48 protein-coding genes (2 of these 48 cut by a window edge) are annotated in these 57,671 nt (G+C 71.6%); 20 read left to right on the top strand and 28 right to left on the bottom strand.

Annotation, left to right across the window (positions count from 1 at the left end; genetic code table 11):
• Positions 1–723, bottom strand: the 5' portion of a protein-coding gene (gene rho / locus AB0K00_RS00210) for a transcription termination factor Rho (RefSeq protein ID WP_363512820.1). It extends 498 nt beyond the left edge of the window; the window shows 723 of its 1,221 coding nt (coding positions 1–723); it begins with the start codon at positions 721–723; its stop codon lies off the left edge, out of view.
• 299 nt (positions 724–1,022) lie between these two features.
• On the opposite strand from rho, the gene AB0K00_RS00215 reads away from it, so the two are divergent.
• From AB0K00_RS00215 to AB0K00_RS00230, 4 genes are all read left to right on the top strand, one after another.
• Positions 1,023–1,286: a hypothetical protein gene (locus tag AB0K00_RS00215; protein WP_363512823.1), complete on the top strand. Its 264-nt coding sequence runs from the start codon at positions 1,023–1,025 to the stop codon at positions 1,284–1,286.
• Positions 1,287–1,331: 45 nt separating this feature from the next.
• Complete coding sequence (locus AB0K00_RS00220) at positions 1,332–1,688, top strand: ATP-binding protein (RefSeq protein WP_363512826.1); 357 nt, start codon at positions 1,332–1,334, stop codon at positions 1,686–1,688.
• Positions 1,685–1,996, top strand: coding sequence for an STAS domain-containing protein (locus AB0K00_RS00225; protein WP_363512829.1), 312 nt, complete (start codon positions 1,685–1,687; stop codon positions 1,994–1,996). Before AB0K00_RS00220 ends, AB0K00_RS00225 begins: the two co-directional genes overlap by 4 nt.
• Positions 1,997–2,076: 80 nt before the next feature.
• Positions 2,077–2,352 (top strand): hypothetical protein, encoded by a 276-nt coding sequence (locus AB0K00_RS00230; protein ID WP_363512832.1) that lies wholly within the window; start codon positions 2,077–2,079, stop codon positions 2,350–2,352.
• A 158-nt stretch (positions 2,353–2,510) separates the two neighbouring features.
• Here AB0K00_RS00230 and AB0K00_RS00235 read toward each other — a convergent pair whose 3' ends face one another.
• Positions 2,511–2,714 (bottom strand): cold-shock protein, encoded by a 204-nt coding sequence (locus AB0K00_RS00235; RefSeq protein WP_033363591.1) that lies wholly within the window; start codon positions 2,712–2,714, stop codon positions 2,511–2,513.
• A 518-nt stretch (positions 2,715–3,232) separates the two neighbouring features.
• On the opposite strand from AB0K00_RS00235, the gene AB0K00_RS00240 reads away from it, so the two are divergent.
• The gene (locus AB0K00_RS00240) at positions 3,233–4,093 is read left to right on the top strand and encodes an RNA polymerase sigma factor SigF (protein ID WP_363512835.1); all 861 of its coding nucleotides are present in this window, start codon (positions 3,233–3,235) and stop codon (positions 4,091–4,093) included.
• A gap of 338 nt (positions 4,094–4,431) precedes the next feature.
• On the opposite strand, the gene AB0K00_RS00245 is transcribed toward AB0K00_RS00240, so the two are convergent.
• Positions 4,432–5,505, bottom strand: coding sequence for an LCP family protein (locus tag AB0K00_RS00245; protein WP_363512838.1), 1,074 nt, complete (start codon positions 5,503–5,505; stop codon positions 4,432–4,434).
• Between the two features lie 237 nt (positions 5,506–5,742).
• On the opposite strand from AB0K00_RS00245, the gene AB0K00_RS00250 reads away from it, so the two are divergent.
• From AB0K00_RS00250 to AB0K00_RS00260, 3 genes are read left to right on the top strand one after another with little or no spacing between them, the layout of a single operon-like run.
• Positions 5,743–7,668 (top strand): hypothetical protein, encoded by a 1,926-nt coding sequence (locus AB0K00_RS00250; RefSeq protein ID WP_363512841.1) that lies wholly within the window; start codon positions 5,743–5,745, stop codon positions 7,666–7,668.
• 25 nt (positions 7,669–7,693) lie between these two features.
• Positions 7,694–8,659: a glycosyltransferase family 2 protein gene (locus tag AB0K00_RS00255; protein WP_363512844.1), complete on the top strand. Its 966-nt coding sequence runs from the start codon at positions 7,694–7,696 to the stop codon at positions 8,657–8,659.
• Entirely contained in the window at positions 8,656–10,170 is a 1,515-nt protein-coding gene (locus tag AB0K00_RS00260) for an O-antigen ligase family protein (protein ID WP_363512847.1), read from the top strand. Before AB0K00_RS00255 ends, AB0K00_RS00260 begins: the two co-directional genes overlap by 4 nt.
• A 25-nt stretch (positions 10,171–10,195) precedes the next feature.
• Here the strand turns inward: AB0K00_RS00260 and AB0K00_RS00265 are convergent, their stop codons facing one another.
• From AB0K00_RS00265 to AB0K00_RS00315, 11 genes are all read right to left on the bottom strand, one after another.
• On the bottom strand, positions 10,196–12,058 hold the full coding sequence (locus AB0K00_RS00265; RefSeq protein ID WP_363512850.1) for a hypothetical protein: 1,863 nt from the start codon (positions 12,056–12,058) through the stop codon (positions 10,196–10,198).
• A gap of 46 nt (positions 12,059–12,104) precedes the next feature.
• On the bottom strand, positions 12,105–13,367 hold the full coding sequence (locus AB0K00_RS00270; protein ID WP_363512853.1) for a nucleotide sugar dehydrogenase: 1,263 nt from the start codon (positions 13,365–13,367) through the stop codon (positions 12,105–12,107).
• Positions 13,368–13,459: 92 nt separating this feature from the next.
• Positions 13,460–14,218: a hypothetical protein gene (locus AB0K00_RS00275; protein ID WP_363512856.1), complete on the bottom strand. Its 759-nt coding sequence runs from the start codon at positions 14,216–14,218 to the stop codon at positions 13,460–13,462.
• Between the two features lie 46 nt (positions 14,219–14,264).
• Positions 14,265–16,082 carry a DUF4012 domain-containing protein gene (locus AB0K00_RS00280; RefSeq protein WP_363512859.1) on the bottom strand — a complete coding sequence of 606 codons (1,818 nt, stop codon included), beginning with the start codon at positions 16,080–16,082 and terminating at the stop codon, positions 14,265–14,267.
• The gene (locus tag AB0K00_RS00285; protein WP_363512862.1) at positions 16,063–17,283 is read right to left on the bottom strand and encodes a glycosyltransferase; all 1,221 of its coding nucleotides are present in this window, start codon (positions 17,281–17,283) and stop codon (positions 16,063–16,065) included. The genes AB0K00_RS00280 and AB0K00_RS00285 overlap by 20 nt, the downstream gene beginning before the upstream one ends.
• Complete coding sequence (locus AB0K00_RS00290; protein WP_363512865.1) at positions 17,268–18,455, bottom strand: hypothetical protein; 1,188 nt, start codon at positions 18,453–18,455, stop codon at positions 17,268–17,270. The genes AB0K00_RS00285 and AB0K00_RS00290 overlap by 16 nt, the downstream gene beginning before the upstream one ends.
• Positions 18,445–19,734, bottom strand: a complete 1,290-nt coding sequence (locus AB0K00_RS00295) for a lipopolysaccharide biosynthesis protein (RefSeq protein WP_363512868.1) — start codon at positions 19,732–19,734, stop codon at positions 18,445–18,447. The genes AB0K00_RS00290 and AB0K00_RS00295 overlap by 11 nt, the downstream gene beginning before the upstream one ends.
• A complete protein-coding gene (locus AB0K00_RS00300; protein WP_363512871.1) occupies positions 19,731–20,885 on the bottom strand; it encodes a glycosyltransferase in 1,155 nt (384 codons plus the stop codon). Before AB0K00_RS00300 ends, AB0K00_RS00295 begins: the two co-directional genes overlap by 4 nt.
• 8 nt (positions 20,886–20,893) lie before the next feature.
• A complete protein-coding gene (locus AB0K00_RS00305; RefSeq protein WP_363512874.1) occupies positions 20,894–21,517 on the bottom strand; it encodes an acetyltransferase in 624 nt (207 codons plus the stop codon).
• A complete protein-coding gene (locus tag AB0K00_RS00310; protein ID WP_363512877.1) occupies positions 21,514–22,155 on the bottom strand; it encodes a sugar transferase in 642 nt (213 codons plus the stop codon). Before AB0K00_RS00310 ends, AB0K00_RS00305 begins: the two co-directional genes overlap by 4 nt.
• Positions 22,152–23,261: an aminotransferase class I/II-fold pyridoxal phosphate-dependent enzyme gene (locus tag AB0K00_RS00315; protein ID WP_363512880.1), complete on the bottom strand. Its 1,110-nt coding sequence runs from the start codon at positions 23,259–23,261 to the stop codon at positions 22,152–22,154. The genes AB0K00_RS00310 and AB0K00_RS00315 overlap by 4 nt, the downstream gene beginning before the upstream one ends.
• 45 nt (positions 23,262–23,306) lie before the next feature.
• On the opposite strand from AB0K00_RS00315, the gene AB0K00_RS00320 reads away from it, so the two are divergent.
• Positions 23,307–23,816, top strand: coding sequence for a low molecular weight phosphatase family protein (locus AB0K00_RS00320; RefSeq protein WP_363512883.1), 510 nt, complete (start codon positions 23,307–23,309; stop codon positions 23,814–23,816).
• On the opposite strand, the gene AB0K00_RS00325 is transcribed toward AB0K00_RS00320, so the two are convergent.
• Positions 23,776–25,197: a polysaccharide biosynthesis tyrosine autokinase gene (locus tag AB0K00_RS00325; protein ID WP_363512886.1), complete on the bottom strand. Its 1,422-nt coding sequence runs from the start codon at positions 25,195–25,197 to the stop codon at positions 23,776–23,778. The genes AB0K00_RS00320 and AB0K00_RS00325 overlap by 41 nt on opposite strands.
• Positions 25,198–25,364: 167 nt before the next feature.
• On the opposite strand from AB0K00_RS00325, the gene AB0K00_RS00330 reads away from it, so the two are divergent.
• Positions 25,365–27,200 carry a polysaccharide biosynthesis protein gene (locus tag AB0K00_RS00330; protein ID WP_363512889.1) on the top strand — a complete coding sequence of 612 codons (1,836 nt, stop codon included), beginning with the start codon at positions 25,365–25,367 and terminating at the stop codon, positions 27,198–27,200.
• Here AB0K00_RS00330 and AB0K00_RS00335 read toward each other — a convergent pair.
• Both AB0K00_RS00335 and AB0K00_RS00340 read right to left on the bottom strand, forming a co-directional pair.
• Positions 27,160–28,104: an NAD-dependent epimerase/dehydratase family protein gene (locus AB0K00_RS00335; RefSeq protein ID WP_363512892.1), complete on the bottom strand. Its 945-nt coding sequence runs from the start codon at positions 28,102–28,104 to the stop codon at positions 27,160–27,162. The genes AB0K00_RS00330 and AB0K00_RS00335 overlap by 41 nt on opposite strands.
• 122 nt (positions 28,105–28,226) lie before the next feature.
• Complete coding sequence (locus AB0K00_RS00340; protein WP_363512895.1) at positions 28,227–31,076, bottom strand: hypothetical protein; 2,850 nt, start codon at positions 31,074–31,076, stop codon at positions 28,227–28,229.
• A 143-nt stretch (positions 31,077–31,219) separates the two neighbouring features.
• Here AB0K00_RS00340 and AB0K00_RS00345 point away from each other — a divergent pair, with 143 nt between their 5' ends.
• Positions 31,220–31,939 carry an aminoglycoside phosphotransferase family protein gene (locus AB0K00_RS00345; RefSeq protein WP_363514953.1) on the top strand — a complete coding sequence of 240 codons (720 nt, stop codon included), beginning with the start codon at positions 31,220–31,222 and terminating at the stop codon, positions 31,937–31,939.
• On the opposite strand, the gene AB0K00_RS00350 is transcribed toward AB0K00_RS00345, so the two are convergent.
• The 3 genes from AB0K00_RS00350 to AB0K00_RS00360 all read right to left on the bottom strand — a co-directional run bounded on the left by AB0K00_RS00350 (position 31,929) and on the right by AB0K00_RS00360 (position 35,292).
• A complete protein-coding gene (locus tag AB0K00_RS00350; protein ID WP_363512898.1) occupies positions 31,929–33,131 on the bottom strand; it encodes a hypothetical protein in 1,203 nt (400 codons plus the stop codon). The genes AB0K00_RS00345 and AB0K00_RS00350 overlap by 11 nt on opposite strands.
• A 93-nt stretch (positions 33,132–33,224) precedes the next feature.
• Entirely contained in the window at positions 33,225–34,085 is an 861-nt protein-coding gene (locus AB0K00_RS00355; RefSeq protein ID WP_363512901.1) for an LLM class F420-dependent oxidoreductase, read from the bottom strand.
• A 73-nt stretch (positions 34,086–34,158) separates the two neighbouring features.
• Entirely contained in the window at positions 34,159–35,292 is a 1,134-nt protein-coding gene (locus AB0K00_RS00360; protein ID WP_363512904.1) for a GGDEF domain-containing protein, read from the bottom strand.
• Between the two features lie 160 nt (positions 35,293–35,452).
• Between AB0K00_RS00360 and AB0K00_RS00365 the strand changes: the two genes are divergently transcribed.
• Both AB0K00_RS00365 and AB0K00_RS00370 read left to right on the top strand, forming a co-directional pair.
• Positions 35,453–36,823, top strand: coding sequence for an extracellular solute-binding protein (locus AB0K00_RS00365; protein WP_363512907.1), 1,371 nt, complete (start codon positions 35,453–35,455; stop codon positions 36,821–36,823).
• Between the two features lie 37 nt (positions 36,824–36,860).
• Positions 36,861–37,076: a hypothetical protein gene (locus AB0K00_RS00370; protein WP_363512910.1), complete on the top strand. Its 216-nt coding sequence runs from the start codon at positions 36,861–36,863 to the stop codon at positions 37,074–37,076.
• Positions 37,077–37,180: 104 nt separating this feature from the next.
• On the opposite strand, the gene AB0K00_RS00375 is transcribed toward AB0K00_RS00370, so the two are convergent.
• Complete coding sequence (locus AB0K00_RS00375) at positions 37,181–37,630, bottom strand: MarR family transcriptional regulator (protein WP_363512913.1); 450 nt, start codon at positions 37,628–37,630, stop codon at positions 37,181–37,183.
• 61 nt (positions 37,631–37,691) lie between these two features.
• Between AB0K00_RS00375 and AB0K00_RS00380 the strand changes: the two genes are divergently transcribed.
• The 5 genes from AB0K00_RS00380 to AB0K00_RS00400 all read left to right on the top strand — a co-directional run bounded on the left by AB0K00_RS00380 (position 37,692) and on the right by AB0K00_RS00400 (position 40,989).
• Positions 37,692–38,237: a hypothetical protein gene (locus tag AB0K00_RS00380; protein ID WP_363512916.1), complete on the top strand. Its 546-nt coding sequence runs from the start codon at positions 37,692–37,694 to the stop codon at positions 38,235–38,237.
• A gap of 36 nt (positions 38,238–38,273) precedes the next feature.
• Positions 38,274–38,846: a sugar O-acetyltransferase gene (locus tag AB0K00_RS00385; RefSeq protein ID WP_363512919.1), complete on the top strand. Its 573-nt coding sequence runs from the start codon at positions 38,274–38,276 to the stop codon at positions 38,844–38,846.
• A 4-nt stretch (positions 38,847–38,850) separates the two neighbouring features.
• Positions 38,851–39,402 (top strand): TetR family transcriptional regulator, encoded by a 552-nt coding sequence (locus AB0K00_RS00390; RefSeq protein WP_363512922.1) that lies wholly within the window; start codon positions 38,851–38,853, stop codon positions 39,400–39,402.
• Between the two features lie 16 nt (positions 39,403–39,418).
• Complete coding sequence (locus tag AB0K00_RS00395) at positions 39,419–40,630, top strand: MFS transporter (RefSeq protein WP_363512925.1); 1,212 nt, start codon at positions 39,419–39,421, stop codon at positions 40,628–40,630.
• Positions 40,631–40,710: 80 nt separating this feature from the next.
• The gene (locus AB0K00_RS00400; protein WP_363514956.1) at positions 40,711–40,989 is read left to right on the top strand and encodes a GlsB/YeaQ/YmgE family stress response membrane protein; all 279 of its coding nucleotides are present in this window, start codon (positions 40,711–40,713) and stop codon (positions 40,987–40,989) included.
• Between the two features lie 275 nt (positions 40,990–41,264).
• Here AB0K00_RS00400 and AB0K00_RS00405 read toward each other — a convergent pair whose 3' ends face one another.
• The 4 genes from AB0K00_RS00405 to AB0K00_RS00420 all read right to left on the bottom strand — a co-directional run bounded on the left by AB0K00_RS00405 (position 41,265) and on the right by AB0K00_RS00420 (position 47,248).
• Positions 41,265–42,737, bottom strand: a complete 1,473-nt coding sequence (locus tag AB0K00_RS00405; protein WP_363512928.1) for a hypothetical protein — start codon at positions 42,735–42,737, stop codon at positions 41,265–41,267.
• Positions 42,724–44,250 carry an NAD(P)/FAD-dependent oxidoreductase gene (locus AB0K00_RS00410; RefSeq protein WP_363512931.1) on the bottom strand — a complete coding sequence of 509 codons (1,527 nt, stop codon included), beginning with the start codon at positions 44,248–44,250 and terminating at the stop codon, positions 42,724–42,726. Before AB0K00_RS00410 ends, AB0K00_RS00405 begins: the two co-directional genes overlap by 14 nt.
• Positions 44,251–44,442: 192 nt before the next feature.
• A complete protein-coding gene (locus tag AB0K00_RS00415; protein WP_363512934.1) occupies positions 44,443–44,895 on the bottom strand; it encodes a GtrA family protein in 453 nt (150 codons plus the stop codon).
• A 64-nt stretch (positions 44,896–44,959) separates the two neighbouring features.
• Positions 44,960–47,248 carry a hypothetical protein gene (locus AB0K00_RS00420; RefSeq protein ID WP_363512937.1) on the bottom strand — a complete coding sequence of 763 codons (2,289 nt, stop codon included), beginning with the start codon at positions 47,246–47,248 and terminating at the stop codon, positions 44,960–44,962.
• 122 nt (positions 47,249–47,370) lie between these two features.
• Between AB0K00_RS00420 and AB0K00_RS00425 the strand changes: the two genes are divergently transcribed.
• Both AB0K00_RS00425 and AB0K00_RS00430 read left to right on the top strand, forming a co-directional pair.
• Entirely contained in the window at positions 47,371–48,381 is a 1,011-nt protein-coding gene (locus AB0K00_RS00425; RefSeq protein ID WP_363512940.1) for a glycosyltransferase family 2 protein, read from the top strand.
• An 8-nt stretch (positions 48,382–48,389) separates the two neighbouring features.
• Entirely contained in the window at positions 48,390–51,059 is a 2,670-nt protein-coding gene (locus AB0K00_RS00430; protein ID WP_363512943.1) for a TIM-barrel domain-containing protein, read from the top strand.
• Here the strand turns inward: AB0K00_RS00430 and AB0K00_RS00435 are convergent.
• The 3 genes from AB0K00_RS00435 to AB0K00_RS00445 all read right to left on the bottom strand — a co-directional run.
• Entirely contained in the window at positions 51,046–52,953 is a 1,908-nt protein-coding gene (locus AB0K00_RS00435; RefSeq protein ID WP_363512946.1) for a cell wall-binding repeat-containing protein, read from the bottom strand. The two genes, AB0K00_RS00430 and AB0K00_RS00435, sit on opposite strands and share 14 nt — an antisense overlap.
• 236 nt (positions 52,954–53,189) lie before the next feature.
• On the bottom strand, positions 53,190–55,136 hold the full coding sequence (locus AB0K00_RS00440) for a cell wall-binding repeat-containing protein (RefSeq protein WP_363512949.1): 1,947 nt from the start codon (positions 55,134–55,136) through the stop codon (positions 53,190–53,192).
• Between the two features lie 320 nt (positions 55,137–55,456).
• Positions 55,457–57,671, bottom strand: the 3' portion of a protein-coding gene (locus tag AB0K00_RS00445; RefSeq protein ID WP_363512952.1) for an ABC transporter permease. The gene runs 110 nt beyond the window's last position; only the last 2,215 of its 2,325 coding nucleotides appear in the window; its start codon lies off the right edge, out of view — the gene reads right to left on this strand; the stop codon is at positions 55,457–55,459.

Raw genomic sequence — 57,671 nt, forward strand, 5'->3', positions numbered from 1 at the left:
CAGCTCGACGAGCCGCTTGGCGCGCTCGATGGCGAGCTCCGCGATGCCGGTGTGCTCCGACGGCGGCCGGTCGAACGTCGAGGCGATGACCTCACCCTGGATGGACCGCTGCATGTCGGTGACCTCTTCGGGCCGCTCGTCGATCAGCAGGACCATGATGTGGACCTCGGGGTTGTTCTGCGCGATCGCGTTGGCGATCGACTGGATCACCATCGTCTTGCCGGCCTTCGGCGGCGACACGATGAGCGCGCGCTGGCCCTTGCCGATCGGCATGACCAGGTCGATGAGCCGGTTGGTGAGCTGCCGCGGTCCGGTCTCCAGGCGCAGCCGCTCCTGTGGGAACAGCGCGGTGAGCTTGCTGAACTCCGGCCGGGTGCGGGCCCACTCGGGGTCGTTGCCGTGCACGGTGTCCAGCCGGGTCAGGGTTGAACCGTTGGCACTGCCGGTGATCGCGTCGCCGTGCCGCAGCCCGTATCGCCGGACCATGGCGGCGGGGATCGCGACGTCGTCCGGGCCTGGGCTGTAGCTGTCGACCCGGAGAATCATCTTGTCGCGGAAGACGTCGGCGATGCCGGAGACGTCCCGGGCCTCGCCCGACTCTGGGGGCTGAGGCTGGTTGGCGGGACGGCTGTGGTCCCTGTTGCGCTGCGGAGATCTGGTGCGGCGAGGCTTCGCCGGATGATTCTGCTTGGCGTTTCGATCCAACACTTCGGTTGGGGCCATGGGCGTCCTCCTCGGGACTGGCGTGTGAGATGGCTTGTGTCCCTGAGGACACTGGCCGAAACGCGTGTGACTTTGGCTTCCTGCGAGAGGGCGTGACACGCGTTTGAGAAAGGTGGTCCCCGGGCGACAGACTGCCGACTTCCGCGGGACTGGCTTGACCGTAGCTCGTCCAGCCGTCCAGGGCAAGTATCTGTCCGTAGTCGACACGCTACCTTCCGGCAACCACACGGCGGACCAAGCCGCACCATCCCGAAGGAACTCTGATTGGTGTCAGGAAGCACACCAACCCGGGGGTTGACATGAACAGCACGTTCGACACGGTCCGCGCCGAGGCACTCTTCGCCTCCGCCCTGCAGGCCTCGCAGGCGCCGTCGGCGGTGCAGGTCCGCGCCGCGGTCACCGCCACGCTGCGCCGCTTCGGCATCAAGGGCTGCGCCGGCCGGGTCGCCGGCGAGTTCGGCGAATACCCGGAGACGGCCGCGGCCCGCATGAACTGGGCGCTCGGCATGATCAACGCCGCCTACCAGGAGCTCGCCAGCCGCGAGTTCGCATACGCGGGCTGACCTGCAAAGCGTTTCCGATCTCCGGTACGCGGTAAGACAGCAGGTGTGGACCTGCGCCTGACCGTCGACCTGCCGCGCGATCTCGATCGCATGAACACTCTCCGGCACGTCTTGGACGGCGCACTCGCCGGCCTCGGCGTCGACGAGCAGAAACGCACCGACATCGGCCTGATCGTCTCGGAGACGTGGGCCAACGTGATCACCCACATACGGGTGGGCGTCGCCTTCCAGGTCCGCGCTACCGTCGATGAGAAGGCGTGCGTGATCGAAGTCACGTCGCCGCCGGACTTCCCTGACGCGCTTCTTCCCTCGGAACCGTCCCTCCAGGTCGTCTCGACCCTTGCCGACACGATCGACGTCGGTGGCGACGGCCTCCTGCTGAGGGTGGTGAAGCACCTGTGACCGCATTCGCCGCGATGGCCTCCCCCTCCGCCGACGGCACGGTCACCGTGACCGCGACCGGCGAGCTCGACATGACGAGCGCCCCCACCCTCATCGAGTCGCTGCGCGACGCCATCCGTGCGTACGCGCCCTCACGGGTCGATCTCGACCTCTCCGGCGTGCCCTTCATGGACTCGACCGGCATCCAGGTGCTCGTCGCCGCACAGGCCGACGTGGCCGGCGACCTGCGCATCACCGGCACCAGCCCGGCCGTGCACCGGCTGCTGCAACTCACCGGCCTGCTCGAAACGTTCGGGCTAACCGTTTAGCAACCAAACAGTCATCACCTCGGCACCCGGCCAGGAGTTAGCTAGACCTCAGCAGGGAGCAGCGAGCAGGAGGTCACACCATGGAGTCAACATTCGAGGCGGTCCGCGCCGAAGCACTCTTCGCCTCCACGTTGCAGATGTCGCAAGGCGCGGCGGACGCCGACGTGCGCGCCGCGGTGACCACCACCCTGCGGAGGATGGGCGTGCAGGGCTGCGTCGCGAGGGTCGCCACCGAGTTCGGCGATCACCCGGAGACCGCGTCGACCCGGATGAACTGGGCGCTGCGGATGATCCGGCACGCCTACGCCCAGTCGTGCACGCCCGAGGTCTTCGCCCGCCCGGCCGCACTGGCCTGACCCCTGCTCCGCCAGCCGACCACCCGCGGCGCCGCCCGCCTGACGCTCTGCCGGCCTCCCTGACGCGAGAACCGCAAAGCCCCCGCCGGAAACTCCGGACGGGGGCTTGCATACTCCTTCGGCCGTGAAGCGGGTCTCGGCCTACGACTAAGGGTGTGTCAGACCGGACGGATGTTGTCGGCCTGAGGCCCCTTCTGGCCCTGAGTGATCTCGAACTCGACCTTCTGACCCTCGGTCAGCTCGCGGTAGCCGGTGGCCTGGATCGCCGAGTAGTGCGCGAACACATCGGGACCACCGTTGTCCTGCGAGATGAAGCCGTAGCCCTTCTCCGAGTTGAACCACTTCACCGTGCCTGATGCCACGTGTAACTCCTTAGCGACGACACCCCGATCCGCACCTCACGGATCAATGTTGAATCAGGTGCACGCCACGGGTGAGACGGTAGCCTGCGCGCTGCGAAAACGCAGCCCCGGTATCGGCATACGGACCCGATCGACTACCGAATCGAAATGCACAACCATTCCTTGCGCATACCCAGCGTATCGAGGCGCAACACAGTCAGTGATAGAGCGCGGTGCTTCAACCTCGTGGGAGCGCTCATCTCGCATTTGGCGCATCGCTCTAGTACAGTCGGCCTCGGTCACCTCGTCCGAACGGACGATTTCGGGCTTCCGTCCAGCAGCGGCGGACCGGCCCTCCGGTTGACCTCGCAGGTCTTGCACCGGCACTCAAACAACGGGTGTCGAGAGCGATTCCCGACCGGCGCCAGCTTCAGTGCGCGCAGCGCCCGCCTGGCACGGTGACGTAACCCCTTCCGCACGGCTCTCCAACCCGTGCCGTCACCGCCGTTCCGGTCAACGCACCAGAAGGGTCATTCCCAATGACGATCTCTGTCTCCGCCTCCGCTCCGGCCTCCGCCGACATCACCCGCGCCATCGCCAGGAGCCACGAGACCCCGACCGAGAACAGCAGCACCAGGGCCAACGACGCGCAGGCCAAGGCCCTGTTGTCCCTGCTCGGCGACCTGCCCGCGGGCGCCGACCGGGACCGCGTCCGGGGGCGGCTCATCGAGCTGTACATCCCCCTCGCCGAGTACCTCGCCCGGCGCTTCCGCAACCGCGGTGAGCAGTTCGACGACCTCGTCCAGGTCGCCAACCTCGGCCTCATCAAGTCCGTCGACGGCTATGACCCGACCCGCGGCGCCGCGTTCACCAGCTACGCCATCCCGATGATCGTCGGCGAGCTCAAGCGGCACTTCCGCGACAAGGGCTGGGACGTCCGCGTGCCCCGCCGCCTGCAGGAACTCCGCCTGGAGATCTCGAAGGTCTCCGGCGACCTCGCCCAGGACCTCGGCCGCTCCCCGACTGTCGCCGACCTCGCCACCCGCCTCGGTGTCAGCGAGGAAGAGATCATCGAGGGTCTCGACTGCGGCCAGGCATACCGGGCCCTCTCGCTGGACGCTCCCGCCGGCGACAGCGCCGAGCCGGGCGCGACCGGCCTGGGTGACCTGCTCGGCGGCGAGGACCCCGACATGGCCAACGTCGAGAACCGCGAGTCGCTGCGCCCGATCCTGGCCAAGCTGCCCGAGCGCGAGCAGAAGATCATCGCGATGCGCTTCCACGGCAACCTGACCCAGTCGCAGATCGCCGCACAGCTCGGCATCTCCCAGATGCACGTGTCCCGGCTCCTCGCGGGTGCATTGCGCACCCTGCGGGAGGAGCTCATCACCATCGTCGAGTAGTCCCCGCCGTACGCATTGCCGACAGCCCGAAGGAATGGCGAGCCGCCCCTTCGGGCTGTCGCGCATCCCGCCACTCGCAACGGCAGCGGCACAGACGGTGGTCAATGCACCATGTGCCCGATTCGCCGGATCAACGTCGTGTGTCCGGACTCGCGCAACTCACGCAACGCAGTGTCGGGACTCGCGCGACTCACGCAACGCAATGTCCGGACTCGCGCGGCTCACGCAACGCAGCGGATTACCGGTCGCCGGGCAACAAAGACCCACCGGGTTGTGAGAGAGCCGAGACCCGCGGCCGCCAAAGTTGCGCCGCACGCTTTCAGCGGCAGGGCGACGGGTCAGCTGCTGGAGCTGACGATGCTCGGGTTGGAGGCGACGAACGCCGGCACCGTCTTCGTCCGCACCGCGCTCAACAGGTCCAGGGTGGTCTGGTCGAGCGCCTCGGCGCCGGGGTTCTCCGGGGACGCGTGGAAGCCGCCGTCGTTGGTCTTGAGCGTCAGCATGCGGTCGCCGTCGATGCCGCGCATCGCGAAGATCCAGTCGTCCAGCCCGATCTTGCCGGTGTCGATGGTCATGGCGCGGCCGATCACCTCGAGGACCTTGTTGAGGGTGCCGGGGTTGCCGATGACCTCCTTGCTGGCGATCTTCTTCAGCAGGGCCTTGATGAACTGCTGCTGGTGCCGCTGGCGGTCGTAGTCGCTCTTGGGCAGGGTCTCGCGCTGGCGGACGAAGTCCAGCGCCTCCCAGGCGGCCAGGTGCTGCTGGCCCACCTCATACACCTTGGGGGTGACGCCCTTGATCGGGATCAGGATGGTGCCGCCGTTGGGATCGTCCCGCTGCTCGAAGGGGACCTTCGTGTTGCCCTTGGCGTCGTGGCCGATGTGGACCGAGACGGTGCGCTGGTCGACATACATGTCGACGCCACCGAGGACCCGCACGACGTCCTGGAAGCCGACGAAGTCGACGATCGCGGCCGCGTCGAAGGTGATGCCCCAGTTCTGCTTGATGGTGGCGGCGAGCAGCGTGGTGCCGTGCTTACGCTGGTCCTTGCCGGTGAGGCCGTAGCCACCCTCGGCGAACGCGCCGTTGATCTTGCCCTTGCCGCCGCCATAGGTGCGCTTGCCGTTGTTGTACTTCGGGATGCCGACCCAGGTGTCGCGCGGGATCGAGATCAGGAAGGCCATGTCGTGGCTGGCCGGGATGTGCAGGATCAGGATGGAGTCGGAGCGGATCGCCTCGGTGGGGTCCTGGTTGGGCCGCGGGTCGATGCCGATCAGCAGGATGTTCTTCGCGCCGTTGACCGAGGCGTGCTGGCCGCCGTCGGCCGGGAGCAGGTCTTCCTTGTTGACGCTGCGGGTCGCGTAGCCGAAGACGACGTCCTTCAGCACGAATGTCGTGCCGGCACTGATCATCAGGAGCGCACCCGCGATCACAAGGATCCGGGCCCACAGTGGATCCCGCCGGCCGCGACCCTTTCGTCGCGCCACGCCCTTCGCCAACTCCCCGCCACTCCCCGTATTCGGCAATCACCTTCCGTCATGAAGGCCGGCCCCGGAAGCCTTCTGCACCGTACCTGGACAACGCGATATCGTCACGTCCCGGCGGCGACGTTGCATCGCCGGTGGCCCCGATGAATACGGAGCGTGTTGGTGATCCGGAAAACGGCGGTGGCACTCGCCCTGGCCTGGCTGGTCCCGTTGGCGACCCATCCGCTGCGGTTGGACTTCGTCCTGCCGCTGCTGGTCCTCGCGGGCACCGTGGCCATCCAGCGGGGCGCAGTCTCGCTGGTCGACCGGGTTGTCGTGGCGGCCGCCCAGCTGTTCGGCGCGGCCTGCGTCTTCGGGCTCGCGATCACGCTGTGGCCCGGCCACCTGCACCCGACGCTCATCGCCGGCACCGCGTTCACGGTGCTGGTCCTGGTCGCCACCGCCACCAAGCGCATGCCCGAAATGCCGAAGATGCGCAAAGACGCACTTCTTGCGCTCGCCGTCGGTGGCGTGTCGGTGGTGGCCCTCGTGCCGTACGCCGTCCGCGACCTCGGCGGCCGGCTCGGCCTCCCCCTGGCCGGCGAGGACATCGCCCGGCACTACCTGCTGTTCGACGTCATCGGCCGGACCGGCGGCTACCTGTTCATGCGGCCGGAGTCGCTGCGCCCGTTTGTGCCGGACGCCGAACTCACCGGCATCGCCAACTATCCCCAGGGCCTGCACTTCAGCTACGCGGTGCTGGACCGGTTCGTGCGCTCGTCGGGGCACAACGCCGCTCCCGCGACCGCCGTCGACGTGATGGTGTGGCTGCTCGTCGGCACCTACCTGCTGCTCGCGCTCGCGATCCTGTGGGCGGCCCGCCGTATCGCCGGGCCGGGCGCCACCACCACCCGCCTGCTGCCGGTGCTCGGGCTGGTCGGCGCCTGGCTGGTCCTCGGCGACCCGGTGACCGTGCTGTCCCGCGGCTACCCCAACGAGCTCGCCGGCCTCGCCTGCGCCGCGGTCCTGACCGCGCTGGTGGCCCGCCCGCTGACCCGCCTCGGCGAGCAGACGGCGACGGTCGCGCTGCTGCTGGTCGGCGTCTCGTTCACCTACGCGCTGTTCCTGCCCTACGCCGGGATCGTCGCCGCGCTGTGGGCCGTCCGGGCCCGGCTGTGGCGGCGCTGGTGGGCGTGGGTCTGCGCGGTGGCCGTCGGCGCCCTCGCCGCGATCGGCCCGCTGACCGCCGCGCAGGCCTCCAGCGGCGGCCAGCTGCTGCTCAACGGCACCGCCAGGGTCGTGGACCGGCCCGCGACCGCACTGCTCGTGGCCCTCGCTGCGGCGGGGGTACTGCTGAGCAACGGCCGACGGGCGCCGCGGCTGCGAGCAGCCGGGTTCGCCCTCGCGACGGCCGGCGTCATGGCAGTGGGTCTCGGGGCCTACCAGATCGCCACCCTCGGCCGGCCCGTCTACTACTTCGACAAGCTGCTGCACCTGCTGATCGTGGTCGCGCTGTGCACGCTGGGCGGGCTGGCCAGGTTCCAGTTGCGCCGGACCGCCGTCGTGGCGGTGCCGGTGGCGCTGTTCATGCTGGTCGCCGGCGGCGAGTGGCACACGACGCCGGTCGCGCCCGGGGTGAAGCTCGCGCTCGGCAAGGACCGTGGCTCCCCGGAGGCGGCCCGTGACGCGCTGCTGATCGCCAGGATGTTCCCCGACGGCGGCGGCGCGGTGAACGTCGACCTCATGGGCAGCCCGTGGCGCAACTGGTCGGCGACGCTGGGTGCCGCCGCCCTGCAGGGCCAGTACCGGCAGTTCCCCGGCTGGTCCGGCCTGCTGTACCCGGGCGGCAAGGGCGGCACCATGGCCGACCTGGATCGTTTGGTGGCAAACAGTCCGGTGACCGTGCGCTTCTTCCTGCACGACCCGGCGGCCAGCCTGCTCGTTGTGGATACGGATCACCCGAGCCGCCCCGGAGTGCAGCCCGGCCAGCCGCTGCCGGTAGCCTTCGGTGATCCGGCTGCACCGTCGAACATCGAAGCCGCGCGCCTGCTCGCTGCGAAGTATCCGACAAAAGTGCAGCTCGTGTACGCTACGCCAGCGAACCCTTAAGGATCGCCGAGACGGATTGGTCATCGTGCAAACACCCGTGGTGAGCGTCGTCATCCCGACGCGCAACCGGCCCGAGCTCGTGGTGCGGGCCGTGCGTAGTGCACTGGCTTCGACGCTGCAGGAGATCGAGGTCGTCGTCATCATTGACGGCCCCGACGCCGCGACGGTTGCAGCCCTCGGGGAGATCGGCGACGAGCGGGTCCGCTGGATCGAGCGCGAGACGTCCGGCGGCGCGCCGGCCGCGCGCAACCACGGGGTCGACGCCGCCGCCGCCGAGTGGGTCGCGTTTCTCGACGACGACGACGAGTGGCTGCCGGTGAAGCTGGAGACCCAGCTGGCCCGGGCCAAGGCGTCCGGGGTGCCGCTGCCGATCGTGGGCAGCCGCCTCTACATGCGCACCCCGCGGGCCGAGCTGATCATGCCGCGCCGGGTGCCGGCGCCCGGCGAGCCGATCAGCGAATACCTGGCCGTGCGGCACGGGCTGTTCCACGGCGACGGGTTCATCCAGACCTCCACGATCATGGCGCCGACGGCGCTGCTACGGAAGGTGCCCTTCGCCGACGGCCTGCGCCGCCTGCAGGAGCTCGACTGGACGCTGCGCAGCCTCCAGGAGGAGGGCGTCGACCTGATCTACGCCGAGGAGCCCCTGGTCATCTGGTATGCCGACGAGAACCGGCCCCGGATCAGCTTCGACGCGCCGTGGAAGCAGTCGCTGGACTGGCTGCGCGAGACCCGCCCGCGGGTGACGCCGCGCGCTTACGCCGCGCTCGCGATGAGCGTCGTGGGCTCGATGGCTGCCGCGAGCCGCAGCCCGAGGGTCTTCTTCGACCTGCTCGGCGAGGCCCGCCGGCACGGCAAGCCCAGCGTGACGGACTATGTGACGTTCCTGCAGGTGTGGCTGGTCCCGGCGGGTCCCCGGCGGGTGGTGCGCGACTTCTTCCTGAGCCGCAGGCGCAAGGGCAAGAAGCAGCTGCAGGCCAGCGCCCGGTGACCCGGCGCACCGCGACCACCGCGGGCGTGGTCGCCGCGGTGATCCTGGCGGTCCTCGCGGCCGTCCTGGAGCACGGCCGGACCGGCAGCCTCAGCGAGTCGGCGGAGGCGTTCGCGGGTGCGCTCATCGCGCTCGGCGTCGTCGGGCTGGCGGTGAGCCTGCGCGGCAGCACGCTGCAGGGTGCGGTCCTCGGCGGGCTGTTCACCCTCGCCGGCATCCTCACCTGGACCTCGACCCAGCGCCCGATCGTCATCTGGGCGGTGCTGGGCGTCGAGGTCGTCGTCTTCGCCGTGTGGGGGCGGCCGTGGCTGCGCAACCTGCGGGAGCTGCCGGCGCTCGGCGGCGCCTGGCTCGGCCTGTCCTACTGGGTGTTCGGCGTGCTCGGCGCGCTGTTCGTGCTGCGCTCCGGCCATCTCACCGTGGCCGCGCAGCGCCTGGCCTACCTCGGCGTGTTCACCCTCGCGGTCCTGGCCGTGGTCGCGGTCACCAGTAAGGACCGGCGCAGGGATCTCAGCATCGGCATGGCCGCGGCGATCCTGGTCGGCATCGGCGCGCTGCTGTACTTCGGCGCCGGCAGCCTCTTCGACGAGCTCCACGCGATCCCCGACAGCGCGTCAGCGCGGGTGATGCGCAACCGGTTCTGGGGCGGGACGGGTGTGTTCTACCACCCCAACTCCCTCGCCGGCCTGGTCGTCATCGCCTCGGTGCGGGTCGGGTTCGACCGAGCGTTCGCCGCCTGGCAGCGCCTCGGCGTCGCCGTGATCGCCGCGCTGGTCATCTCGATCAGCGACTCGCGGACCGGGTTCGTGTTCGCGGCCGCCGCCGCCTGCGCCCACGCCGTCGTGGTTTTCCTGCGCCGCCGCGGCGAAGACGAGGAGCGCGGCCGGGCCCGCTGGGTCGCGGTCGCGATGCCGTTCGTGGTCCTCGCGGCGATCTTCACCATCGGCGGCGGCAGCACCTTCCTGTTCCGCGACCGGTTCACCGACGGTGGCTCCGACGTCACCAGCGGCCGCACCGACACGTGGCGGCAGGTGTGGGTCGACTGGGAGCACGCCGGCTGGGCGGAGAAGACGTTCGGCGACGCGCGCACCTCACGCGCCGTCGTGCACCGCGACAACGACGGCGCCCCCAAGGAGGGCCCGCGCCGCGACCTCAACACCGACAACGCCGCGGTCGGCGCGTTCCGCCGCGGTGGTGTGCTCGGCGCGATCGGCTTCCTGATCGGTGTCGCACTGCTGCTGTGGCACGCGCTGCGCGGCCTCTGGTACGCCGTGATCCTCCGCCGCCCGCACGTGGCGCAGCCGGCGCTGTGGTTCACGGTCGGCGCCGCCGCGGCGGTCCCGACGATCATGACCGAGGACTGGGTGATCGGCGGCACCAACGGCGCGATCTGGCTGGTGCTGCTGGCCGGTGAGGTCCGCTCCCGGCAGCGCGCCGAGCCCTCGGCGGTCGTCCCCGGCCAGAGCCCTGCCACGGAGCCGGCCACGGGCCGCCAGGACGCCACCGCATAGACGCCGCGCCACCGCACAGAGGCCGTCAGGGTCGCGGCGCCAGCGCGTAGGCCACGTCATTGCGGCGGTGCACGGTCCACGTCGGCAGCAGGTAGAACTCGCAGTCGTGCGGCGGCTTCACGCACAGCACCGCGTCCAGTTCGGCGGTGCCCGGCGGGGTCAGACCCGGCTGCAGCGACTGCAGCGAGTCGATCCGCGTGCCGGGCAGCAGGATCCACCAGGGGTACTCCCACGTGTTGTACCCCTGCACGAGCCCGACCCGCCGCGCCCCTGACGCCCGGACCTCGGCCGCCGCCCACTCGTAGTCGCGTTGCCAGCCGGGCTCACGGATGAACCGCTGGTCGAGCTGCGAGGTCGTGAAGACCGAGCCGTGCCCGACGAGGCGGCGGGGCCAGCCGTAGGCGACCGCGAACCCGCCGACGGCGACCCCGGCCGCGAGCGCGCCGGTGGTGGCCCAGGTGGCGAACCGCCGGCCGGTGAGCCCCGCGATCCACAGCCCCGCGAGCGGCGCGCCCAGCACGAGCAGGAAGACGATGAGCCGGTTGCCCCACGGCTGCCACTTCACGGTGACGACGTACGCGAGGACCGCCAGCCAGAACACGGCGGCGTAGAGCCTGGTGTCCTTGCGGAACAGCAGCAGCAGCGCGCCGATCAGGATCAGTACGCCCTGCGCGGGCAGCGACACCCGGTCCTCGTCCGGCGGCCACGACCGGTAGGGGAACTCCTCGTTCCAGTACGTGATGTCCCGCCCCTGCGGGTCCACGCCGAGGACGCCGGCCAGGCCGATGATGCCGGCGGCAACCGCGTCGTTCACCGGCCCGACCGGCGTCTGCAGCGCCGTCTCCGCGACGCGCAGCGCGTTGATCAGCACCGCCGCCGGGTCGTGCCGTTGCATGGAGATCGATTCGCGCAGGTGCGCCGGTCCGAGCGGGTTTTCGTAGGTGTCCTGGACCCGCAGCAGGTTGGGCCCGGCGAGCAGCAGCATCAGCGCGCCGACCGCGACCGCCGCCGCCACGCCGCGCCACCGGGCCAGCCGCAACTGCGCAACGGCCCAGACCGCGAGCAGCAGACCGGCGGCGAGCAGCCCGGTCGCCTTCGTCAGCAGCGTCAGCCCGGCGGCGGTGCCGATCAGCAGGGTGTCGAAGCGCCCGGAAAGGGCGCGCAGTCCGTCGAGGGCGAAGGTCGCGACGCAGGCGACCCACAGCGCGACGACGAGGTCGGTCTGGGTGCTGGTCGCCTGGAGCACCACCATCGGGGTGGTGCCGACGACGAGCGCGGTGACCAGCTGCGCCCTGGTGCCGCCGCCGAGCTGCCCGGCGATGCGGGACGCGGCGAGGACCGCGCCGACGCCGGCGGCGAGCTGGACCAGGTTGTAGGCGCCGTCGCCGCCGGTGAGCAGCCGCAGGTGCAGCAGCAGGAACTCCGCGCCCGGCGCCATCGCCAGCTGCCGGTCGATGACGGTCGGGTAGAAGCTGACGTCGCCCTGCTGGACCCAGTGCTCGATCTTCGGCAGGTGGTAGGTCTGGGAGTCGAAGTTGTTGGGCGGCGCGATGAGGGCGACGGCGAGGTCGAGCAGGAAGAGCCCGGCGAGCGCGCCGACCATCAGCCGCTCGACGGTGGCCAGCGCGGTCCACCGGGCCCGCAGGTCGAAGCGTGGACGGCGGGACGAGCGGATCGCGAACCCGCCGGTGATCAGCAGCGCGAGCACCCAGCCGGTGATGACCACGGGCCGGTCCAGCGCGTGCGCCGCCGACAGCGCCTCGACGCCGAGCGATGCGGCGCCGGCGACGAGGACCGCGGCCCGCAGCAGCGCGAGCCGGACCCCGCCGTCGCGGGGCAGGCACAGGCCCACGACGGCCAGAAACGTGAGCAGCGGCACCACGATCACCGGGCCAAGCTACCCGACGGACGTGACGCCGCCTCACATTGACGGATTACAGTCGTTCGACGGCCTCGCCGTGGCAGCGGGCCCGGGTGTCGAAGATGTACGTGGCGTGCCGCTCGACCATGTCGTAGTCGAAGTCGTCATGGTCGGTGAGCAGGACGACGGCGTCGGCGGCGGACAGTTCGGCCGGGGTCAGATCGACGACGGTCACCCCGCTGACGTTGCCGGTGTCGCGCTGTGAGGCGTGCGGCTCGACGGCGTGCACCTCGGCGCCCTGGGTGACGAGGATCTCGGCGACGGCGCGGGCCGGCGACTCGCGCAGGTCGCCGACGTTGCTCTTGTAGGCCAGGCCCAGCAGCAGGATCCGGCTGCCGTTGACCGGCTTGAACCGGGTGTTGAGCCCGGCGGCGAGGCGCTGCACGACGTAGCGGGGCATGCCCTCGTTGACGTCGTTGGCCAGCTCGATGAACCGGAAGCGCTGCCCGACCTCGCGCTTGACCTGCCACGAGAGGTAGGACGGGTCGATCGGCAGGCAGTGCCCGCCGACGCCGGGCCCGGGGTCGAATGCCATGAACCCGAACGGTTTGGTCGCGGCGGCGCCGATCGCCTCCCGCACGTCGACGCCGAGCTGGTTGGCGACGATGGCGAGCTCGTTGACCAGGGCGATGTTGATGTGCCGGAACGTGTTCTCGAAGAGCTTCGTCAGCTCCGCGGTGCGGGGCGCGGAGACCGGCACCAGGCGCTCGACGAAGCGCTGGTAGAAGCGCATCGTGGCGGCCAGGGATGCCTCGTCGATGCCGGACACGAGCTTCGGCGTGTTGTCCAGGTGCCAGGTGGGGTTGCCCGGGTCGATGCGTTCCGGGCTGTAGCCGAGGTAGAACTCGTCCGGAGCGCTGAGCCCGGACGCGTGCTCCAGCAATGGCCGCAGGACCGTCTCGGTGGTGCCCGGGTAGGTGGTGGACTCGAGGATGACCGTGCACCCGGCCCGCAGGTGCGGGGCGATCTGCAGCGCGGCCTGCTCGATGTGGCTGATGTCGGGCACGCCGTCGGTGAGCGGGGTCGGCACGGTGATCGCGCACGTGTCGAAGCCGGCGGCGTCGGCGTAGTCCTCGGTCGGGTGATACCGGCCGGTTTCCAGCGCCCAGGCGAGTTTGTCGTCCGGGACGTCCTCGACGAAGGAGATGCCGGCGCCCAGGGACTTGACCCGGTCGGTGTCGACGTCGAGCCCGATCACGTCGTCGCCCGCTTCGACCGCCCGGATGGCGAGCGGCAGGCCGACGTAGCCCTGCCCGATGATGACTGTTTTGCCCATGATCATCCTAAGGGTGGGAACACTCGACCCGCCGGCCGTGGTGAAGGCCGACGGGTCGAACGCATCTGGAGAAAGGTGGACGGCGGTGCGAGCTAGGAGACGCGGCGGCGGCGCAGGATGAAGCCGCTGCCGATCAGCGCGGTGAGGCCGAGCAGGCCGGCGACCACGTCGGCGCCGTGCGCGCCGTTCGCCGGGGTCCCGGCGGCCAGGTCACCGGCGGCCGAGGCGTCCGCGGCACTCAGGCTGGTCTCGTCGGCGGACAGCTTGAACGGGCTCCAGCCGCCGAAGAACGGGCCGTAGAAGCCGGCCGGCCGGTCGCCGCCGTCCCAGTGGTCGTCGTGGCCACGGTCGTCGCGCACGCCGTTGCCCAGCGGCGTACCGGCGAAGAAGTCGTCGCCACCGAAGCTGTAGGAGCCGCGCCAGGCGAGCACCCGCACGGTCACGGTGGCCGACTGTCCCGACTTCTTGCCGGTGACCTTGATGGTGGCGTAGCCGGGCGAGGTGAGCCGGACCTTGGCGTGGAACTTGCCGTCGTCGTCAGCGCGGCGGTCGCCGCTCACCGAGGCCGGGAACGGGCTGTCGAAGCCGCCGGATTGCCGGGTGATGCGGTACTTGACGCGGATCGAGATCGGCTCGCCGGGGAGGAACCGCTTCCCCGCGATGCGGACCGCGCCACCGGTGCTGACCGAGCCGGAGCTCACCCTGATGGCGGGTTCCGGCGCCGGATAGGCCTCTGCCGCGGCCGCAGGTCCAGCGGGTTCGGCGTGCGCGGCGGTCGGTGCTCCGAGCACTGCCGCCGCGACGAGTGCCCCCGCGAGGGCGGTCAGTGCGGATCTTGTTCGGGGTCGCATAAATTTCACCGTAGACTTCGCATCACCCCGATATGGGCATTTTTCATCATTTGCCGCATGCCTCGGCGGATTGCAACCGAAGCGTCCAGGGCCCGATGCCGGGGGTGGTCAGCAGGCGCGGCGTGAACGCGGACGCGGGCGCCGGCAGCGGCCCGGTGATGAGGTTCAGCTCGATCGTGCTGCTCCTGCCGGGCGGCAGGTCGACGGTGAAGACCGCCACGGTGCGGCCCAGTTCGAAGCCGCTGCCGTAGTCGACCGGCGCGCCGTCCTGGGTGGCGTCCACGGGCGCGCCGCCGCTCGGCAGGTACACCATGACGTTCGTGCGGATCGTGGCGTCGCCGGCCAGCCCGAGCCCCAGCACGCTGCGCGGCAGCCCTGACCGGGGCGCGCTGGAGGCGAGCTTCACGGTGAGCCGCAGGTGCCGGGACCCGTCCTCCAGGCAGTCGCCGGGCACCAGCGCGGCCTCGCGGGTCATGTAGTACCCGAGCTTGGCGCCGGTCCCGTCGTTGAGGAACACCCCGACGGTCGGCCGGTCCCCGTCCTCGGCCGGCAGCGTGCCGGCGAAGACCATGCCGGCGAGCTCGGCCTGCTCCGGCGGGTGCGCGCTCCAGGCGAGCAGCCGCCGCTCCCGCGCCGCCTGCCGCAGCGCCGGCACCAGCTTCGTGGTGGAGAACGCGGCGCCGGTCAGCTTGTCGAAGACCGCCTTCGCGGCGCCGGCGAAGAACGCGTCCTGGGATGCCTGGTCGGCGATCGTCAGGTACACCTCCGACAGCAGCCGCCGCACCGCGGTCGGCGCGGTGAGCGGAGGGCCGCCGGCGACGTCGACCGGCCCGGTCGCCTGCAGCAGGTAGGCCAGCGCGACCGGGTCGGTGGCCAGGACGCCGTCGACGGCCCGGCCGGAGCGCAGCCGGTACATCTCGCGGTACAGCGCCGCCGCGGTTGGGAAGTCGGGGGTGAGGTTCACGTCGGCGGGGAACGTGCCGAGCCTGGCGGTGTGCAGGTCCTCCTGGTCGGGGTTCAGGGGCAGCACCGGGGTCGGGAACGAGCCGATGCCGGTCGCGGCGGCGCCCTGCTCGAGGATGCTGATGACGCCCTTGTCGGCCTGGAGCACCACGTAGGCGCCCATCATGCCGCCGGTGGCCCGCACCTCGGCGAGGTTCTGGAAGAGCACCAGGTAGGTCCGCGGCCCGGCGGCGCCGAGCATCGCGGGCAGCAGCCGGGCCGCGCGGGCGACCGGCTCCAGCAGCGGCACCACCCGGCGCAGCCCGTCGTCGAGCCGCTCGACCGCGGTGCGGACCCGCGGGTCGAGGCCGCCCCGGTCCAGGGCGGCGAGGCGGTCCTGCGCCGAACGCACCAGCGCACCCGCGGCGGCGATCTTCGGCGCGGCCGCGGTGACCGCCGCCAGGCCCTGCGGATCGTGGCCGCCGGTGAACGTCGACTGCAGCCCGCCGGCCGCGTCCAGCAGCGGCGGCAGGACCCGGTTGGCGAGGTCGTCGACGATCCGGGCGACGGCGCCGACCGCGGTCAGGTCGTCGCCGGCGACCGGGGCCGAGGTGCCCAGCCCCCAGGCGAGCCCCTGCGTGTCGGCGCGGGCCTCCCCCGTCTGCCGGCGCAGGTCCGCGGTCGCGCGGCGGGCGGCGGTGAGGTCACCGGCGCGCAGCGCCTGCTCCAGGGTGCCGACCAGGGTGGCGGCGCGTTGCAGGTGCCCGGCGGCGGAGCCGGCGACGACCAGCAGCCGCAGGCCGAGCACCGTGCCGAGCACCAGCACGACGGCGACCGCGAGCACCGCCTTGCGCCGCCGGGTGCGCAGCAGCGCGCGCAGGTGCGAGCGGACACCGGTGATCTCAGTCGAGCTGTCGGGCACCGCCGACGACCTCCTTGACCTGTTCGGGCTGGGTGATGACGCGCAGGGCGCGGTAGAAGTCGGTACGGCGCCGGCCGAGGGCCTCCGCGGCGTAGCTGCGGGCGCGGGCGAGGTTGCGTTTCGACGCGGCCGCGAACGCCGCCGGGTCGGCGACCAGGGCGGTGATCGCGTAGGCGAGGGCGACCGGGTCGTCGGGCGGCACGAGGTGCGCCTGGTCGAGCAGCTCCGGGGTGCCGCCGACGCGGGTGCCGACCGCGGGCAGCGCCCTGGCCATCGCCTCGATCAGCGCCCTGGGCAGCCCTTCGGTCCGCGATGGCAGCACGAACAGGTCGGCGTCGTCCAGGAACAGCCGCACGGCCGCGCCGGGCGGGACGGCACCGGCGAACGCGACCCGCCCGCCGAGGCGCCGTTCCCGCACGAGGCGTTCGAGGTCGGGGCGGCAGCGGCCGTCGCCGAGGTGCACGAGGTGCGCCTCCAGGCCGGCCCGTACCAGCATCGGCAGCGCCTCGATGAGCGTGTCGATCCCCTTGTACGGCATCTCGAGCGAGCCGACCGACACCAGCCGGACCGCGACCTTGGGCGACGCGGCGGCCCGTGGCCGGTCGACGAATGCCGTCCCGTCGAGCTGGATGCTGGAGTACGCGGCGGTCACGGCGCCGGGCCCGGCCGGGTACCGCGACTGCAGCGCCCGCTCGGTGACGTAGGCGACGGCGACGGCGGTGCGGCACTGGAAGCGCAGCCTGGCGGTGAACCAGGCGCGCAGCAGCGGGCGCAGCGGGTGGCGCAGCGCCTCCGGCGCGAACACGTCGTGCGGGTCGCCGACGACCTCGAGCCCGAACGGCATGCCCCGGCGGCGTAGGTGCCGGTGCAGCAGCGTGCCGATCGGCGACGGCACGCGGAGCAGGGCGGCGTCGCCGGGCCGGACCGCGGCGCGGACGGCGGCCCGCACGCCACGCAGGCGCAGCAGGTACTGCAGCGGGCCGACGTAGTGCGGCACGGCGTGCACGGTGACGTGGTCGCCGTCGACGCGCTGCGCGTCCGGCGGGCGGCCCGGGCGCTCGGCGACCCTGGCGACGATGCGCACCTCGGCGAAGACCGGCAGGTACCGCTGCCAGAAGTCGTAGGCGCCGCCGGTGGTGCTCCACACCCGCCCGTCGGGGGTGCGCACGTAGCGCTGCTCACAGCTCACGACGAGACGCACTGCGGCGCCACCTCCCCATCGCTGCCGACTGGGACCCGGACCGTGACCAGGCGCAGCACGCCGTAGAAGACGAGCCCGTAGACGCAGGTCTTGAGCAGGCCGGCGCTCTCGCCGCGGAAGCCGTACATCCAGGCGACGGTGAACAGCACGCTGCCGTACGCGTAGACCGGCGCCCGGTCGATGCGGTTGATCAGCAGCCGGTGCACGGCGGTGAGCCCGGCGAACACGACAGGGATGCACCACGGCCCATAGTTCAGGTAGGCCTCGGCGGTGAGGGAGAAGCCGTAGCCGGACGCGCTGCCGGGGGCGTACCGGTCGACGAGCCACTGCGCCAGCGGCGGCTGTGCGTGGCCGGGCACCAGATTCACCACGGCGTGCCAGTAGCTGGCGCCGTGCGTGAACGGGTCGACGGCCGGCACGTGCGTCATCACCCAGGTGTCGACGAACAGCACGGAGCCCTGGTTGAGCACCTGGGTGGTGTCGGTGGGGCCGCCGCCGCGCAGGCTGAAGATCAGCGTGGCGCCGAGCAGCAGGACGAGGCCGTAGCCGGCGGGCTTGGCGAAGGAGCCACCGCGGGCCAGTTCCCGATGCAGGATGAGGCTGAACAGGACGAAGACGAAGTCGCGCTCGCCGGTCGACAGGCAGTAGGCGACGTAGACGACCAGGTTCAGCCGGAACGTGAAGCGCCCGGCGCTGCTGCCGTCGGCCATGAAGTACAGCGCGCAGGCGAACATCTCGAACAGCAGGTAGTCGTAGTGGCCGGGGCCGGCGACGCCGATCCGGTCGATCTTGGTGCCGGCGAGGAACCCGGTGCCGCCGAGGACCAGCACGGTCGTCGCGTAGAGCGACAGCGCGACGAGCACGACGGGCAGCAGCGGGAACCGGTGCGTGACCTTGGGGCCGGTGAGGTCGGCGCGCTGCCGCACCAGCAGGCCGCCGGCGAGGACCCCGGCGAAGGCGAGCAGCAGCCCGAGCGCGGCCCGGCCGATGAGCGCGGTGTTGGTGCCGAAGTAGATCGAGCCGCCGAGCAGGTAGCTGACGACCGGGCCGAAGCCGAAGAGGAAGAAGTACGCGGCGACGTAGGCGAGCACGTCGCGGGTCCCGCCCACGAGCAGCAGCACCGGGATCACCAGCCCGGCGAGCAGCACCGCGTACCACGGGTCAAAGGTCACGCCGCAGCAGCTCCCATTTCAGGCCGGCGTGCACGGCGGCGGCGGCCGCGGTGGCCCAGGCCGCGCCGGTGATGCCATAGCGGGGCACCAGCGCCAGCGCGGCGAGGGTCGCGGCGACCAGGACGGCGGCGTTGACGGCGAGCTGGCCGGTGAAGCGGCGCACCACCGACAGCGCGGCGTCGAGCACGAAGCAGGTGGCGGCGACGGCGGTGGCGACGGTGAGGACGGTGAGGGTGCCGGCGTCCCCGGCGTACTGCTCGCCGTAGACGGTCCGCAGCACGGTCGCGCCGAACAGGTCGGCGGCCCAGACGGCGAGCACGCCGGCGACGGTGACGCCGATGAGCGACTGCCGGACCAGCGCCGCGAAGCGTTCCCGGGCGCCGGCGGCGCGCAGGTCGACCAGGCGCGGCAGCAGGGTCTGCGCGACGGCGGAGACCAGCACGTTGCCGGTGAGGACCAGGTATCCGGCGGCGGCGAACGCGCCGAGGGCGGCGGCGCCGAGCCGGTCCTGCAGCGCGTAGCGGGGCACGTTGGCGGTCAGCGACGTGATCCCGGAGGCGAGGCCGAGCGGCAGCGCCGTCCAGACCAGGGCACCGGAGCCGGGCGGGCTGAAGCGGTGCGTGTGCCGCCTGGGGGTGGTGCTGCGGGCGTCGGCGTACACGACGCGGGAGGCGAGCGGGGCGCAGCAGCCCAGCCAGGCGATCAGCGAGCCCATCGCGGAGCCGGCCGCGGCCCAGGCGATGCTGCCGGTCGCGGCGAGCAGCAGCGCGGTCAGCCCGATGGTGAGCGCGCCGTTGACGAGCTGGGCGACCGCGACGGCGCGCTGGTCGTGGTGGCGCTGCAGCAGGCCGAGGTAGATGTCGCCGACGCCGTCGAACGCCTTCGCCAGGCCGACCAGGACGACGACCGCGGCGGGCAGGTCGAAGATCCACACAGCGGTGCAGATCGCGGCCATGGCGACGGCCATCCCGCCGGCGCGGACCCGCAGGTACCGCTGGAACGGGTGCTCCCGGCCGGTGTCGGTGACCAGGACGGTGCGCAGCGACAGGTTCGCCAGCAGGACGAGGGGGGCGCCGACGGCGAGCCCGAGGGCGTAGTCGCCGACCATCGACGGGGTGCCGAGCCTGGCCACGACGACGAGGACCAGCCACTGGCACAGGGCGTAGCCGGCGTTGCCCGCGACGCCCCAGCCGACGTTGCGGGCGAAGGAGGGCCGCCGGGCGTGCCGGACCGGCGGCCGGGCCGCCGATCTCGACGAGGGCTTGGCCGTGGCGGTCATCTTCGGACGACCCGTTCCAGCACGTCAGCGACCGCGGCGGCGGCCGTGTCCTGGGCGAACCGGGCCACCGTCAGCTCCCGGGCGAGCTGCCCCCGCCGGCGCAGCGCGCCGGTGCGGAACTCGTCGTGCGCCTCGTGCAGGGCAGCGACGAGCGCGTCGACGTCGTCGCGGGGCACGGTCCAGCCGGTCGACGCTTCGACGGTCTCCGGAAGGGCGCCGGCGTCGGAGACGATGCTCGGCACGCCCATCGCGCCCGCTTCGAGGGCGGCGCCGTGGTTCTCCGACAGCGACGGGCTGACGCTGATGTCGGCGGCCGCGTAGCAGTCGCGCACGTCCAGGACCGAGTCCTGCCAGTCGACGCTGCCGTCGCCGGCGACGGCGAACCTGCGCATCAGCTCCCGCTTGTGTGCCTCGCCGGCGGGGGTGAAGCCGCCGCCGAGCAGGATCAGCCGGGTCTCCGCGGCGCTGGGGGTCTCCCGGCGGAAGCGCTGCCACGCGGCGAGGAGCACGTCGTGGCCCTTGATGCCGCGGCCGCGGTGGGTGAGCCGCTTCGGCGGGTACACGTAGGCGACCATGCAGGCGGTGAACGTGCCGGCGTCGACCCCGAAGGCGTCCCGGCACGCGGCCCGGTAGGCGGGTGACGGCGGCGTGAAGTGCCCGGTGTCCACGCCGTACGGGATCGCGGTGACCCTGGTGCCGGGCATGCCGATGCGGCGGTAGAGCGTCGCGGTGTGCTCGCTGCCGCCGACGACGACCGCGTCGAGGCGGCACAGCAGCCGCTCCACCAGGCGAATCAGCGGCGACTCGAGGTACAGCGGCCCGGCCACCATGTGCACCCGCCGGGTGGGTAGCCCGAGGCTCGCGAGCCGGGTGGCGAGGGCGGAGGCGTAGAGGTGGTAGTGCAGCACGTCCGGGGCGAGGGCGCGCAGCTGGTCGCGCAGGCCGAGCAGCCCGGCGACGGTGGCCGGCACCGGGCGGAACCGGAAGTCGAAGGCGGACTGCACGACGTCGATGCCCCGGTCGTGCAGCGCCTTGCGCAGCTGCCCCTCGCTGCCGGGCGGCAGGACGGCGACCACCTCGTGGCCGCGGTCGCGCAGCTCGTCGAGGTGCGGCAGCGTCCACCGGCCGCCGTCGTCCGTCTTGATGATCATTGCGACCTTCATCGGGCCGGTACCCCCTTCACGGTCGTCTTCGGCTCGACGTCGCGGGTGACGCACGCGCCCGCGCCGACGGTGGCGCCCTCGCCGACGTGCAGGCCCTGCAGCACGCAGGCGGTGGTGCCGATGAGCACCTCGGGGCCGATCCGGCAGTCGCCGGAGATCGCGGCGAGCGGGTTGACCTGCACGAAGTCGGACAGTTCGGTGTCGTGGCCGACGGTGCAGTTCTGGTTGAGGTGCACGTGCCGGCCGATGCGCACGTTGGTGGTGACGCGGGCGCCGGCGAACGCGACGAACCCCTCGCCGACGCAGGCGTCCGGCCCGATCGTCGCGGCCGGGTGGATCAGGGTCGCGGCGGCGAGGCCGTGCAGCCGCAGCTGCTCGTCGAGGCGGGCCCGGATCCGCGGGTCGCCGATGCCGATCACGTAGCCGATCGAGGGCCGCTCGTCGCCGAGGCGCGTGCTGGGGCCGAGGAACGGCACGCCGAGCGCCGACACCCGGTCGAGGTTGCGCTGGCTGGGGCTGTCGTCGACAAAGCCGCGCACCGGCATGCCGGCGGCCCGCGCGATGGTCAGCACCTCCCGGCCGTGGCCGCCGATGCCGACGATGACCAGGCCGTTCTTCATACCTGCCGCCCTTTGCCGGCGGTGTTGCCGGCGACCTTTGCCGCGGACGCGGACGCGGCGCGGAACTCGTGGTTGGTCGCGGCGCCGGTGGCGGTGACGCCGTCGCGGCGCACGACGGTGCGGACGGTCGCGACGAGGATCCGCAGGTCCATCCGGAGCGAGCGGTGCTCGACGTAGTGCAGGTCGTGGGCGAACTTCTCCTCCCACGTGAGGGTGTTGCGGCCGAGGACCTGGGCCAGGCCGGTGATGCCGGGCAGCACGTCGTGCCGGTGCGCCTCCTGCTCGGTGTACCGCTCGAGGTAGGCGCACGGCAGTGGCCGCGGCCCGACCAGGCTCATGTCGCCGCGCAGCACGTTCCACAGCGCGGGCAGCTCGTCGAGGCTGGTGGAGCGCAGGAACCGGCCGGCGGGGGTGAGCCGCTCGGCGTCGCTGCCCGGGTCGAAGCCGGTGTGCGGGGGCGGTCGCATGGTGCGGAACTTGACGAACGTGAAGGGCTGCCCGTGCAGCCCGGTGCGTTCCTGGCGGAACAGCACGGGTGTGCCCATCGTGCAGCCGACGAAGACGGCGGTGGCCGCGATGACCGGGGCGAGCACGACGGCGGCGACCGCGGCGCCGGCGAGGTCCAGGGCGCGGTTCACAGGAACTCGTCGATCGCGTCGAAGATGCGCTGCTGCGCGGCGTCGGTCAGCTGCGAGCCGCTGGGCAGGGCCAGGCCGGTCGCGAAGAGGCGGTCGGCGGCGCCGGTCAGCCAGGTGCGGGCGGCGCGGTACACCGGCTGCTGGTGCATCGGTTTCCAGACGGGGCGGGTCTCGATGTCGTGCGCGCCGAGGTGCTCGCCGAGCGCCGCGGCGGCCCAGCCGGACTCGCGCGGGTCGACGGTGATGACGGTCAGCCAGCAGTTGGATCCGTGCTCGGATTCGCCGACGATCCGCACCCCGGCCACGCCCGCGAAGGCCTTGGCGTACCGCTCGCGCAGCTGCCGCCGCCGGGTGAGCATCCCGTCGAGGCGGGACAGCTGGGCCCGGCCGACCGCGGCGAGCAGGTTGCTGAGCCGGTAGTTGTAGCCGACGTCGGCGTGCTCGTAGTGCGGGACCGGCTGGCGGGCCTGGGTGGCGAGGTAGCGGCAGCGTTCGGCGAGCGCCGTGTCGTCGGTGACGAGCATCCCGCCGCCGGACGTGGTGATGATCTTGTTGCCGTTGAACGACAGCGCTGCGGCCCGCCCGAACGACCCCGCCGGCCGCCCGTCCCGGGTCGCGCCGAGTGCTTCGGCAGCGTCTTCCAGCAGCGGTACATCCAGCGCTTCGAGCCGTGCGTTGTCGGCGCAGGCGCCGAAGAGGTCGACCGGGACGACCGCGCCGACGTGCCGGCCGTCGCGGCGCAGGTCGGCGACCGCCCGTTCGACGAGTGCGACGTCGACGTTGCCGGTGTCCGGCTCGCAGTCGACGAAGACGGGTTCGGCGCCGGTGTAGACGACGGCGTTGGCGGTGGCCGCGAACGTCAGCGTCGGCACGACGACCGCGTGGCCCGGCCCGACGCCCATGGCGAGCAGGGCCAGGTGCAACGCGGCGGTGCCGGAGCTGACCCCGACGGCGTGCGCGGTGCCGCACCGCTGGGCGGTCTCGGCCTCGAACGCGTCGAGATCCGGTCCGACGGGCGCCACCCAACCGGAGCGTAAGGCGTTGACCAGGTAGCGCTCCTCGGTGCCCGAGATGTCCGGCGCCGACAAGTGGATGCGTGTGTTCAAAGGACCACTCCTGGAGCGGCGCTACGCGGATATCGGGGGCTTTCCATGTTGTTCGTCTGTCGGGCCAACCTGTGCCGGTCGGCCATGGCCGAGCGGCTGGCCCGGGCCGGTGGCCTGGACGCCGCGAGTGCGGGCACCCACGCGGTGCCGGGTCTGGACATGCCGCCGGAGGCGAAGGCGGTGCTGCTGGAGCTGGGCGCGGATCCGGACGGGTTCGCCAGCCGGCGCGTCGACGCCGGGATGCTGGCCGGCGCCGACCTTGTGCTGACCGCGACCCGGGCGGAGCGGGCGCACTGCGTGACCCTGGCCCCGGACGCCGCGGCGCGGACGTTCACGCTGCGGCAGTTCGGCCGGTACCTGGAGGTGTTGCCGCCCGAGCCGACGACGCTGCGGGACATCGCCCGGGTGCGGGGGCGGCTGCAGCCGGTGTCGCCGTTCGACGACGACCTGCCCGACCCGTTCGGCGGCCCGGTCGACGGGTTCCGTGGCTGTGCCGCGACGATTGCGCGCATGCTCACCCTCCTGGCCGACCGGCCGCGTCGAGATCCCGGCTGAGCGGCGCGGGCCGCGCGGTGAGCAGCGGCGCGCCGGGCCGGGCGCCGTAGTAGGCGTAGGAGTAGGCGTCGTCGCCGCCGGGCTTGGCGCCGTTGAGCACGCAGCCGAAGAGCCGGGCCGAGACCGCCTCGATCGCCAGGACGGCGGAGCGCACCTGGGTGACGGTGGTCTTGCCGGCCCGGGTGACCAGCACGGCGCCGTCGGCGCGGCTGGCCACGACCGCCGCGTCGGTGACGACGAGCAGCGGCGAGGTGTCCACGACGACGTAGTCGAAGCCCTCGCCGGCGGTGGCCAGCAGGCGGGCCATCTGCTGTGAGCCGAGCAGCTCGCTCGGGTTGGGCGGGATCGAGCCGCTGGCGAGGACCCACAGGTCGCGGTCGCCCCAGGACTGCACGGCGGTGTCCAGGTCGACCTGGCCGACGAGCACGTTGGTGAGGCCGACGGCACCCTCGAGGTCGAGGTACTCGGCGAGCTTCGGGCGCCGCACGTCGGCGTCGATCAGCAGGACCCGGTGTCCGTTCTCGGCCAGGACGATGGCGAGGTTGCAGGCGATCGTCGACTTGCCCTCGTCGGGCAGCGCGCTGGTGACGACGATGCAGCGGACCCGCCGGTCCGGGTCGACGAACTGCAGGTTGGTGCGCAGGTGGCGCATCGCCTCGCCGCGCGGTGACCAGGCGGCGTCCTCGACCAGGAGCGGCTCCTGGCGGGCCCGAGGGTCCATCGGCACGGTGGCGAGGACGGCCTTGCCGCCGGCCTGGCGCAGCGTGGCCGCGGAGCGGACGCTGCTGTCCAGGATCTCCCGCAGCACCGCGCCGGCGGCGCCGACGAGCAGGCCCATGAGCAGCGCGACCGCGAAGTTGCGGGCCGGCTGCGGCGAGACGGGGTCGGTGCCGGCGCGGGGGCCGGTCACCACGTCGACGCGGACGGTCGGGTTGTCCGCGCCCGGCGGGGTCTCCAGCACCGCGACCAGCGCGGCGAACTTGGACGCGACGGCCTCGGCGATGCGCAGGGCGCGGTCGCTGCTGGTGTCCAGCACGGTGATGTCCAGCAGCACGGTGTCGGGCACGGTCCGGGCGCTGATGCGCTGCAGGACGCCGTCGGCGTCGAGCCCGACGACGGGGTCGGATGCCACGGCCCGGGCCAGGCGGTCGCTGCGCACGAGGTTGACGTAGGACCGGGCGCGCTGCTGGGAGAACAGGCCGCCCTGGTATGCGTCGGTCACGCCGCTGCTCGGGGTGCTGACGAAGAACGTCACCGAGGCGGCATACATCGGCGCGGTGCGCGCGGTGACGAAGACCGCGGCGACCAGGGCCAGGCAGGCGGTCGTGGCCACCAGCCACCAGCGTTTCCGGACCGCGCTGACATAGTCGCGCAGCTCCATACGCCATGACCTCCCGTGTTCGCTTCTTTACGAAGAGTGACAGGTTGTCATGACGCAAGAGGTGAAACCGTCTAATTTCCCCTATCCACTTTTTACCCGGATCTCCTGCCACAAATCGTGAAGAATGGTCGCTATTCGTCGCGCTCGTACTCACCTCGGGGGGACCGATGGACGATCACAGACCCTCAGGGCCTGCGGACTGGCCGGCCGACCTCTGCGCCTGGGCCGGCGGTCTCGCGCTCGCGATCACCATCGCGCCGGCCCCACCGTCGCTGTTCGCCGTCGGCACCGCGATCATCCTCGCGGCCGCGCTGCACACCGTGATCGGCTGGCCGGTCCACCTGTACCGGCGGCGCTACGGCCGTGGCACGCTGCCGGAGCTGCGCACGCTCGCCCTCACCGTCGCCGCGACCGGCACCCTGCTGTGGGCCCTCGCCGAGGTGACCACCGCGGTCGCGGTCGTCGGCGCAATGACGGCGCTGCTCGCCATGGTCACCGGCCGCGCAGCCGGCCGGCTGCGCCGCGAGCGCCGGCTGCGGGTCGCCCCGGCCACCGGCCCCGCCGTGCCGGTCCTGGTCTTCGGCGCCGGCGCCGCCGGTCACCGCCTGCTGCGCTCGATGGCGCACGACCCGCACTGCCGGTACCGGCCGGTCGGCATCGTCGACGACGACCCGGCCAAGCGCAACCTGCGCATCGAGGGCGTCGCGGTGCTCGGCGGGCGGGCCTCGCTCATCGCCGCGATCGAGCGCACCGGCGCCCAGGTCGTCATCTTCGCCATCCGGGCCGGCGACGGCGCGCTGCTGCGCGACGTGCGCGCGATGACCACCGCCGCGGGCCGGGTCCTGAAGGTCCTGCCGTCGATCAACGAGAGTCTGGACGGTCCTGTCGGGGTGGCCGAGGTGCGCGACGTGCGGCTGTCCGACCTGCTCGGGCGCCGCCAGATCGACACCGACCTGGCCGCCATCGGCGACTACCTGACCGGCCGGCGGGTGCTGGTCACCGGCGCCGGCGGCTCGATCGGCTCCGAGCTGTGCCGGCAGCTGCACCGCTTCGGCCCGGCCGAGCTGATGATGCTGGACCGCGACGAGTCGGCGCTGCACGCGGTGCAGCTGTCGATCCACGGCCGGGCGCTGCTGGACAGCCCCGAGCTGATCCTCGCCGACCTGCGCGACGCCGCGTCGATCGCGGCGGTCTTCGCCGAGCGCCGGCCGGAGGTGGTGTTCCACGCCGCCGCGCTCAAGCACCTCACCCTGCTGGAGCGGCACCCCGCGGAGGCGGTGCAGACCAACGTCCTCGGCACGCTCAACGTGCTGTCGGCCGCCGCGTCGGTGGGCGTGGCGCGGTTCGTGAACATCTCCACCGACAAGGCGGCGAACCCGGTCAGCGTGCTCGGCTACTCCAAGCGGGTCACCGAGCGGCTCACCGCGCACCGCTCGACCGTCGCGGCGGGCACCTACCTCAACGTCCGCTTCGGCAACGTGCTCGGCAGCCGGGGCTCGGTGGTGACCGCCTTCCAGGCGCAGATCGCCGCCGGCGGCCCGGTCACCGTCACCGACCCGGACGTGACCCGCTTCATGATGACCGTCCAGGAGGCGGTCCAGCTGGTGATCCAGGCCGCGGCCCTCGGCGCCGGCGGCGAGGCGCTGGTGCTGGACATGGGCAGCCCGGTGCGGATCGACGAACTGGCGCACCAGCTCGCCGCGCAGGCCGAGCGGCCGGTCGACTTCGTCTACACCGGTCTGCGGCCGGGCGAGAAGCTGCACGAGGAGCTCTTCGGCGACGGCGAGACCGACCTGCGCCCGCTGCACCCGCTCATCTCGCACGTGTCGGTGCCGCCGCTGGACCCCGCACTGGCGCTGGCCCTGGACGTGCGCTCGGCGCCGGGCGCCCTGGTCGGGCAGCTCGCCGACCTGTGCCTGGTGCCGCACGTGTCCGGCGCGGTCGCGGAGGTGCCCGGCGCGGTTACCGGGGTGCCGACGCTATCTGCCGCTCGTACCAGCTGACGGTCTCGGCGAGGCCCCGCTCCAGCGGGACCGGGTCGTGGCCGGGGAACAGCTCCCGCAGCCGGGACGACTCGGCCTGCGAGTCGCGCACGTCGCCGGGGCGGGCCGGGTCGAAGACCACCTCGACCGGCCGCCCGGCCAGCCTGCGGATCAGGTCGATCAGGTCGACCAGCGAGGTGCGGGTGCCGAACGCCAGGTTCACCGGCGTGGGGCTGGTGACCCGGCGGACCGCGGCGTCGGTGAGCAGCCGGGCGACGGAGCCGACGAAGGTGAAGTCCCTCGTCTGCTGCCCGTCGCCGTGCACGTGCAGCGGCTGCCCGCGCAGCGCCGCGTCGGCGAACGCGGGGATGACCGCGGCGTACGCGTGCCCGACGGACTGCAGCGGCCCGTACACGTTGAAGAACCGCAACGCGAGCACCGGCAGCCCGTAGGTGGCCCCGTAGGCCAGGACCGCGGACTCGGCGGCGAGCTTGCTGGCCGCATACGGGCTCTGCGGCCGGGTCGGCAGCTCCTCGTGCTTCGGCAGGACCTTCGTCGGCCCGTAGACCGAGGACGAGGACGCCGTGACGATCGGCGTGCCACCGCGGCGGCACGCCTCCAGCACGTGCATCGTGCCGGTGGCGTTGACCAGGTGGCTGCGCAGCGGGTCGGCGACGGACCGCGGCACCGACGGCCGGGCGGCCAGGTGGATGACCACGTCCGCGGCCCCGACCGCATCGTCGATCGCGGGCCGGTCCAGGATGCTGCCGGTGATCAGCGTCGCGTCGACGCCGTCGAGGTTGCCCTCGCTGCCGGTGCTGAGATCGTCGAAGGCGACGACCTCGTCCACGGCGACGTGGTTGACCAGCTCCCGGCACAGGTTTCCCCCGATGAACCCCGCGCCGCCGGTGACCAGAACTCTCATCAACGGGCCCAACGCCGGGATCAGCGAGCAGGTGACGCCCCGCAGGCGGTCGCCGTTCTGCGGGGCGTCACTCGATCAGTGGTGCGACCGCGCCGGCCTCACGGCCGTTTTTGTCGTATTTGTCAGGTGTAGTTGACCAGCATGTAGTAGTAGGTCGGGTCCCCGGCGGTGCCGTCCGCCGTGTGGGCGACCACGATCATCTGGTGCCCACCGCCCTCGGTCGGCGTCCAGGTGATCGTGGCGTGACCGGCCTCGTCGGCGTCGACCGTGCCCGACTGGCCGCCGATCGACCACTCGAACGAGGCCACGCCGGCCGGGCCGCCGGTGAAGTCGAACCGGCCCGGCACGCCGACCCCGCCGGCCCACGTGTCGCGCGGGTACTCCTGCGACACCACCTTCGGGGCCGTGCCGACCAGGAACCGGTACTCCGTCTCCGGCGACAGCTCCCCGGACGCGGTGCGGCCCGTCACGACGAGCGTGTTCTCACCGATGCGGTCCAGCAAGACCGACAGCGCCGTCGAGCCGGCCGGGTCCGCCGCGATCGCCTGCTCGGCACCGCCGTTGAGGCGGTAGCGGTACTCCACCACCTCCGGCAACCACTGCGTGTTGAGGTCGAACACGGCGTCCGAGCCGATCCCGCCGCGCGGCAACCAGTCGTCGTACTGGCTCCACACCGTGACCCGGGTGTCCCGGACCGGGATGATCGCCTCCCGCTGCGGTGAGGCGACCCCGGCGTGGTCGACGCTGACGGCGTGCACGAGGAAGTAGGCGAAGGTGTCCGGCGTGAAGGTGACCGTCGCGGTGCCGTCGGGCCCGGCGGCGACCGTGTGCTCCTCGCCCAGCTCGAACGAGTAGCGGAACTCCTTCACGTCGGGCCGCACGGACGTGAGCTTGATCGTGGTCGGCCGGTTGATGACCCCGCCGGCCGCCGGGTCGGTCGTGATGATCGGCCCCTCGAACGGCTGCCAGGTGAAGCTTCCGGCCGGCGAGCGGCTGCCGTCGGCGCGGATCGCCTGGAACGTCAGCGTGTTGTCGCCCAGCGCCGGCGGCGTCACGGTGACCTGCACGCCCCAGTCGCCCGACACGAGCTGCTCCGGCCCGCCGTTGAACCGGTACGCATAGCCGGTCACGTCGTTGAGCTGCGTCGAGAGCTCGATCGTCAGCGGCAGCCCGGGCGCGTCGGTGCGCTGCCACGTCTCCAGCGACGGCGCGTAGGCGGTCGGGACCGGGTCGATGACCCGGAACTGGTAATACGCCTCCCGCGACGGCGTGCCGCCGGCGGTGACCGAGCGGACGGTCAGCGTCTGCCAGCCGGCGACCGCGGTCCACGGCAGCACCGCGGCGTGGTCGGCGGCCGGGTCGAGCCGCTGCCAGCCCGAGCCGAAGTTGTACTCGTAGTAGGCGACGTCGGCGTTGCGCGGCCGGAACGTGAACGAGCCGGTCGCGCCGGCGAGCTGGTCGTGCTCGAAGTTGAACTCCGCCGACTCGACCAGCGGCGCGTCGCTGACGCTGATCTCGAGCTTGCCCTCACCGATGAGCTTTGTGCCGACGTAGCTGCGCACGATGACGTTGGTGTAGCCGGCCGCGGTGAACGTGACCGTGCCGGTGGCCTTGCCGTCGACCGCGGGCACCCGGGTCTCCGTGCTGCCCTCGATCAGGTAGCCGAAGCCGGTCACCTCCGGCTTCGTGGCGGTCAGGTTGACCTGGCTCGGCAGCCCGATCCCGCCCACGGTGACCGTCGCATAGGGCGCGGTGTTGGCCACGAAGAACCGGAACTCCCGCTCCGGTCCGCGGTTGCCGACGGCGTCGATCGAGGTGACGTAGATGGACTGCGGTCCGGAACGCTTCGGCGTGAAGTCGAACGCCGCCGTGCCGCCCCGGTGCCGGGCCGCGACCTGGCCGCTGTAGCCGATCGAGTCCCGCCACACGAACGCGACCACGTCCCGGTCGCCGCCCGCGTCGAACCGGAACCGGCCCGGCACGCCGACGCCACCGCTCTGGCCGATGCCGGACACGTACACCTTGGACGTGACCACCGGCGGGTTCTTGGGCGCGACCTTGTCCATCACGACGTAGCAGGTCTTGCTCCACGGGCCGGCGTCGAAGTAGTCGCTGGCCCGGGCCTGCCAGGCGAGCACCTCGCCGTCGGCATACTGGCTCAGGTCGACCCCGGAGGAGTAGCCGTAGAACTCGCGGCGCTGGTCGGGGTGCTCGACCGGCCAGATCGCATACGTCGTCGTCAGGTATTCGCCCGGGTCGGCGTCCGTCGCGGTGGACAGGAACACCGTCGACGCGGCGGCCGGTGACGGCTTCGCCAGGGTGCCGCATGGCCGGTCCGGCGCGCCGAGCCGCGGGTCGGTGACGACGGGCGGGTGGTTGGCGGTGAAGCTCAGCGTCGGGCGGTCATAGGTGCGCCCGGTGCGCGGGTCGGCCTCCTGCGCGGCGACCACCCGATACTCCACGGTGATCGACTTCTCGTGCCGGCTGAGCGCGGCGTTGAGGATCGGGACCATGTTGATGCCGAGGTAGCCGGGGCAGCCGTAGCCGTTGGGCCCGTAGTCGGTGGACGTCAGCCGCTCGAGCTCGGCCGGCGGGTTCTTCCAGGTGGTCTTGTCCTTCACCGGCGCGGTGCGCCACACCTCGACCGTCGTGAGCTTGGTGCAGTCGACGACGGTGTCCTCATACGTCCACAGGTATGAGTTGTGCACGATCGTGCCCTTGAGCTGGGTCAGGTCGTAGGTGAAGTAGGAGCGGTAGGTGTGTGCCGCGCCCGCGCTGTCGACGCTGCCGCCGATCGGCGGGGGGATCGTCTGGTCGACGAACTTGGATTTCGGGCTGTGCGAGTCGAGATAGGCCCAACTCGTCAGCGGTAGGTTGCCGGACGTGCTTGCCTGCGCTGGGCTGCCGGTGGCCAGGACGGTGGCGGCGACGCCGACCGCGGTCACCAGCACCAGCGTGCTGATGCGGTGCATATTGGTGTTCCTCCCCGTTTCCGGCGCCGTGTTCGCCGGCGCCGGCAGGAGGATCGTATCGACCGCCGGGTCCGCCCACCACCCCGTTTGGTCCAATGTGGACAGGCCTGCACACTCGCGGAAATCATGAGAAATTGGACGCCATGGAAGAGGAACTCGCCGGTGGCGGCGTCAACCGGGTCGTCCGGGTCGGCGAGACGGTGCGGCGGCCGGCGCAGGCGTGGAGCCCCCGCGTCCACCAGCTCTTCGAGCACCTGCAGACCCGTGGCTTCACCGGCGTGCCCCGCTCGTTCGGCACCGATCCGGCCGGGCGGGACGTGTTCGGGTTCCTGCCCGGCGAGGTCGGGCACGACCCGTGGACGCCGCAGGTGGCCTCCGACACCGCGCTGACCAGTGCCGCGCGGCTGCTGCGGGCCTACCACGACGCGACCGCGGACGTCGCCGCGAGTTGGCGCGACGGCTGGCAGAAACCGGCCATGGCGCCGATCGAGGTGATCTGCCACAACGACGTCGCGCCGTACAACTGCGTCTACAACGGCGGGCACGCCGTCGGCCTCATCGACTTCGACACGGCCGCGCCGGGTCCGCGCTGGTGGGACCTGGGCTACGCGATCTACCGGTTCGTCCCGCTCGGCTCGGCCGCCGGCCCCCGCACCGAGGACCGGCTGACCCTCTTCTTCGACGCCTACGGCGCGGACGAGCCGCTGCGCCGCGCCGCCGTGGCCGCGGTGGTGCCGCGCCTGCTGGACCTGACGGAGCACATGCGCACCGCGGCCGCAGCGGGCGACGAGGCGTTCGCCGCCCACATCGCCCGCGGCGACCTCGACCACTACCTCAACGACATCGCCCTGCTCAGTAGTTGACCATGAACTCGTAGACCGTCCGCTCGCCTTCGTTGCCGGCCAGGTCGATCGCCCCCGCCTCGAACGTCGGGAAGGAGTCCAGCGGGGTGTAGGTGATCGTCGCCGTGCCGCCCGGCTGCTCCAGGTAGACGTAGCGGCGGTCGCCGCCGCCGTTGAGGTACACGAACCCGATGACGTCCCGGTCGCCCCGCGCGTCCAGCGTGAAGGTGCCCGCCACGCCGACCTGGCCGTGCGGCTCACCGTCCTGCGGGAAGTCGGCGGAGCTGACCAGCGGCAGGGTCGCCGGCGGGGTCAGGTCGATCACCAGGTAGCAGGTCTTCGACCAGGCCGAGGTGTCCGTGCCGTCGTAGGCCTGGGCGGCCCAGGCGATCACCGTGCCCTCGGCGAGGCCGTTCAGGTCGAGGTAGGTCCCGCCGGCCGGGCCGCGCTGGTCGTGGCGCTGCTCCGGCGCGGCGAGCGGCCACCAGGTGAACGTGACGGCCGGGGTGCCGCCGTCGGCGTCGGTCGCGGTCACGGCGACCCCGGCGGTGCGGTTGGCCGGCCGTGGCCGCTCGGTCGTGCCGCACCGGCCGTCGCGCACCAGCCCAGGGTTGCGCACGACCGGGATGGCGTTGTGGGTGACGAGCAGCTGCGGCTTCGTGACGAGCAGCCCGGTTCCGGCCGTCGCCTCGGCCGCCTGGGCCACGCGCAGTTCGAGGGTGAGCGTCCGGTCGCCGCGGCCCACCGCGGCGGCGAGGGTGCCGGCGATCGACGTGCTCAGCGACCACCAGCCGTCGCAGCCCACGGCCCACTCCCCGAGCAACTCCAGCTCCGCCGGCGCGTTGCGCCAGGTCGGCGTCCTGCCGAGCTTCCCGGTGCGCCACAGCTGCACCGGCACCGGCACGGTGCACGCCGCCTCGGCTGTCATCGTCGTCGACAGTGCCGCCACGCTGACGCTGTTGCCCTGGAATCCCGTGAGGTCGAAGGCGAAGTACGCGCGCCGGGTGTGGGTGCCGCTCGCGTCGACGGTCGTGCCGGCCGGCAAATCGCCGGGCGGGTCGACGAACGCGGTCCGCGGCTGCTGCGCCTCGGTGTAGGCCGAGGTGGCCGGCAGCATGCTCGCCTGCGCGGCGGATGCGGGCTGGGCCCCCATCACCACGGCGGCGGCGGTCAGCCCGATGGAGACCGCCGCCACGCTGCTGATGCTTTTCATTCGTCGTTCCTCCCCGTTACCGCCCCGGCATTGCCCGGGGCGGACGGGATCAGGATAGCGACGGCGGTAACTGCCCGCCGCCCCTCGAAGTCGTTACGGCAGTCTGGGCAGGATCTCCTTGGCCAGCGCGGTGGCGAACTCGACCGGGTGGCGGTCGGGCATCGTCATGACCTCGGTGATGCCCAGCCCCTGGTACGCCTCGACGTCGCGCAGCCAGGCGTCGGGGTCGGCGAGGGGCGGGCGGGTGACGACCGCGGTCTTGATGATCGTGTCGTAGTCGCGGCCCTCGGTGTCGCAGTGCCCGCGCAGCACGTCGAGCTTCGCGGCGACCTCGTCGGGGTTGTTGGCGAAGATGTTGCAGGCGTCGGCGTACTTCGCGACCAGCCGCAGCGTCTTCTTCTCGCCACCGCCACCGACCATGATCATCGGGCGGGGCCGGCCCAGCGGCGGCGGGAAGTTGAGCGTCTCCGTCAGCTGGTAGTGGGTGCCCTGGTAGGGCCCGTTGTCGTCGCTCCACATCTGCAGGCAGATCTGCAGGGTCTCCTCGAGCCGCTCGAAGCGCTCCCCCATCGGCACGACCGGCACGCCCAGGCCGCGCTGCTCCCGCTCATACCAGGAGGCGCCGATGCCGAGCCGGGCGCGGCCGGCGGACAGCACGTCCAGCGTGGTGACGATCTTCGCGAGCAGCCCCGGGTGGCGGTACATCACCCCCGTCACCAGCAGGCCGAGGGTCATCCGCTCGGTCACTCCCGCGAGGTAGCCCAGCGTGGTGTAGCCCTCCAGCATCGGCTCGTCGGCCGGTGCCATGGCTTCCATCTGGAAGTAGTGGTCCATGACGGTGAAGGAGTGCACCCCCGACTGCTCGGCGATGAGCGCGGTCTCCTTCAGCGTCGGTGCGATGGCCGCCGGATCGGCCGGCGTCGAGAAGTTCCAGTAATGCAGACCCAGCTTCATGACCCCATCATTGCCCCGGATCGCGACGCTGACCCAACGAACCGGGTCCCGGCGGACAACGAACCGGGGAGGGTTATCTGACGGCCTGGTGGATCAGCCGGACGTCGGGCTCGCGGTACACCGCGAAGCCGCCCTTGGTGCCCTGCTTGACCTGGTACATGGCCATGTCGGCGTCGCGCAGGAGCTCGGTGCCGTCGCGGCCGCCGCCGCTGATCGCCACGCCGACGCTGGCGCCGACGCGGACCTCGGTGCCGGCGACCTCGAACGGCTCGCCGACGGTGGCGACGATCCGCTCGGCGACCCGGACCGCGATACTCGCGTCGCCGCCGGCGATGACGACCGCGAACTCGTCGCCGCCGAGGCGGACCACGGTGTCGTCGGTGCGCACCGCGGCCAGCAGCCGGCTGGAGACGCCGACCAGCAGGTCGTCGCCGGCGGCGTGGCCGAGCTGGTCGTTGACGGGTTTGAAGTTGTCCAGGTCGACCAGCAGCAGCGCCTGGTCGAGGCCGCCGCTGCCCTCCAGCAGCTCGGTGAGCAGCCGCCGGTTCGGCAGGCCGGTCAGCGGGTCGTGCGAGGCCTGGTGACGGATGAGCGCCTCGTGCTCGGCGAGCGTGTCGAGGGCGATCTGCTGCTGTTCGAGCATCTCCTCGTTGGCCTTGTTGGTGAGGCGGTGCTCGCGTTCGAACTGGTACAGCAGCCGGCCGATCGCGGTGACGGCGAGGGTCATGGCGACGGCGAGCGCGAGGTCGGCGATGTTGTTGGCCAGCTCGGCGGCGTCGGCGGCGCGCTCTTCCAGGCTGTGCAGGCGGGTGTTGAGCCGGCCGAACTGCGGCTCGGTCTCCCGCTTCTCCAGCGCCTTCGCCTCGCTGATCTTGCCGACGCCGAGCAGGCCGAGCTCGGTGTCCAGCACGGCCCGGTACGCGGCGACGCTGCTGCGGAGGTCCTTGAGCGTGCCCGCGGGCAGGTCGCCCTGCAACGCGTCGAGCAGCTCGCGCTCGCGACCCCGGTTCTCGCCGAGCTCACGGGCGACGTTCACCGGCGAGTTGCGGTCGGCGACGGCCTTCCACAGCACGGAGCTCTCCTCGTGCAGGAGCATGTTGAGCTCGCTGAGGTGGGACCTGGTCGCCTCGTGTCCCTGGGCCTTGCCGTGCAGCGACACGTTGGCGAAGGTCACGCCGCCGAGCAGCACGACGGCGAGCGCCAACACCCGCGGCCATCGCCACCTGAGCTTCCCGACCTTTCGCATGGCTTGGAGATCGGCACAAGCGGGCCGAGTTTCGGGGTTTTGACCTGGGGATTTGCTCTCAGTACCGGGAATCTCGGGTCGATTGGCCTGGTGGACGAGACGACCATCACAGGGGGTACCCGTGCCGAGCAGCCTCAGCCGACGCCGGCTGATCATGACCGCGGCCGCCGCCGCTGCGACGCTCCTGCCTGCGGCCGCGTGCGCGAAGAAGGACGGCGAGGGCGCGGGCGGGGTCGGATACGCCGCCGACCAGCCGCCGGTCACCATCGACTTCTGGTACATGCCGTACGGCGGGCCGGTGCAGGACCAGGCCGTCGTCACCGAGGCCGAGGAGTTCCACAAGGCGCACCCGAACATCACCGTCAACCCGGTGCGGGTGCCGTGGGACGAGGCGCTGACCAGGCTCAGCACCGCCTCCACCAGCGGCGAGGGCCCGGACGTGACGGTCCTGGGCACCACCTGGGTGGCGGGGTTCAGCTCGATCGGCGCGCTGCGGCCGTACAGCATCGAGGAGATCGCGGCGGTCGGCGGCGAGGACGTGTTCGCCAAGGCGAGCTGGAGCTCCAGCCACCTGATCACCTCCTCGGACATCACCGCGCTGCCGTGGCTGATCGACATCCGGGCGCTGTTCTACCGCACCGATGTCCTGCAGAAGGTCGGTCTGGACCCGAAGGCGGCGTTCGCGAACTGGGACTCGTTCGAGGCGACGCTGCAGAAGATCAAGGCGTCGGACCTCGGGATCGCGCCGCTCGCCATCGGCCTGCAGAACAACTTCGGCATCATCCACAACGTGGCCCCGTTCATCTGGGGCTCCGGCGGGGACCTGATCAAGGACGACGGGACGAAGTCGATGCTCGCCGAGCCGGCCGCGGTCGACGGGGTGAGCTACTACCAGCGGCTGATCGGCCTCTACGACGACCCGAAGGCGATGGCGCTGTCCTCCAGCGACGTGCCGCGCGCGTTCGCCGAGGGTACCGGCGCGATCACGATCGACAACTCGCAGTCGGTCGCGGAGTTCTCGTCCGACACGAGCCGGGCCGGGCTCAAGGCCGGCTGGGCGACCGCCCCGATGCCGGCCGGCAAGGCGGGCACGTTCGGCTTCCTCGGCGGGTCGAACCTCGGCATCCTGAAGGGGGCCAAACACCCCGAGGCCGCGTTCGAGTTCGTCCGGTACCTGACGGGCAAGGCGAGCCAGCAGCGCTACAGCGTCAACTCCGGGCTGTGGCCGGCCCGCACCGAGGCAATCGAGGGCACCAAGCTGGCGACCCAGCCCGAGTATGCGGCGTTCCGCGAGATGATCCCGCACGGCAAGATGTACCCCTCCGTCTCCGCCTGGATCATCGTCGAGTCGATCATTGCGAAGGACCTCCGGGAGCTGTGGGGCGCGCCGGGCGCCCTGACCCGCGAGCAGGTCCAGGCGATCATGACGAAGACGACCACGGACATCGACGAGGCGTTGCAGGATCCGACGAACACCGGCCTCACCCCGTAACGGTCCGGGCGGCCGGCCCGCTTCTTCAGCCGTGGACGTGGACGTGCCCTCGGACCTCGCCCTCGCGTTCGCGGATCGGCTGCTCGACCTGCGCGAGCCGGTCGGCGGGCGGTACGCCGCCCTCATCGCACTGTTGTTCGCCGCCGCGGGGCCGGCGCTGCCCGCCGAGCTGACCGGCGAGGCGGCCGCACGACACGGGTTCCGGCTGGCCTGCCGGGACCGGCCGCGGCGACGATCTGACCGGGGGCGCTGACCGGCGGCTTTGGTCGGCGGCCTTGGTCGGCGGCCTTGGCCGGCGGCGTTGGCCGGCGGCGTTGGCCGGCGGCGTTGGCCGGCGGCTCACCTTTTGCCGGCGGCTCACCGGCGGGCGGTGTCCAGGGTGGCGCGGACCTCGCCGAGGAGGTCGACCAGTTGGCGCAGGCGGGCGTCGTCGAGACCGGCGAACGCGACCGTCGCGTCGGGGTGCATGGCGCGCATCGCCTGCCCGATCAGCTCCCCGCCGAGCGGGGTGAGCGCGACCTCACGGCGGCGGGCATCGTCCGGGGCCGCCTGCATCGTCACGGCGCCGCGGTCGACCAGGGTCTTGAGGGTCTTGGACACGGCCGGCTGGTTGACCTCCATCGCGGCGGCGATGTCGCCGACGGAGCCGGGCCCCGCGTTGGCCAGGTGCAGCAGCACCGCGGTGTGCGTCATGGTGAGGCCGAGCGGCCGGAGCGCCCGGTTGAGCCGGGTCTCGGCGAGCTGGTGCGCGATCGACAGCTCACGCATCGCCCGCCCTTGCAGCTCGGCCCGCGTCTGGGGGTCCATCGGCCAAATATATTCCATGGAACACTTGACGTCACGCGGCCCGCTCCCGAAGATACATTCCATGGAATTCATTCAGCGCACAACGCTCCCCGTCCTCGCCGGCGCCACCGTGGCCGGCTTCGCGGCCCAGCGGGTCAGCCAGACGGTCCTCGACGGGTTCTACGCCCGGTCCGGCTACCCGGTGCCGTACTACGTCGGGCAGCTGTCCTTCAGCGCGGACAAGCTCTCCGGCTGGTACACCGCGATGCTGCAGGCGGGCACGCTCGGCGTCTACTGGCAGACCCAGTTCATGGACTTCGCCTTCATCGCCGCCACGGCGCTGCTGTTCACCGCCGCGCTGGCGCTGGTCGCCCGCGCCTTCCCGGCCGGCACGCGCGCCCGCCGGATCGCCACCCTGGCGGTCCCACTGGGGGTGTTCGCCCCGCTGTGCGACGTGGTGGAGAACCTGTTCTCCTTCGCCATGCTGCCCGACCCGGGCTCGGTCAACCCGGTCCTCGCGGTGCTCTACTCGAGCGCCGCGGCCCTCAAGTTCGCCGGGTTCTTCGCCGTGTACCTGTGGATCCCCGTCGCACTGATCGCCGCCCTGGCACAGCGTCGCCGTCGCTAGTGTACAGACGTACATAGCGAGTGTACGGTTGTACACATGACCGGGAAGACCATGCGCGAGCGGATGCTCGCCGGGGAGCTGTACATCGCCGACGACCCGCAACTGGGCCTTGACGACGCGCGGGCGCAGCGGCTCACCCACCGGATCAACACGACGGACCCGACCGACGGCGCGACCCAGCGGGCGCTGCTGACCGAGCTGCTCGGCGGCTACGGCGAGGGCAGCCTGATCCGCCCGCCGCTGCGGTGCGACTACGGCTACCAGACCACCTTTGGCGCCCGCTCGTTCGCCAACTTCGGCCTCATCTGCAACGACGTCGCCACGATCACGATCGGCGACGACGTGCAGATCGGCCCCGGGGTGCAGCTGCTGACCTCCACCCATCCGCTGGAGCCGGGCCCGCGCCGCGACAAGTGGGAGGCGGCGAAGCCGATCGTCATCGGCGACAACGTCTGGCTCGGCGGCGGCGTCATCGTCTGCCCCGGCGTCACGATCGGCGCCGACACCGTCGTCGGGGCCGGCTCGGTCGTGGTCCGTGACCTCCCCGCGGGAGTCCTCGCGGTCGGCAACCCGGCCCGGATCGTCCGGCACCTCGACGCGGGCCGGTAGGCCGGTGGTGACCCGCCGGCACGACCCGAACCGCAAGGACCGCATCGTCGACGCCGCGATCGGGGTCATCGCCGAGCACGGCGTCGCCGGCACCACCCACCGGCTGATCGCGGCGGCCGCGGACGTGCCGCTGGGGTCGCTGACGTACCACTTCACCAGCCTCGACGACCTGCGCGCCCAGGCGTTCCAGCGGCACGCCGAGCGGATGTCCGTCGTCTACGAGTCGCACTTCCTGCACGTCCACACCCACGACGCCCTCGTGGAGGCGATCACCGACCTCATCCACGGCGACGCCGGCGCCGACACCGCCGACTGGGCCATCGCCTACGAGCTGTACCTGGCCGCGCTGCGCGACCCCGCGCTGCGCACCATCACCGAGACCTGGATGCGCACCAGCCGCGCCGTCCTGGAACGCTTCGTCGACCCGACCACCGCGCGGGGCGTCGACGCCCTGATCGAGGGCCTGGTCATGCACAAGACCCTGTCCACGGCGCCGGTGTCACGCGAGCAGATCCGCGTGATCGTCGCCAGGACCCTCGGCGACCCACCCGCCTGACCCCTCGGAGACCACCATGACCCTCACCGCCGGGTCGGCAGCCACCACCGACCAACCGCTGCGCGCCGCGACCCGCGCCGTCTACGCCGCCTTCATCTGGGCCGGCGTCGCGATGGCGAGCTGGGCCACCCGCATCCCGCAGATCCGCGACGAGCTGCGCCTCGGCCCGTCCCAGCTCGGCCTGGTGCTCGTCGCCATCGCCGCCGGCTCGATCATCTCACTGGTGCTCTCCGGCCAGATCGTCGCCCGCTTCGGCTCCCGCGCCACCGTCGCCGCGATGGCGGTCCTGCTGACCGTCAGCCTGATCATCGTCGCCGGCGGCTACCACCTCGGCGTGCCCCCGGTGGTCCTGGGCCTCTTCGCGTTCGGCTTCGCCAACGGCGCCTGGGACGTCGCGATGAACGTCCAGGGCGCCCTCGTCGAGCGCCGCCTCGGCCGCGCGATCATGCCCCGCTTCCACGCCGGCTACAGCGTCGGCACCGTGGCCGGCGCCCTGCTCGGCACGGCGATGGTGGCCCTGAAGGTCCCGGTGACGATCCACCTGAGCGTGGTCGCGGTCCTGGTCGGCGCCAGCACGTTCGTCATGGTCCGCGCGTTCCTGCCCGACACCCTGTCCGACGAGGCGCCCGCCGACAGCGGCGGTTCGCGGCGGTTCCTGGAGTTCTGGACCGAGCCCCGCACCCTGCTCGTCGGCGTTTTCGTCCTGGCGTTCGCCTTCACCGAGGGCGCCGGCATCGACTGGATCGCCGTCGCGGTCATCGACGGATACCGCACCCCCGCCGCGGTCGGCACCCTCGCCTTCACGGTCTTCCTGACCGCGATGACCGTCGGCCGCTGGTTCGGCCCTGCCCTGCTCGACCGGTACGGGCGTGTCCCGGTCGTGCGCGCCCTGGCCGTCATCGCCCTCGCCGGCCTGCTGCTGTTCATCTTCGGCCCCAACACCCCGACCGCCTTCGCCGGCGCCCTGCTCTGGGGCACCGGTGCCTCCCTGGGCTTCCCGGTCGGCATGAGCGCCGCCTCCGACGACCCCGCCAAGGCGGCCGGGCGGGTCAGCGTGGTCGCCTCGATCGGCTACTGCGCCTTCCTGGGCGGCCCACCGCTGATCGGCCTGCTCGGCGACCACGTGTCGGTCCTGAAGGCCCTCATCGCGATCGCTGTCCTGCTCACCGTCGCATTCCTCCTGGCCGGCGCCATCCGCCCACTGCATCCAGAGTCCTCAAAGGACTGACGTGTTTGGCGGCGACCGGTATCGGGCATTTCTTGAACAGCGGCACATCGACGCCGCCACTTGGGAAACGAGGAGGAACAGTGACCGTCACCGGAATCATCACCGCGCTGATCGTCGGTCTGATCGTGGGCGCGCTCGGCAGGCTGGTGGTCCCCGGCCGCCAGAACATCCCGATCTGGCTCACGATGGTCATCGGCGTTGTCGCCGCCCTGATCGGCACCTTCATCGCGAACGCCATCGGCGTCTCGACCGACACCCCGGGCGTTGACTGGGGCGAACTGGTCGTCCAGGTGATCGTGGCCGCCATCGGCGTCGCGCTGGTCGCCGGCTTCGCCGGCCGTGGCCGTCGGGCCCTCTGACCCCGACACGAAGCTCTGCGAAGACCCCCGGCCGGGATGGCCGGGGGTCTTCCTCATTTCCCGACGCGCTTTGTTCGACGCCATCGCGATCCGCGCGCGTGATCGTCATGCCCATTGCGGTCATGCCAAGCCAGGTCCGTCCTCGCTACGGCACGGAGCGCGCCCACGCCACCCATCGCGCAGCGGGCAGGGTTATCCACAGGGGCTGAGCAGGCAAACCTTGCTTCGTACACATGTGCTATCCACAGCCTGTGGATAGCACATGTGTACGACGGTCAGCTCTCGATCGCCTCGGCTGGGCGGCGCAGGCGGCGCACGGACAGGGCCACCGCCACCGGCGCAAGGGTCAGCAGCGGCATGACGTAGCGGATGTCGATCGCGGAGAGGGCGAGCGACATCATCACCAGCGCCACCGAGACGGTGCCCAGGAAGACGGCGTCGAGGTTCTCCCGGCCGTGCTGCTTGCGGGGGCGGCGCAGGGCCAGGGCGAAGATCAGCAGCAGTGCGATCACGTAGGCCAGGCTCGGGACCGTGAAGACCTTGCCGTAGGCGTGCATGATCTTGTTCTGCCAGTTTGCCGGGTCACCGCCGCCGGCCTCGGCGCCCGGGATGAAGGGCTTGACCATGAGCGTGGGCGCACAGACCTCGCCGGAGCCGGCCGACGGCATGTTCCACCGGTCGTGGACGCACTCGGTGCGCCATGGGCCGTGCCAGCCGGGCTGGAACATGTGCACCGTGTCGGCCATGACGACCTTGAAGTACTCGTCAGGCTGGGCCAGGATCGCCTTCGTCGCGAACGACTTGTAGATGTTGTCGTCCTTGTACCGGGTGACGAGGTCCGTCGGGTCGTCGAACCACAGGTAGGAGTCGGGTCCCAGCCGCTGGCCGAGCGGCTCGAGCGGGCAGAGCTCCCGCTCCTGCGGCGTGAAGTCGATCTTGTCGCAGTCGACGAACGTGGTGGTCCGGGCCCACATGTAGCGGCCGGTGTAGGAGTTGATGGCGTAGACGCCGTGCTCGTGGTGGAACCAGACCATGTAGCCGGACAGCGGGATGGCGACGGCGACGCAGAAGGCGAGCACCTGCTTCCAGCCGACCCGGCGCAGGATCAGGTATGCCACGACGATCACGATCAGGACCTGGCCGATGGTGCGGGTGAGGCTCGCCGCGGCGATGAGGCCGCCGGACAGCGCCGCGACCCAGATCGGCAGGCGGTCGGTCCACAGCAGCAGGGCGACCGCGGCCAGCAGGAGCACCGAGAAGAGCGTGTCCGACAGGACGTGGTGCTCGACCACCAGCTCCCGGGCGTCCAACAGGATCGGCGCGGCGGCCAGCGCGGACCAGCGCCGTGCCAGGCCGCGGCGGCGCAGCAGAGCGTAGACGACCACGCCCATGCCGAGCCCGAGCAGGTGCTGGGTGAGCGCGACGACCGACGTGCGCTCGAACGGCGCGAGGAGGTACAGGAAGAACGGGTAGCCGAAGGGCCAGATCGGGTCCGTGTCCCAGCTCTTCGCCGAGAGCATGTAGGCCCGGGTGTCGACGAAGTAGCCGAAGGCCGGGTAGTACGTGACCATCATGGCCACCCGCACGAGGGCGGCGACGGCCAGGAGTGCGGTGAACGCCTTGTTGGTGCGGGCGGCGTGCCACAGCCACCGCCCGGCGCCGGCGACGCTGCGCCGGCGTGGGGTGGGGGTGGTGCCGGCGGTGACGGGTTCCGTCACCGCCGGCAGCGTGGCTTCATCGGTCGACATCGGCCGTGCTGGGAGCGTCGACCCGGGCCTGGCGAGGGATCACCGGCGCGCTGCGGCCGGTGCCCTTGGCCGCGCCGCTGTCCGAGGTCGACTTCTCCTCGTGGTATTCCTCTTCCACGTTGACCTCCCACACGTCGTGGGTGGTGCCCGAGGCGATGTTCTCGGCGGTGAGCAGCGCCGTCATCATCGAGTGGTCCGCGTTGTTGTAGCGGTGCATGCCGTTGCGGCCGACCGGGTGCGCGTTGGTGACGTTCGCGTCCAGCCAGGCCCGCAGCACCTCGACGTTGCGCTGGTAGGTCTCGTCGTAGGTCGGGTAGGCCTTGGGCATGCGCACGACGTAGCCGGTCTCGACCGCGCCTTCCTTGACCAGGCCGAGGCGCTCCAGCTCCGCGGTGGCGAACGCGACCAGGTCCTCGTCGGACTTGACCCACATCTCGTCGTTCTCGAAGACGAAGTACTCCATGCCGAGGCAGGTGCGCCCGTCCTTGACCATGTACGGCGACCAGGAGCCGAAGTTCTGGATCCGGCCGACCTTCACGTGCGGGTCGTGGATGTAGATCCAGTTGTCCGGGAAGGAGAACTCCTGCGGCACGACCAGCGCGACGGTGAGGAAGTCGCGGTAGTGCAGGTCCTTGGCGGCGAGGATCGCGTCGTGGTCGGCGGCCGGCTCCATCGCGAGGACCAGCTCCGACAGCGGCATCGAGGAGATCAGGTGGTCCAGCGGCACGCGCCGCTCGCCCGTGGCGTCGGCGATGTCGACGGCGGTGACCTTCTTGGTCTCCGGGTCGCGGTGGACGGTCTTGACCCAGGTCTGCAGGGCGACCGTGCCGCCGAGCTTCTCGACGTGCTCGGTGCACCGCTCCCACATCATGCCGGGGCCGTACTTCGGGTACTGGAACTCCTCGATGAGGCTCGCGATGTCCTTCTGGTTGCGCTTCGGCATGAGCGCGTTCATCACGGCGCTGGACAGCGAGAGGTTCTTGATGCGCTGGGCGGCCCAGTCGGCCTGCAGGGCCGTGGCGGGCATGCCCCACACCTTCTCGGTGTAGGTCTTGAAGAAGATGGAGTAGAGGCGCCAGCCGAAGCGGGCGGAGACCCAGCCCTCGAAGTGCGACTGGTCCTTCGGCGGGCGGATCCGGGCCGCGGTGTAGGACGCGACGCAGCGCACGGCCTCCCACACGCCGAGGTTGCGCAGCGCGTTCATCGCCTTCAACGGGTAGTCGAAGAGCTTGCCACGGTAGTAGATGCGGCTCATCCGGGGACGCAGCAGGAAGTCCTCTTCGGGGAGGATCTCGTGCCACAGCGCCTCGACCTCGGGCACCTTGGTGAAGAAGCGGTGGCCGCCGATGTCGAAGCGCCAACCGTCGCGCTCGACAGTCTGGCTGATGCCCCCGACGACCTTGTCGGCCTCGAAGACCTGCACCGGCAGGCTCTGCTTCGCAAGGGCGTAAGCGGCGGTAAGACCGGCGGGACCGGCCCCGATGACTACAGTGGTCGGCTTCTCGCCAGACACAATGGCACTCCCTGCCAGCTCGATTACACCCCGTGAAGCGCGCGGCGGCCTGGCGGCCAGCACGAACGGCGACACTAAAGGACATGTCGGTGAACGGCAACCTGCCGGGCACAAGTTCACCTGCCGGTTACAGTGTCGCCCTCCGCGCTCTGTGAGCACTCGTCAGGCGACGGTGCGTACTTTACAGCCCGTTCAGGTGACCTCGGTCGGCGTCGCCGGCCGTCGATCTTTGAAGACCCATAACCGGTACAACATGTAGTTACTCCCCGTAGTCAGCACGAGTGCAATCGCCTTCGCAACCAGATAATTCAGGCCGAAAGCGGTGAACGCGGTCACGAGGACCGCGGTCAGGACCCAGTTGACGCAGCCGAGGAAGAGGTATTTGCCGAACTGGCCGACGACCGGAGCCTGGCTGCGGAACGACCAGACCCGGTTGAGCGCGAAGTTGAAGACGAACGCGAGGGTGACCGCGATGAACGCGGCGATCCCCACCGGCACGCCGAGCCGGTCGTGCAGCCCGTAGAGCATGCCGAAGTCGGCCGCGGCGCTGAGCCCGCCGATCACGACATACCGGAAGGCGCTGTGCTCCAGAAGGGCACCGACGCGACCCCGCCGGACATCGACGGTCTCCACCTCGACACTCATGGGGGCCACCCTACGGGCTGCCCGGTCGACGGCGATATCCGGCCGAATGGGCAACCCGTCCCGCTCAAACGGGCTCATTCACGCGGCGGCGCCGGGCGCGCACGGAGTGATACGTGCAGTACCCGGCGCCGATGAGCGCGCCGACGGCGAGCAGCTCGACACCCGTACGCAGGCCGGCGGGGACGAACCACAGCTTCAGCGTGCCCTCCGCGGCCCGCGACGGCAGGTCGACCTGGATCAGGCCGGCCGGGCCGCGGTCGACCGGCAGGTAGCGCCCGTCGACAGAGGCGTGCCAGCCGGGCCACGACAGCGCCGCCACGATGACGCGCCCGCCGCCGGTGTACCGGATCTCCTCGGCCTCCGGCTCGGCCCGGTCGGCGGTGACCGTCAGGCCCGGCGAGGTCCAGGAGACCCGGCCATCGGGGTGCGGCAACGCCGCGGTCCGCCGGATGACGGTGGCGTAGGTGCCGCGGTTCGCGGTCTCCCAGCCGGGCGGGGCCAGCTTCAGGTCGAACGCGTAGGGCTGGTCGCGCAGCAGCTCGGGGGTCGGCTTGAGGGTGCCGGGGATCTGGGCGTTGAGCAGCGTGACGGTGCGCAGCCGCAGCAGGTCCGCCAGCGGTACGCCGGTGCCCGGGTCGACCGCGAAGACGCGCTGGTACGCCTTGTCGCAGACGCTGCCCTCGTACTCCATGCACAGCGCCTCGCCGAACTGCCGGTTGCCCATGCCGGTGTAGCCGTTGAGGCTGTCCATCCCGGCGACGTGGCTGACGTTGCCGAAGAGCACCTCACGCCAGGCCTTGTCCGGCTGCTTGTCGGCGGTGCGGACCTTGTCGAAGGAGTTGGCGATGATGAAGGTGTTGCCGTCGGACCGGTCGGCGAAGTCGGCCCGCAGCTGCGCGACGTTGTGCGGGAACTGCCACGGCGTGATGTCCCGGTTACGCGGGAACCAGTTGAGCTGCAGGACCAGCATCGCGAGGGTCCCCGCGATCAGGACGGGGGTGACCAGGCGGCCCCGGTGCCGGGCGGCCAGCACGACGGCGAGGACCAGCACGCCGACCACCAGCGCGGCCTCCGTCACCCGGCGGGTATCGCCGGGGCGGTCGGCCCACACCAGGTAGCTCGACAGCATGATCAGCCCGGCCGTGCCCAGGCCGCGGCGCGCGGCGTGGTCGGTGCGCAGGCCGGCGCTGAGCAGCAGCGCGACGACCAGGATCACGGCCAGGAAGAGGTACTCGATGAGGCGGGCCGGCCAGCGGAACATCCACAGGTTCGACGGGGCCAGGGTCAGCATCAGGTAGGCGACGCCGACGGCGGGGATGCCGGCCCAGGCGCGGACGCCCTTCAGCGCCGACCACGAGAACCAGGGCAGCAGCGGCACGATGAACCACGCCAGGTAGGCGATCGGCGTGGTGGCCGGGCCGAAGGTGTAGAGCCGCGGCACGTAGGTCGGGGCGCTGAGGTTGAGCAGGCTGCCGAGGGTGGGCACGAGCTGGCCGGTGTTGTAGACGCCGCCGGACTGGCGGGTGCCGACCGGCCCGAGGCCGAGCAGCGGCAGGAAGACGATCGCGGCCATCAGGCCGGCGGCGAGGCCGATGGCGGCCACCCCGATCGCCGACCGCAGCTGCCGGTTGACCAGGCGCTCCAGGATGACGGCGGCGACGACGACCATCACGCCGAGCACGCTGTAGGGGCTGCCGGAGGTGGTGGTGAGCCCGGCGACGACCAGCGGCACCACCGGGTGCATGCGGCCGCGGGCGTAGCGGCGCAGCGTCCACCAGGTGTGCACGGTGAGGCTGAACGCGATGAGGTTGGTGACCCACGCCTGCGCGTCCCAGAACAGCGTGTAACCGCTGAACGGCAGGGCGACCGCCGCGACGGCGGCGGCGGACCGGTTGGCGCCGTATTCGCGGGCCAGCATGTAGATGCCGGTGGCGAGCAGGACCAGGAACTCGGTCTTGATCAGGATCGCGGCGATCGCGAGGTCCGGCAGCAGCGCGACGAGCACGGCATTGGCCATGGTCAGCGGGTTGAACAGGCCGAACTGGGCCTCGCCGGCGAAGTTGCCGCCGAGCCAGGTGCCGACGTCCAGCATCGGCAGCCTGCCCTGCAGCAGCTGCTCGCCGATCAGGCGCCAACCCGGGATGATCACCGACGAGGTGTCGTCGTAATAGTAGAAAAGGTGCGTTTTGAGCACGGGAAGCTGCGCGGCGAACGCCACGATGACCGCCACGACGGCGAGACCGACGAGGTCGGTGCGGCGGCGGCCGGCGCGGCTGGGTTCGGGGCGGGACTCGACGGCGGGCGGGTCCACGAGCAGTTCCTGCACGGTGCGGGAGTCTAGCCAGAACCGCATCGCCCCATCGCCCGCCGCCTGGCGGTGGCCGGACGGCGGCCCGGACCGACCGATGCGGGGGGTCGCGTCCGGGACGGCCCCGCGTTACTGTGTGCGAGCGTTGCCAGACGAGAGGTCCTCACGTGTTGTCCGTGGTTGTTCCGTGCTTCAACGAAGCCGAGACACTTGTCCGACTGCACGACCGGATCACCGCCGAGGTCGCTGCGGCCGGCGAGACGTGCGAGCTGATCTACGTCGACGACGGTAGCTCCGACGACACCCTCGCGATCCTGCGCAAGCTGGCCGCCAACGACGAGCGCGTCCGGTATGTCGCCTTCAGCCGTAACTTCGGCAAGGAAGCGGCGATGTATGCGGGACTGCGGCACACCACCGGCGACGCGATCATCATCATGGACGCCGACCTGCAGCACCCGCCGGAGCTGATCTCACAGCTGGTGGCGATGTGGCGCACCGGCATCGACCAGGTCGTCGCCCGGCGCAACCGGACCGGTGACCCCAGGACCCGCACGTTCCTGAGCAAGGCGTTCTACCGGCTGGTCAACCGCTGGATCGAGGTCCGGCTGGTCGACGGCGCCGGCGACTTCCGGCTCATCTCGCGGCCGGTCGTCGACGCGATCCTGGCGATGCCGGAATACAACCGGTTCTCCAAGGCGATGTTCGCCTGGGTCGGCTTCGACGTGGCCTACATCGAGTATCAGAACGTGTCCCGCCAGGGCGGCGCCACCTCGTGGACGTTCCCGAAGCTGGTCAACTACGCGATGGACGGCCTGCTGTCGTTCAACAACCGGCCGCTGCGCCTGGCGATCTACCTCGGGCTGTTCATGTCCGCGATCGCCGTCGCGTACATGCTGTGGATCATCGGGGTGAGCGTGGTCAGCGGCGTCGACTCGCCCGGCTACACCACGCTGCTCACCGCGATCGTCGGCCTGGGCGGGCTCCAGATGATCGTCGTCGGCGTGATCGGTGAGTACGTCGGCCGCATTTACTACGAGGTGAAGCGGCGCCCGCACTTCCTGCTCAAGGAGGCGCACCTGCCACGGGCCACCCTGAGTGAGGAGCGCGAGGCGTGGCCGGTGCTGAGTCCGCTACCTACCCAACGTCAACGGTCAGAAGTCATCGACCCGATCGCCTGACGCCGCCGGTGCGCCGCAGAAGCATCGCGCTCGTCGTCGCCGGGGCCCTGCTGGTCGGTGGGGTGATCGTCGCCGCCGACGATGACAACCCGTCGCCGCCGCTGGCGGTGCAGGACGGCAAGGCCCGGTTCGAGGTGCTGTCCCCGACGCTGATCCGGATGGAGTACGCGCCGGACGGCCGCTTCGAGGACCGCCCGACGTTCAACGCGGTCAACCGCAAGCTGCCGGTTCCGGAGTACACCAGCGACGTCGAGCACGGCGAGCGGGTCATCCGCACGGGCCGGCTGACGCTGCGGTACCGGCTGAACTCCGGCCCGTTCAACGACCAGAACGTGACCGTCCAGCCCCGCGACGGTGATGTCGCGCATCCGGTGTGGCGGCTCGCCGGCGACTGCGACTTCGGGGTGGCGTGCGAGGCCGAGCTGATGCGCCTGTCCGGCGGCGCCGGCCTCGCCGACGACCAGGCCGGCTCGACCGGGCCCGGGTTCGTCGACGGCATGAGCGGCCGGATCGCGTGGACGCACCAGGGCGTGCCCGGCGGCCGGCAGCAGGTGGGATTCCGGTATTCCAACGGCACCACCGAGACGCAGACCGCGCTGGTGACGGCCGGCGACACGAGGGTACGGGTGGACCTGCCGCCGACCGGCAGCTGGGACGACTGGGCCGAGGCGTCCGCGGTGATGGCGCTGCCGGCGGGGTCCGGCGAGCTCGCCGTGGGGTGCGCGCAGAACCGGTGCGCGTTCAACGTCGACAGCGTCGCGGTGACGGCGCCCGGCGCCCCCTATCCGGCGATGCTCGACGCGGCGCACAGCGCGGCGAACCTGGGCGGGTGGCGGCGCAGCCTCGACGTCGCCGACGGGCCGCTGCCGCTGTACGACGGCCTGCTCAGCCGCGACGGCTGGTTCCTGCTCAATGACTCCGCGACCGCGCTGGCCACCGGCGAGCCGCGCGAGGCGAAAGCGGGCTACCAGGACGGCTACCTGTTCGGCTACGGGCAGGACTACCGGCAGGCCCTCAAGGACCTCCGTGACCTGACCGGCCCGGCGGTGACGCTGCCGCGGTGGGCGTTCGGCACCTGGTTCTCGCGGTATTACGCGTACAAGGACGCCGACTACCGCGACGAGATCCTGCCCGCGTTCCGGGAGCACGGCGTTCCGCTGGACGTGCTGGTCGTCGACACCGACTTCAAGTCGCCCGGCAGCTGGAACGGCTGGGACTGGAACCCGGCGCTGTTCCCCGATCCGCAGGGGTTCCTGGACTGGGCGACCGGCGAGGGGCTGCGGGTCGCGCTGAACATCCACCCGAGCATCCGCGCCGACGACCCGCACTACGCCGAGGTGGTCGACGCCGTCGGCCACGAGCTGCCGGTGGGTGCCTGCGACACGGGCAACCCGTGCCGGGTGTTCAACTTCAGCGATCCGGTGGAGCTGAAGGCCTACTTCGACCTGCACCGGCGCTTCGACGCCCTCGCCCCGATCGTGTGGTGGCCGGACACGTGCTGCGACTCCAGCGTGGCGACCACGCCCGGCATCTCCCCCGACAGCTGGATCAACGCCCAGTACGCGGCGTACATCGACGGGCAGGGCCGGCGCGGGTTCTCCTGGAACCGCAGCGGCAGCGGGTTCACCGTGTACACCGAAAGCGCCGTCTACCCGGCGGGGCCGTGGGCGGATCACCGGTACACCGTGGACACCACCATGGACACCGTCTCGACGTGGGAACTGCTGGCGTTCGCGTCGCGCTACACCGTGCTGCGGGGCTCGATCGGCATGCCGTACGAGTCGCACGACATCGGCGGCCACAACTACCCGCACAACGCCAACCGGCTGCCCCCGGACCTGTACGCGCGGTGGGTGCAGTTCGGCGCGTTCCAGCCGATCCTGCGGCTGCACTCCAACCACGGCTACCGGCTGCCGTGGGACTACCCGGCGCAGGCGCAGGACTCCGCGGTGAAGTTCCTGCGGTTGCGGGAGGCGCTGGTGCCCTACACGTACACGCTGGCGCGCCAGGCGCGGGACACCGGGCTGCCGATGGCCCGCGGGATGTTCCTCAACTATCCGCAGTTCCAGGAGGCGTACGACTTCACGTCGCAGTACCTGTTCGGCGATGACCTGCTGGTCGCCCCGGTGACCGACCCGGGGACCGCGGACGTGCCGACCAAGGTGTGGTTCCCGCCGGGGACGTGGACGGACTGGTTCACCGGCCGCTCGTACACCGGGCCGGGGGTGCAGACGGTCACCACGGACCTCGGCACGATGCCGGTGTTCCAGCGGGCGGGCGGGATCCTGCCGACCCGCACCGACGACGTGCCCAACGCGAGCGCGTCACCGATGGAGCAGGTCACGCTCGACGTGGCGACCGGCGCGAACGGCGAGTTCCGGCTCTACGAGGACGCCGGTGAGGGCCACGGCTACCAGGCCGGCGAGTTCGCCTGGACGACGGTGCGCTACGACGGCGGCGTGACCATCGGCGCCCGCGAGGGCACGTTCCCCGGCGCCGTGGCGACCCGCGCGTGGACCGTCCGGCTGCACGCGGTGGACAAGGCGCCGTCGCGGGTGACGCTCAACGGGACCGACATGGACGGCGGGGCCTGGTCGTTCGATGCGGACACCCGCACCGTGACGATCCAGACCCCGCCGTTGCCGACCGGGACGCAGCAGCGGATCAGCGCTGCGTGAGCGGCTCGTTCTGCGGGACGAGGTTCGCCATCGGTGCGGCGCCGCCGGCGACGGTGTAGGTGCCGGGGACGCCGATGGCGTTGCCGATCGGCGGGATCAACGCGTCCGGCAGGGCCAGGTAGCCACCGAGCATGACGGCGTAGTTGATGCTGCCGGAGGCGTCGGACAGGTAGTCCCCGACCGGGCCGTAGAGCTGGTTCGGGTCGGTGAGCAGCAGCGGGCCGTAGGTCGCGCCGATCATCGCGCCGCCGGTGAGGGCGTCCTGCCAGCCGCGGTTGGTGGCGAGCGCCACGTTCCCCGGTGACACGAAGAAGTGCCGCGCCAGGGCGACCGCGGTGTCCTTCTCGTTGTTGCCGACCAGGCTGGTGTAGCTGAAGTTGCCCCACGCCGGCAGTTGCCCGGTGGCGGCGGCCTTCTGCAGCGCCGTGTCGCCGGGTCCGCCCGCGGTGACGACCTCCAGGCCCGGTCCGATGCTGTTCATGTACTCGGCGGACACGGCCGGCATGGTGCCGCCGTCGGTGAGGACGACGACGGTGCCCGGGTTGGCGCCCGCGGCCGCACCGGCGGCGAGGGCGTCGTAGTAGTTGGCGCCGGTGGTGACGATGATCCGCTCCGGGTCGGCGGTGATCTCCTTGTTGATGGCGACCGCGGTGGCGTAGTGGTTCGCGCCCCAGATCCGGTGCAGGGTGTAGCCGAGCCCGCTGAGCTGGGTCTCGATCTTCTGGGGCAGGGCGAGGGTGCCACCGAGCAGGTAGATGTCGCCGGGGGTCGGCAGCACCCGCTGGATCTCGGCAATGACCCGCGGCTCGACGGTGTTGCCCGGGGCCGTGATCAGCAGCGGGCCGCCCTTGTTGATGGCGAGGGCCGACCCGACGAGCGCGTCGAGGTAGGTGTCGCTGCGCGACAGGACGACCGCCTGCGCCTGGTTGTCGCCGTAGTTGCGCTTGGAGGTGGCGATCGCGGTCAGCGTGCCGTCGTTGCCCCACACCCGCTGCACCAGGCTGCCGCCGATCGCCTGGGTGGCGACCGTGCCGTGCCCCTCGACGACGTCCTTGACGGAGATGACGGGCGGGTCGTTGAGCTCGACGGACCTGATCTTCGAGCCGGCTGCGGCACCGACGAAGATCCTGTGGCCGTCGGGCGACCACGCCAGGCTCTCCGGGGCCGGCGCCGCGAGCGTGATGAGCTTCTTCTTGTTGGAGCCGTCGAAGTCGACGGTCCAGAGCTCGGCGTTGTCACCCGCCGGCGTGGTGGCGGGCACGACGTAGGCGATCTTGCTGAAGTCCGGGTCGACGTCGGGCAGCGTCGCGTTGGAGACCAGCAGCTTGGGCTGCGCGTCCTGCGGCACGAACTTGTAGATCGCCGGCGCGCCGCCGTTCTGGCGGCGCACGAAGAACAGGATGTCGTGATCGTTGCCCTCGCCGGCGCGGGTCATCGAGACCGACGGCATGGTGTCCTCGATCAGCGCCGGGTCCGGGTTTTCGCCGATCGGCGCCTCGTAGCGCGTGCCGTCGCTGGAGGCGTAGAACAGCTTGCCGTCGCGGCTGAAGTAGACCGCGTCGCCGGTCGGGTTCCAGACCGGATCCTTGTCCGCCGGGTTCGTCGTGATGGTGACCTTCTTGCTGCCGTCCTGCCGGACGGACTTGATGCCGCCGCCCGGCGCGACGTAGGCGAGCCGGGTGCCGTCGGCCGACCATTGCCCGTCCGTGCCCTCGACAAGGATCTTCCCGCCGGTGCCGTCAGGCTTGGCGATCATGACGTTGCCGCCGACGTTGTAGGTGATGCTGCCGACGGCGCCGCCGTGCGACGCCTCGGCGCCGACCGCCGTGGCCGCGACGAGCCCGATGGTGACGGCACCAATGGCATACCGCCGCAGGTGTTTCGGACGAGACACGGTGGATCCTCCCCGAAGGACGCGACGACCACCGCCGGTCCTGAGGGCTTTCGGCGCCTGGGCAGCGCGGATTCCGGGCGGGGTCCGACGGCAGTCTAGGCATGAATCTTTGTCGCGTGTCACCCCGGAAAGCCGTCCGGCCGAACGGCCGATGAGCAAACCGGTACATCGTGGGCAGAACGCAGGGCGGGCCCCGGCAATGGTCCGCCGGGGCCCGCCCTGTCGTGCTGTGGTGCCTACTTGATGGTGGTGGGCGCCACGGTGGTCAGGCCGGGCACCTTCGTGGTCTTCGCCGTGGCGTCGGCGCCGACCTTCGGCGTGACGGTCTGCGCGCGCAGCCCGTTCTTGGCCACCCCGGCCGTGCCGTCGATGAAGTCGAACTGGCCGGCCACCGAGATCGCGTTGCCGACGATCGGGGCGAGGTTGTCCGGAAGGGCCAGGTACCCGCCGAGCATGACGGCGCCGTAGATGCTGCCCGCACCCTCGGAGAGGTACTGGTCGACCGGGCCGTAGAGCGCGCCGGTGTTGTCGACGAGCAGGAGCGGACCATCCACCGCGCCGATCATCGCGCCGCCGGTGAGGGCGTCCTGCCAGCCGCGGTTGGTGGACAGCGCCACGCTGGTCGGCGAGGTGAAGAAGAACCCGGCCAGCTGGACCGCGGTGTCCTTCTCGTTGTCACCAACCAGCGGCCAGTAGCCCCAGTCGTCGCCCCAGTTGTACAGCTGCCCGTTCCACGCGGCGTTGATCAGCGCCGAGTTGCCCGGGCCGCCCGCGGCGACGACGGCCGTGCCACCGTTGTTGTAGTACGGGTTGAGGCTGTTGAGGTAGTTCGCCGACGCGGCCGGCATGTTGACGCCGTCGGTGAGGACGATGACGGTGCCGGGGTTGGGGCCTGTGGCCGCACCGGCGGCAAGGGCGTCGTAGTAGTTCGCGCCGGTGGTGACGATCGCGACGCGCGGGTTGGGCGTGATCTGCTTGTTGATCTCGACCGCGGTGTCGTAGTGCGTGTTGCCCCAGATCCGGTGCACGTTGAACCCGCGGTTCCTGAGCTGGGTCTCGATCCCCTGCGGCAGGGCGAGCGTGCCGCCCAGCAGGTAGATGTCGCCGTTCGAGCCCAGGATCCGCTCGATCTCGGCGAGGACCCGGTGCTCGACCGTGTCGCCCCGCGCGGTGATCAGCAGCGGCGCCTGCTTGCTGATGGCGAGCGCCGAACCGACCAGTGCGTCGAGGTACGTGTCGCTGCGCGACAGCACGACCGCATGGGCGTGCACCCGGCCGAGGCTGTCGGTGCCGGTGGTGGTGCCGAGGTCGGTGTAGTTCCACTGCGAGGTGGCGATCGCGGTGTCAGTGCCGTCGGCACCCCAGACGCGCTGGACGACGTTGCGCTGGACGCTCTGCGAACTCGGCGCGCTGCCGTTCTTGACCGTCGTGGACTGCTTCGAGGCGACGTCGACCTTCTTCACGACGTTGCCGGTGGTGGAGTAGACCACGCTGGCGCCGTCCGCGGAGAACGCCGGGTTGGTGGCGAGCCCGTCGGTGGTCAGCTGGATCTTGTTGCCGCCGGCCTTGTCGGCGGTCCACAGGTTGCCCGACGACACGTACACGAACGTCTCGCCGCCCGGCGCGAAGTCCGGGCTGGTGGCCGCGTCGACCAGCTTGGTCGGGCTGCCGGGGGTGCTGGGGTTGTACTTGTAGACCGCGCCGGACCGCTCGAAGATGATGTCGCCGAGGTCGGACGCGGACGGGTTGACGTCGATGAACGTGCCGCCGGGGTTCTCCTCCAGCGGGGCTTCGGCGAAGGTGCCGTCACTGGACGTGGACCACAGCTGGCCGTTGCGGCTGAACAGGATCCACCGGCCCAGGGAGCTCCAGGTCGGGTCGATGGCGACGCCGTCCTCCGGGTCGGTGACGCTGAGCGGCGTTCCACCGTACTGGCGGATGGTCTTGATGCCGCCGTCGGTCGAGGCGAACGCGAAGCGGCTGCCGTCCGGCGACCACGCCCCGTTGCCGTTGACGTCGGAGGCGAGCACCGATGCCCCGGTGCCGTCCTGGTTGGCCACGTAGACCGTGGTGCCGACGTTGTAGGTGAGCTTTCCTACTTCGCCCTGGTGCGCTGCGTTGGCCGCCGTGGCGGTCGCGGCGACCGTCGCGAGGGTTACGCCGCCGATTGCGATTCGGCGCACGTAAGCACGAGACAAATTGATCCTCCCCGAAAAGGATTTGAGCGGACCACCGCATGAATTACCGACCGCGCTCGCTTCCACCGAGGCGTCGAGGCGGGGTCCGCCGGGGAGTTTAATCATGAAACTTCTTTACTGTTGCCCCGTTTCGCGGTGCCGGACGCCATCAGCTGAACGCCCGATGAACGTGAAGCGACATCGCGTCCGGCGGGTCTCCGATCGTCCACGTTGGACTTCGTCCGGTTGGCACTGGCGGATGCGCGGCGGGCGGCCTATTCTGGGAGGCAGTAGACCGGCGCCTTCCCCCGTGGGTGCCGGTCTCACTATTTTCCGGGACGTGCTCCGACCAGCGCCGCAGCGACCGCCAGCAGCGCGGTCCCGCCAATCAGCGCACCGAGCGTGGTCCATGGCACACGCACCGTCACCGGTCCGGCGATGCTGAGCAGTGTCGTCCACAGTCCCCCAACGGCGACCAGCGTGGCGGCCGCGGCGAGGACGACGCCCAGCGCCACCGTGACCAGCACCTCCACCGCCGTCCACGCGAGGACCTGGGCTCTGGTCGCGCCGAGCAGGCCCAGCCAGCGGCGCTCCCCCGCCCGGTCCGGCGCCGCCATCAGCAGGGTGTTGACCATGGCGAGGGTGGTGTAGGCCAGCACGATGCCGAGGACGACCAGCAGGCCGAGCCGGCTCGCCGACCCTTGCCCGTCACGCTCCGCCGCCAGCCAGGTGCTGCGCGGCACCGCTCGGGCCCGGTGCCCGTCGACGGCGTCGCCCAGCGCCGCGGCGACGGCCGCGTGGTCGGTGCCGGGCCGCAGCCGCACGTAGGCGACGGACGGCAGGGCGGTGAACGCCTTCGCCGCGCCCACGTAGGCGTCCGCGGGGCTGCCGGCCGGCAGGACCTCAAGGACCCGCAGCTCCGCCTGGCTGCCGTCGGCGAGCCAGACCCGGGCGGTGTCGCCGACCCGCAGGTTCCAGTCGGCGGCGACCTTGATCCCGCCGTCGGGCACCTCGTCCACGGCCTCGGCGGGGCGCTGGATCAGTGCGGTGTCCCCTTCCAGGGTGTAGACGCTGGTGGAGGTGCTGACGGTGACGTCGACGCCGGGGACGCCGCGCAGCCGGGCGACGAGCTGCCGGTCCAGGCCGGTGGTGCCGTCCGGCAGGACCAGGAAGTCGGCGCGCACAGGCCTGGCGCGCAGGACGTTCTTCGCGGCGTCGGTCAGGTCCGACGCGATGAGCAGCGACGCCGCCAGCCCGACGGTGACCAGGACCGGCGCGGCCACCGCCGCGGTGCGCCGGGCGGACGCGGTGACGTTGCGCAGCGCGAGCAGCAGCCCGGTGCCCGACGGGGCCGAGTTGCCGAACCGGCGGGCGACCAGCCCGACCAGCGCCGGCGCGAGGAGTCCGGCCGCGGCGACGAGGAGCATCACGACCGGCATGTAGCTCTTGCGGTTGGTCGCCGACGCCGGGTCGCCGATCGCGGTGCCGGCCATCGTGACGAGCGCGGTCGCCAGGGTCAGGCCGCCGACCACCCAGCGGGCGGCGGGCATGGTCCGGGACTCCACGGCCGTCTCGCGCAGCGCCTCGCCGGGGCGGACCCGGCCCGCCCGCCATGCCGCCGTGGCCGCGCCGAGCAGCGCCACGGTGACGCCGGTGCCGAACGCGGTCCAGGCGGGCCACCGGGCCGTACTGACCGTGCTGACCCAGTCCGGTGCCATGCCACGCTCCCGCAGCAGGTCCAGCAGCGCCGGGGCGAGAGCAGGGCCGACCAGGGCGCCGATTGCGGCGGCACCGAGGGCGACGATCAGGGCTTCGCTGTACACCAGGCGCCGGATCTGGCCAGGGAGCGCTCCGCCGGCCCGCAGCAGCGCGAACTCCTGCCGCCGCTGCCCGACGGCGAAGGCGAACGTCGAGGCGACGACGAAGATCGCGACGAACGCGGCGAACCCGAGCGCGATGCCGACGATGGTGTTGGCGTTGTTGCGGGCCCGGCCGTCGGTGGCGCGGCCGGGGTCGAGGCGGGCCCGGTCGTCGCCGGTGAGGACCCTGGCGCGGGCCCCGACGGCGGCCCGGACCTGCTCGGCGCTGCCGGTGGGCAGCAGCGCGTCGACCTGCGGCCACAGCTTCGCGGCGGTGGCGTCGGCGAAGTAGAGCCCGGCCGCGACGGTGCCGACCACGGTGTACGTCCGTGGCCCGTCGCCGGTCACGACGCTCACCCGCGCACCGAGCGGGTGCCCGCCGGCGGCGATCTCGTCGTCCGCGGCCGGCGCCCGCCCGGACACCAGCGGCGGCGCCACCGTCCAGGGCCGTCCGACCCCGCCACCTTTCGAGCCGTCCGCGAACTGCGCGGGGATGATCCGGTCGACGCGGGCGTCCGGCAGCGCCGCGACCACGTCGGCGGGCAGGCCGTGGGACAGGGCAAGCGGTTCGCTGTCCCCGCCCCGCCAGGTCGGGACGGTCAGGGTGTCGTGCGGCGCGACCACGACCGGGTAGGCCGCGTACCGCTGCGGCGCACGGTCCGGCGCACCCGCGGTGGTGGCG

Origin of the sequence: Dactylosporangium sp. NPDC049525 (assembly GCF_040676755.1) — a bacterium.
Taxonomy (GTDB): Bacteria; Actinomycetota; Actinomycetes; order Mycobacteriales; family Micromonosporaceae; genus Dactylosporangium.

Bases quoted from the DNA above. Each gene is read 5' to 3' on its own strand.
- AB0K00_RS00215 (WP_363512823.1), top strand. From the start codon at position 1,023: ATGAACAGCACGTTCGACACGGTCCGCGCCGAGGCACTCTTCGCCTCC.
- AB0K00_RS00420 (WP_363512937.1), bottom strand. From the start codon at position 47,248: ATGCGGTTCTGGCTAGACTCCCGCACCGTGCAGGAACTGCTCGTGGAC.
- AB0K00_RS00350 (WP_363512898.1), bottom strand. From the start codon at position 33,131: ATGAAAAGCATCAGCAGCGTGGCGGCGGTCTCCATCGGGCTGACCGCC.
- AB0K00_RS00345 (WP_363514953.1), top strand. From the start codon at position 31,220: ATGGAAGAGGAACTCGCCGGTGGCGGCGTCAACCGGGTCGTCCGGGTC.
- AB0K00_RS00275 (WP_363512856.1), bottom strand. From the start codon at position 14,218: ATGCGACCCCGAACAAGATCCGCACTGACCGCCCTCGCGGGGGCACTC.
- AB0K00_RS00385 (WP_363512919.1), top strand. From the start codon at position 38,274: ATGACCGGGAAGACCATGCGCGAGCGGATGCTCGCCGGGGAGCTGTAC.
- AB0K00_RS00325 (WP_363512886.1), bottom strand. From the start codon at position 25,197: ATGGAGCTGCGCGACTATGTCAGCGCGGTCCGGAAACGCTGGTGGCTG.
- AB0K00_RS00270 (WP_363512853.1), bottom strand. From the start codon at position 13,367: ATGGGCAAAACAGTCATCATCGGGCAGGGCTACGTCGGCCTGCCGCTC.
- AB0K00_RS00380 (WP_363512916.1), top strand. From the start codon at position 37,692: ATGGAATTCATTCAGCGCACAACGCTCCCCGTCCTCGCCGGCGCCACC.
- AB0K00_RS00320 (WP_363512883.1), top strand. From the start codon at position 23,307: ATGTTGTTCGTCTGTCGGGCCAACCTGTGCCGGTCGGCCATGGCCGAG.
- AB0K00_RS00375 (WP_363512913.1), bottom strand. From the start codon at position 37,630: ATGGACCCCCAGACGCGGGCCGAGCTGCAAGGGCGGGCGATGCGTGAG.
- AB0K00_RS00340 (WP_363512895.1), bottom strand. From the start codon at position 31,076: ATGCACCGCATCAGCACGCTGGTGCTGGTGACCGCGGTCGGCGTCGCC.
- AB0K00_RS00300 (WP_363512871.1), bottom strand. From the start codon at position 20,885: ATGATCATCAAGACGGACGACGGCGGCCGGTGGACGCTGCCGCACCTC.
- AB0K00_RS00295 (WP_363512868.1), bottom strand. From the start codon at position 19,734: ATGACCGCCACGGCCAAGCCCTCGTCGAGATCGGCGGCCCGGCCGCCG.
- AB0K00_RS00335 (WP_363512892.1), bottom strand. From the start codon at position 28,104: ATGAGAGTTCTGGTCACCGGCGGCGCGGGGTTCATCGGGGGAAACCTG.
- AB0K00_RS00395 (WP_363512925.1), top strand. From the start codon at position 39,419: ATGACCCTCACCGCCGGGTCGGCAGCCACCACCGACCAACCGCTGCGC.
- AB0K00_RS00405 (WP_363512928.1), bottom strand. From the start codon at position 42,737: ATGTCGACCGATGAAGCCACGCTGCCGGCGGTGACGGAACCCGTCACC.
- AB0K00_RS00415 (WP_363512934.1), bottom strand. From the start codon at position 44,895: ATGAGTGTCGAGGTGGAGACCGTCGATGTCCGGCGGGGTCGCGTCGGT.
- AB0K00_RS00330 (WP_363512889.1), top strand. From the start codon at position 25,365: ATGGACGATCACAGACCCTCAGGGCCTGCGGACTGGCCGGCCGACCTC.
- AB0K00_RS00245 (WP_363512838.1), bottom strand. From the start codon at position 5,505: ATGATCAGTGCCGGCACGACATTCGTGCTGAAGGACGTCGTCTTCGGC.
- AB0K00_RS00355 (WP_363512901.1), bottom strand. From the start codon at position 34,085: ATGAAGCTGGGTCTGCATTACTGGAACTTCTCGACGCCGGCCGATCCG.
- AB0K00_RS00240 (WP_363512835.1), top strand. From the start codon at position 3,233: ATGACGATCTCTGTCTCCGCCTCCGCTCCGGCCTCCGCCGACATCACC.
- AB0K00_RS00230 (WP_363512832.1), top strand. From the start codon at position 2,077: ATGGAGTCAACATTCGAGGCGGTCCGCGCCGAAGCACTCTTCGCCTCC.
- AB0K00_RS00305 (WP_363512874.1), bottom strand. From the start codon at position 21,517: ATGAAGAACGGCCTGGTCATCGTCGGCATCGGCGGCCACGGCCGGGAG.